The sequence below is a fragment of the Streptomyces sp. NPDC028635 genome (assembly GCF_040637635.1).
Lineage (GTDB): Bacteria > Actinomycetota > Actinomycetes > Streptomycetales > Streptomycetaceae > Streptomyces.
Genome location: NZ_JBEZWX010000015.1, coordinates 1 through 55643, shown reverse-complemented (window position 1 = coordinate 55643; position 55643 = coordinate 1). Strand labels below are relative to the sequence as shown.

Here is a 55643-nt window from a genome sequence, read left to right as displayed (position 1 = left end):
TGGTGAGCGTGGACAGCAGGGTCAGGTGGCGCGGCAGGAACGGGTACTCCACCCGCCAGCACACCACGAGTACCGCCAGCAGCACCGAATACACCGTCTTCACCAGGAACAGCGTCGCCACCCGGGTGATGTTGCCGATGACCCGCCGGCCCTCGGCGACCACCGAGGGCAGCGTGGCGAAGCTGTTGTCCAGCAGCACGATCTGCGCGACCGCGCGGGTGGCCTCGGAGCCGGAGCCCATGGAGACACCGATGTCGGCGTCCTTGAGCGCGAGGACGTCGTTGACGCCGTCGCCGGTCATCGCGACGGTGTGCCCGCGCGACTGCAGGGCCCCGACCATGTCCCGCTTCTGCTGCGGGGTGACCCGGCCGAACACCGTGCCCTCGTCCAGCTCCCGGGCCATCTCCTCCTGCTCCTCGGGCAGCCGCCGCGCGTCCACCGCCGTCCCCTTGAGCCCCAGCTTGGCGGCGACCGCGCCGACGGAGACCGCGTTGTCGCCGGAGATCACCTTGGCGCGCACGTTCTGCTCGGCGAAGTAGTGCAGGGTGTCGGCCGCGTCGGGCCGCAGCCGCTGCTCCAGGACGACCAGGGCGGCGGGGTGGGCGTCCTGCGCGGCGCGGGCGTCGTCCAGGTCGCGGGCGGCACGGGCGAGCAGCAGCACCCGCAGCCCGTCCTCGTTGAGCCGCCCGGTCTCGGCGAGCGCCGGGTCGTCGTCGGCGAGCAGCACGTCCGGCGCGCCCAGCAGCCAGGTGCTGGACTCGCCGCCGCCCTCGCTGAAGGTGGCGCCGCTGTACTTGCGGGCGGAGGAGAAGGGCAGCGACTCGGTGCAGCGCCACTGCCCGGTCTCCCGGTAGGCGTCGATGATCGCCTTGAGGCTGGCGTTGGGCCGTGGGTCGGACTCGCCGAGCGCGCCGAGCACCTGGCGGACGTACGCCTCGTCGTAGCCGTTGAGCAGGCGCAGCCCGGTGACGTCCATGCCGCCCTCGGTGAGGGTGCCGGTCTTGTCGAGGCAGACCGTGTCGACGCGGGCGAGGCCCTCGATCGCGGGCAGTTCCTGCACCAGGCACTGCTTGCGGCCCAGCCGGATCACCCCGATCGCGAAGGCGACGGAGGTCAGCAGCACCAGGCCCTCGGGGACCATGGGGATGATCCCGCCGACCGTGCGGGCGACGGAGTCCTTGACGCCGTGCTGCTTGACCACGAGCTGGCTGATCACCAGGCCGATCGCGGTGGGCACCATCATCCAGGTGACGTACTTGAGGATCGTGGAGATGCCGGTGCGCAGCTCGGAGTGGACGAGCGTGAACCGGGAGGCCTCGTCCGCGAGCTGCGCGGCGTACGCCTCGCGGCCGACGCGGGTGGCCTGGAAGGCGCCGCCGCCCGCGACGACGAAGCTGCCGGACATCACCGCGTCGCCGGGGTGTTTGACGACCGGGTCGGCCTCACCGGTGAGCAGGGACTCGTCGATCTCCAGCCCCTCGGCCTCCACGCACACCCCGTCGACCACGACCTTGTCGCCGGGGCCGACCTCCAGCACGTCGTCGAGCACGATGTCCGAGGTGCCGATCTCGACGGCCGTGCCGTCGCGGCGCACGGTGGGCCGCACCTCGCCGATCACGGCGAGCGAGTCGAGGGTCTTCTTCGCCCGCCACTCCTGGACGATGCCGATGCCCGTGTTGGCGAGGATGACGAAGCCGAACAGGCTGTCCTGGATGGGTGCGACGACCAGCATGATCAGCCACAGCACGCCGATGATCGCGTTGAACCGGGTGAAGACGTTCGCCCGGACGATCTCGGGGAGCGAGCGGCTGGAGCGCACCGGCACGTCGTTGACCTGACCGCGCGCCGTCCGCTCGGCGACCTGGGCGCCGGTCAGCCCGGTCGGCGGGACGGACGGCACCGGCACGGGGTGCGCAGGGTCGAGTCCGGCACCCGCGTCGATGTGCGTCATGCATTCGACGGTACGTGGGGACGCGGACGTTCACCCCTCGGGCACCGTCCCCAGCGGCAGCCCGCCGGGGCCCCGGGCGTCAGCCGTCCAGGGCGTTCTCCTGCCGGGCCGCCGCCCGCTTGAGCGCCGCGTCGCGCTTGCGGACGTACCAGATGCCGATCAGGCCGAGGCCGCCGCCGGCCAGGCAGGTCCACAGCCACCAGGTGTGCCCGTGGTCGTCGTACCAGCCGTAGAAGGGCAGCTGCGCCAGGAAGAGGACGAACCACAGGATCGTGCCGCCGGTGATGGTCGCTACGACCGGGCCCTCGAGGGGTTCCGGCGCCTCGTGCTGCGGGGTCCACTTCGCCATGACGCACAGCTTACGAGCCGTTCCGGTCTACGCGCGGAGATGGCAATCATGGAACTCATATGTTCATACTGAAACCGTTTGTCTGTGTCCCTTTCTAGTCGTAGGAACCCACAAATGTCCACCTCGGCACCTGCCAAGGTCCCCGCGCCCGAGCAGCCGGGCAAGGCGCCCGCCTTCGGCGCCCTCGACCGCTACTTCAAGATCTCGGAGCGTGGCAGCACCCTGGCGCGCGAGGTCCGGGGTGGTCTGGCCACCTTCTTCGCGATGGCCTACATCATCGTGCTCAACCCGATCATCCTGGGCAGCGCGAAGGACATGTACGGCCATCAGCTGGACAACGGCCAGCTGGTCACCGCGACCGCCCTCACCGCCGCCTTCACCACGCTGCTGATGGGCGTCATCGGCAACGTGCCGATCGCGCTCGCCGCCGGGCTCGGCGTGAACTCCGTCGTCGCCCTCCAGCTCGCCCCGCGCATGTCCTGGCCCGACGCGATGGGCATGGTCGTCCTCGCCGGCTTCGTGGTGATGCTGCTCGTCGCCACCGGTCTGCGCGAGCGCGTGATGACGGCCGTCCCGTACGGCCTGCGCAAGGCGATCTCGATCGGTATCGGCCTGTTCATCATGCTGATCGGCCTGGTCGACTCCGGTTTCGTCTCCCGCATCCCGGACGCCGCCCACACCACCGTCCCGCTCCAGCTGGGCGCCACCGGTCACCTCAACGGCTGGCCGGTCCTCGTCTTCGTCCTCGGCGTGCTGCTCACGCTCGCGCTGATCGTCCGCAAGACGCCCGGCGCCATCCTGGTCTCGATCGTCGTCATGACGATCGTCGCGATGGTCATCGAGGCCGTCGCCAAGGTGCCGAGCTGGGGCCTGACCACCCCGAAGTGGCCCGGCAACCCGGTCGCCACGCCCGACTTCGGGCTGGTCGGCAAGGTCAGCCTGTTCGGCGGCTTCGACAAGGTCGGCGTGCTGACCGGCGTCCTGTTCGTCTTCACGGTCCTGCTGTCGTGCTTCTTCGACGCCATGGGCACGATCATGGGTGTCTCCGACGAGGCCAAGCTGACCGACGCCAAGGGCCACATGCCCGGCATCAACAAGGTCCTCTTCGTCGACGGCATCGCCGTGGCCGCGGGTGGCGCCAGCTCGTCCTCGGCCACCACCTGCTTCGTGGAGTCCACGGCCGGTGTCGGCGAGGGCGCGCGCACGGGCCTCGCGAACGTGGTCACCGGCGGGCTGTTCGCCGTGGCGCTGTTCCTCACGCCGATCGCCACGATGGTGCCGTCCCAGGCGGCCACCCCGGCGCTGGTCGCCGTCGGCTTCCTGATCCTGGCCGGCTCGATCAAGGAGATCGACTGGGCCGACTACACGATCGCGATCCCGGCCTTCGTGACGATGCTGATGATGCCGTTCACGTACTCGATCACCAACGGCATCGGCATGGGCTTCATCACCTTCACCGCCCTGCGTCTGGCGGCCGGCCGGGCCAAGGAGGTCCCGGTGGCGATGTACATCGTCTCGGCGGTCTTCGCCTTCTACTACCTGATGCCGGCCCTGGGCCTGACCTGACCCGCACCGGCCGGGCGCACGTGATCCCCGGGATCTACGTCAGCCCGTAGAACTTCTCCGTCTCCTCGACGGCGGCCTGGAACCGCTCGTCGAAGTCATCGCGAATGAGCGTCCGGACGACATAGTCCTGGACGCTCATTCCTCTTTTTGCCGCGTGGTGCCGGAGCCTCTCGAGCAGCTCCCCGTCTATCCGCAGGCTGAGCACGCTGGTCCCCATGCACACGAGGGTCGCCTCAGCGTTCCGGCCAGTGCGTCTCGTTCCGCTCCCGGATCACCCATATGAGTGATCCGGCGCATCAGTGACCGGAGTCACGGGCATATCCGGGCGCGTCCGGCAGTTGTTAGCCAGAGTAATGAGTTACGCTAAGGACATGCCGGACCTCACCCATGGCGACGACGCTGCCGCCGTGAACTCCCTGCGCTCCGCCGTGATGCGGTTGTCCCGTCGGCTCAAGCACCAGCGGGTCGACGAGTCACTGAGCCCCACCGAGATGTCGGTGCTGGGCACCCTCTCGCTGTGCGGGAGCGCCACACCGGGCGAACTGGCCCGCAAGGAGCACGTCCAGCCGCCGTCGATGACCCGCATCGTCGCGCTGCTGGAGGCCAAGGGCCTGGTCCGGCTGGAGCCGCACCCCGAGGACCGGCGCCAGAAGGTCGTCACCAAGACCGAGCAGGCCGAGGTGATGCTCGCCGAGAGCCGCGCCAAGCGCAACGCCTTCCTGGCCGCCCTGGTGGAGAACCTCGACGAGGACGAGTGGGCCGCGCTGCGCGCAGCCGCCCCCGTGCTGGAGAAGCTCGCACATCTGTAAGCAGTACTACCAAGGAGGCGAACGCTTTTGAGTACGGGACCCGGAACACCTTCCGCCCCCGGACCAAAGACCACCCACTACCCCCGCCGCTCCTCCTCGATGTTCAGCTCGCTGAAGATCAGGAACTACCGCCTCTTCTTCCTGGGCCAGGTCGTCTCCAACACCGGCACCTGGATGCAGCGCATCGCGCAGGACTGGCTGGTGCTCAGCCTCACCGGCTCCGCGACCGCCGTCGGCGTCACCACCGCGCTGCAGTTCCTGCCGATGCTGCTCTTCGGCCTCTACGGCGGCGTCCTCGTCGACCGGCTGCCCAAGCGCCGCACGCTGCTGTTCACCCAGGCCGCGATGGGCGTCACCGGACTCGCGCTCGCCGCCCTCACCCTCACCGGGCACGTCCAGGTCTGGCACGTCTACGTCGCCGCGTTCCTGGTCGGTCTCGCCACGGTCGTCGACAACCCGGCCCGCCAGTCCTTCGTCTCCGAGATGGTCGGCCCCGCCCAGCTGCAGAACGCGGTCAGCCTGAACTCCGCGAACTTCCAGTCCGCCCGCCTGGTCGGCCCCGCCGTCGCCGGCCTGATGATCACCGGTGTCGGCACCGGCTACGCCTTCCTCTTCAACGGCCTGTCCTTCGCCTTCACCATCGGCTCCCTGCTGCTGATGCGCGCCCGTGAACTGCATGTCGTCGAGCGTGCGCCGCGTGGCAAGGGCCAGCTGCGCGAGGGTCTGCGCTATGTCGCCGGCCGGCCCGAGCTGATCTGGACGATCGCGCTGGTCGGGTTCATCGGCACCTTCGGCTTCAACTTCCCGGTGTACCTGTCGGCCTTCGCCGACGACGTCTTCCACGCCGGGGCCGGCTCCTACAGCCTCTTCAACACCGTCATGGCCGTCGGCTCGCTCGCCGGCGCCCTGCTCGCGGCCCGCCGCGGCACGTCCCGGCTGCGGGTGCTGATCGGGGCGGCGCTGATGTTCGGCGTCCTGGAGATGGTGGCCGCCGTGGCGCCGTCGCTGTGGCTGTTCGCGCTGCTGATGGCCCCCATCGGCATGTTCGGCATGACGGTCAACGTCACCGCCAACACCAGCGTCCAGATGACCACCGACCCGGCCATGCGCGGCCGTGTCATGGCGCTCTACATGATGGTGTTCATGGGCGGCACCCCCATCGGCGCGCCCATCGCGGGCTGGGTCACCGACACCTACGGCGTCCGGGCGGGCCTCGCGGCCGGCGGCGCGATCTCGGCCCTGGCGGCCACCGGCATCGCCCTGGCCCTCGCCCGGGCGGGCGGCCTGCGGCTGTCATTGGGCTGGAACGGTGGCCACCCGCGGGTCCGCTTCGTCCCACGCGAGCGCCGCGAGGAACTGGCCCGCGCGGCGTGATCCTGCGAGGGTCTGCGGGGCCTGGGCTCAGTCGCGGGGCATGAAGATGTGCCCCCCGACGATCTCGGCCTTGTAACCCTCGGGGACGGGCATCTTCTCCAGCCACTCGAACAGCATGTCGAGCGCAAGGTCGCCACTGACTTCGGCCATCGCGATCCTGTCCATGACGGTCATGTCGGCGCTTCTCCCCGGCTGTCCACGAACGTGGGCAGTCGCCGGTACAACATACGCATAGTGACGAGGACACGCCCGGGGCGTGTGCATGCCCGGAGGAACACTGGCCGCATGAGACTCTTCGCCGCCGTCCTGCCGCCCGACGACGTCACCCGGGAACTCGCCGCCGAAGTGGACGCGCTGAAGAAGCTCCCCGGCGCGGACCGGCTGCGCTGGACCGGCCGCCCCGGCTGGCACTTCACGCTCGCCTTCTACGGCGAGGTGGACGAGGAAGTGGTCCCCGCTCTGTCGGACCGGCTGGCCCGCGCCGCGCACCGCACCGCCCCCTTCGAGATCGCCCTGCGCGGCGGCGGCCAGTTCGGGCACGGCAAGGCGCTGTGGACCGGCGCGGACGGCGACACGGAGGCCCTGCGGCTGCTGGCGGACCGAGCCGAGGCGGCCGGCCGCAAGGCGGGCGTGGAGATGGGGGAGCACCGCCGGTACAAGGCCCACCTGACGGTGGCCAGAAGCCGGGGACCCGTGGACGTACGGCCGTACCTGGCGGCCCTCGACGGCTTCGCCTCCCCGCGCTGGACGGTCGGGGAGCTGGTCCTCGTGCGCAGCACCCTGCCGCGCTCGGGCGTCCCGGGCGAGCAGCCCCGCTATGAAGCGGTCGAACGCTGGTCACTCGGCGTGTCCGGCTAGGCTCGACGCCGTGGACCCGAAGACCCGTAACCGGATCATGGCCGCTGTGCTGGTGCTGATGTTCGTGGTGGTGATCGTGGCGGCGGCGGTCGGAAAGTAGCCGACCGCCGCCGCTCACGGCTGCCTGTACGGCGGCTGGGGCCTGCTACCAGGCGAACGCCTCCGGCGACGGGCCCGGGCCCGGGAAGATCTCGTCCAGCCCGGTCAGCAGCTCCTCGCTCAGTTCGAGCTCGGACGCCTTGATCGCCGACGCCAGCTGCTCGCCCGTACGCGGGCCGACGATCGGGCCGGTGACGCCGGGGCGGGTCAGCAGCCAGGCCAGCGCGACCTCGCCCGGCTCCAGGCCGTGCTTGTCGACCAGGTCCTCGTACGACTGGATCTGCGCGCGGGAGGCCGGGTCCTTGAGGGTGTCCGCCGCGCGTCCGGAGGCCCGGCGTCCGCCCTCGACCTCCTTCTTGATCACACCACCCAGCAGACCGCCGTGCAGCGGCGACCACGGGATGACGCCGAGGCCGTAGTCCTGCGCGGCCGGGATGACCTCCATCTCGGCGCGCCGCTCGGCCAGGTTGTACAGGCACTGCTCGCTGACCAGGCCGATCGTCCCGCCGCGCCGGGCGGCGATCTCATTGGCCTGCGCGATCTTGTAGCCGGGGAAGTTGGAGGAGCCGACGTAGAGGATCTTGCCCTGCTGGATCAGGACGTCGATGGCCTGCCAGATCTCCTCGAACGGGGTGTTCCGGTCGATGTGGTGGAACTGGTAGACGTCGATGTGGTCCGTCTGGAGCCGCTTCAGGCTCGCGTCCACGGCCCGCCGGATGTTCACGGCGGAGAGCTTGTCGCTGTTCGGCCAGGGTTCACCGCCGTCGGTGGCCATGTTGCCGTACACCTTGGTGGCGAGGACGACCTTGTCGCGCCGTCCCTCGCCCTTGGCGAACCAGTTGCCGATGATGCTTTCGGTACGGCCCTTGTTCTCGCCCCAGCCGTAGACATTGGCGGTGTCGAAGAAGTTGATGCCCGCGTCCAGCGCCGCGTCCATGATGGCGTGGCTGTCGGGTTCGTCGGTCTGGGGCCCGAAGTTCATCGTGCCGAGAACGAGTCGGCTGACCTTGAGTCCGGTGCGTCCGAGCTGCGTGTACTTCATGACTACCCAGCCAACGGCTTGAAGTGCGCTCGAAGCAAGGGGCTGCCGAGGAACGTGGTCCAGGCGGTGGGGGTGAGGGTGAGGTGGGGGGTGGGGGCCTTGGAGTCGCGGATGTGGATGATGGTGGGGGCGGTGGCGACCTCGAGGCATTCGCCCTGGTCGCCGCTGTAGCTGCTCTTGAACCAGTGCAGTTCCGCGCTCATAGTCCCTGTGCCACCTCATCGATCAGCTTCGCGGACTCATCGGGGTTGAGAGCCTGTGCTCGCAGAATGCCATACCGTGCGAACAGCTCTGCCAGGTCCGGCTGTTCGCTGACGAAGTAGCCGCCGCTCGGGCCTTCGACGTAGGCGAACTGGCGGTGTTCCGGGGTCTCCAGCAGGATCATGGGCCCGTTGAGGCCGGCGTGCGACTGCCGGTCGTGCGGCATGACCTGGATCTCGACGTGACGCAGCCGTCCGATGGTGAGGACGTGCTCCAACTGCTCCTTGAGCGTGTCCGGACCACCCAACGGCCTGGTGAGCGTGCTCTCTTCCAGTACGTACCCGACGAGCGGCCGGGGCTTGCGATCGAAGAGTTGCTGGCGTTCCAGCCGGGCGGCGACCCGCCTGTCGATCTCGTCGTCGTCCAGCGCCGGGACGTGGCAGTCGTAGACGGCCCGGGCGTATGCCTCGGTCTGGAGCGAACCCGGGATGACGTGGTTCTGGTACACGTGCAGGGCCGCCGCTTTGCGTTCCTCCGCGAGGTAGTCCTCGGTCCAGGGCGGCAGCCCACCCTTGAACTCCTTTTCGGCCACTACCAGCAGTGCACCCTGTGCACCCACCACCCCGTCGGCGATCTCGACGAAACTCCCCCTCGGGTAGCGCTCGCCCCGCTCCACCATGGCCACCTGGGACTTGGAATAGCCGACGTGCTTGCCCAGCCCCTCCTGCGTCAGCCCGGCCCGCTCTCGGTAGAACCGCAGCAACGCGCCGAAGGTAGCCGACCCCCGTTCACCGGAGTACACAACCGCCTCCCCAAGTGCACAGCCCCGCACGGACCTTGCGATCCTCTGGTCACAGTATGTGACGACCCGCAACCCTTTGCTGTATGAACGAGAGAATCGACGCCCCCTGGATCCCGGCCTGGGTCCCCGCCTCCGGTCACGCCCTGCGGCACGCGGGCGTGCACTTCGACGCCGTACGCATCCGAGGTGACCAGGGCGAGCGCGTCGCAACGGAGTTGATGGTGCGCGCGGACTTCGACGCGGGCCCGGTCGTCCGCGAGGTGTCCGGCGACCGGAACCTGTACTTCCTGTTGCCACCGCAAACCGCGTCGGAGTTCCGCTGGCCGCCTGGGGTACGGGCGCTGACCCGCCGTCACGGCACGCTGGCCTACGTGGGCGTGCCCGCGCTGACCGGCATGACATGGCCGCTGTCGTGGCGCTCGGAGCCGTCGGAGAAAGCACCGTTCGTGGCGGGGGAGCTGCTGCGGGAGGTGGTGGACGGTGTCGTCAGTCGTGCGGGAAGTCGGCGGTGGCAAGGGTGAGTCCGACGGGCGTGTCCGTCAGGTCGACATCGTCGCCGAAGTCGACCTTTGTCTCGGTGGCGTAGTCGTCGCCCTTGGGGTTGGTGTAGATGTGGCAGCGGCGCTGGTAGGGGTCGGCGATCAGATAGACGGGGACCTCGGCCTGTGCGTAGGCGGCCTTCTTGGGACCGTAGTCGTTGACCGCGGTCCCCTTGGAGATCACTTCGGCGATGAATTCGACGTCCTGATGACGCCACACACCCTTGGCGTTCTTCTCGGCGCCCTCACGCATCTTTGCCACGTCCGGGGCGTAGCCGTTGAGCAGGCCGGGAAAATCGATACGGACGTCCGACAGCACGTTCACATCCATCCCGAAGGTGTCCTCAAGAGCACGGACGATCCGGCGGATGATCTGCCAGTGCACGTCCCGCTGCGGCACCATGCAAATAGTCCCCTCGACGATTTCGACCTTGTATCCCTCGGGGACGGGCATGTTCTCGAGCCGGTCAAACAACTCGTCGAGCGTGAACGCGCTGCCGCTCTCGGCCATCTCGATCCTGTCTTCGACGACGGTCATCGTGGCGCTCCTCCCGGGCTGCCCCACGAACAGATGCAGCCGCCGCGCAGTACAACGATACGCACGGTGACCGTGTCACGGGCGGTACGGGCCGCCCACCCCCCACGCCTGCCACATGGCCTCCGCGAACGCCCCCGCGATCTTCCGCTCCCCGCTCGCGCTCGGGTGCGTTCCGTCGTAGGTGTCGGTGTGGAGGTCGTAGCCGGCCGGGGGTGAGGCGAGGAGGAGGGGCGAGCCCGGGGCGTCCAGGTCGGCGACGGCCTTGCCCAGCAGCTCGTTGAAGCGGGCGACCTCCGCCGCGAACGGTGCGTCCGCCGTGGCGCGCACGTTGGGGATCACCGGCAGGAGCACCATCCGTATTCGCCGGTTGGCGGCCCGGGCACCTTCCACGAAGGCGGCCACGTTCTCGGCGGTCTGCTCGGCGTTCGTATAGAAGCCGAGGTCGATCAGGCCCAGGGCGACGAGCAGCACGTCGGCCCGGTGCTCGCGCACCGCGCCCTCGATCAGCGGAGCCATGTGCAGCCAGCCCTCGCCCCAGCCGGCCAGATGGGCACGGGGGAACTCCGGGTCGGCGTACGCGTACGACACGGGCGCGCCGGCCTGCTGGTCGTACAGCGTCTCGCGCGGGCCGACGAGCTCGAAGGGGCCGCCGTGCGTCGCGCGCAGGTGCTGCCACATGCGGTAACGCCAGGTGTGTTCACCGGCGCTTCCGATCGTCTGGGAGTCACCGACGGGCATGAACCTGAGCATCCGCTCATCATGGACGATCGGCTCCGGACCCACCCCTGCCGCGCGATGTGAAACCGGCCACGGAGCGGCCCGGGACCGGCCACGGATCACGCTCCGCGGAGCGGGATGGCAGGCTGGAGGGCATGCGCCGACCGTTCGCCCTGCTCGCCGGGGCCCTGCTCGTGGCCGCTCTCGCCGCGCCCGCCTCCGCCTCCGACGGCGACCAGGGGTTCACCCTCCAGGACCCGCGCATCACGGAGTCCAGTGGCCTCGCCGCCTCCCGGCTGCACCCCGGGATCTACTGGACGCACAACGACAGCGACGACGGACCGTACCTGTACGCCGTGGACGGCTCCACGGGCCGTACCGTCGCCCGGGTCACCCTCAAGGGCATCGGCTCGCCCCGTGATGTCGAGGCCATCTCCATCGGGCCCGGCAACGAGATCTACGTCGGCGACATCGGCGACAACTTCGGCGGCAAGTGGCCGTACGTGTGGATCTACCGGCTGCCCGAGCCGCGGGAGTTGAAGGACCAGACGGTCAAGGCGACGCAGTACGTCGTGAAGTACGAGGGCGGTCCGCGCGACGCCGAGTCGCTGGTCGTCCACCCGAAGACCGGCCGTGTCTACATCATCGACAAGCACGAGGACGGCGGGCACCTCTTCGAGGGCCCGGCGAAACTGTCCGCGTCCGGGAGCAATCTCTTCCGCCCCCTCGCGCCCGTCGACCTGTGGGCGACCGACGCCGCGTTCTCCCCGGACGGCGAACACCTCGTCGTACGCGGCTACTTCGGCGGGATCGCCTACGACTGGAACGGGGGGAAGATCGAGAAGACCGGTCGGCTGGACGTTCCCCTGCAACGGCAGGGCGAGGGCGTCACCTACTCGGCCGACGGCAAGAAGCTGCTCTACAGCAGTGAGGGCGCCGGGAGCGAGGTCGTCGCCCAGGACGCCCCGGGCGGTTCCGCCGGCTCCGGTGCGGGACACGGCCCTTCGGCGGCGGCCAAGGGCGGCGGGAGCGGGCGGAGCGTCACTCTGACGACCGGTGCCCTGGCCGTGGGTGCCGTCTGCCTGGCCCTGTTCGGGCTGCGGCGGCTGTTCCGGCGTGGTTAGGAGGGTGGGACGCGCGAGGGGCGCCCGGTGTGACACCGGGCGCCCCTCGTCGTGACGGAGTGATCAGAGCTGCTCGATCACGTAGTCGATGCACTTGGTGAGCGCCTCGATGTCCGCCGGGTCGATCGCCGGGAACATCGCGACGCGCAGCTGGTTGCGGCCGAGCTTGCGGTAGGGCTCGGTGTCGACGATGCCGTTGGCGCGCAGCACCTTGGCGACGGCCGCCGCGTCGACCTCGTCGGTGAAGTCGATCGTGCCGATGACCTGCGAGCGCTTGGCCGGGTCGGTGACGAACGGCGTCGCGAACTTCACGTCCTCCGCCCAGCCGTACAGGGTGCGCGCGGAGGTGGCCGTGCGGCGCACCGCCCAGTCCAGGCCGCCCTGGCCGTTGAACCACTCCAGCTGCTGGTTCAGCAGGAAGAGCGTGGCGAGCGCCGGGGTGTTGTACGTCTGGTTCTTGCGGGAGTTGTCGATCGCCGTCGGCAGGGAGAAGAACTCCGGGACGTGCCGGCCGGAGGCGTGGACACGCTCGGCGCGCTCGATCGCGGCGGGGGAGAAGACGCCGATCCACAGGCCGCCGTCGGAGGCGAAGGACTTCTGCGGGGCGAAGTAGTAGACGTCGGTCTCGGCGATGTCGACGGGCAGGCCGCCCGCGCCGGAGGTGGCGTCGACCAGGACGAGGGAGCCCTCGTCGGCGCCGGCGACACGCTGGATCGGCATGGCGACACCGGTCGAGGTCTCGTTGTGGGTGAACGCGTACACGTCCACCCCGGCCTCGGCCTGCGCCTCGGGGTGGGTGCCCGGGTCGGCGGAGATGACGGTCGGCTCGTCCAGCCACGGGGCCAGCTTGGCGGCCTTGGCGAACTTCGAGCTGAACTCGCCGAAGCTGAGGTGCTGCGACTTGTTCTCGATCAGACCGTGGGTCGCGATGTCCCAGAACGCGGTGGAGCCGCCGTTGCCCAGGATGACCTCATAGCCGTCGGGCAGCTGGAACAGCTCGGAGATGCCCTCACGCACCTTGCCGACCAGGTTCTTCACGGGCGCCTGGCGGTGGGAGGTGCCGAGGAGGGAGGCACCGGTGGCGGCGAGGGCGTCCAGCGCCTCGGTCCGCACCTTGGAGGGACCCGCGCCGAAACGTCCGTCGGCGGGCTTGATGTCAGCGGGAATCTGGATGTCGGCCACGAGTCGGAGGGTATCGGCTGGGTGAAACCGGACGGAAACGTGTCCGTCCGATGAGACAAGATCGCCAAGCCATGGACTTGTGAGGTTGTACGACTGGACGGGTGCCGCTGTGGAAAAGTCTCGGTGACTGTCAGTGAGCGGATGCATCCTGGACGCATGACGGATCCGGCAGGGCTTCAGATGCTGCGGGCACAGCTGCGGGCGGCCGTCCGGGGCGAGGTCGGCTTCGACGCGACCGCCCGGGCGCTCGTGACCATGGACGCCTCCAACTACCGGCGCGTCCCGCTCGGCGTCGTCGCGCCCCGGGACGCCGACGACGTGGCCGCCGTGCTGGAGATTTGCCGAGGCCACGGTGTGCCGGTGGTCGCCAGAGGCGGGGGCACGTCGATCGCGGGGCAGGCGACGGGCACCGGCGTGGTCCTCGACTTCACCCGTCACATGAACCGGCTGCTGGAGCTGGACGCGGACACGGGGACGGCCATCGTGCAGCCGGGACTCGTGCTGGACCGGCTCCAGGAAGCCGCCGCGCCGCACGGGCTGCGCTTCGGCCCCGACCCGTCCACCCACAGCCGCTGCACGCTCGGCGGCATGATCGGCAACAACTCCTGCGGCTCCCACTCGGTCGCCTGGGGCACCACCGCGGACAGTGTGCGCGAGCTGGACGTGGTCACCGCGCGCGGGCGGCGGCTGCGGCTCGGGCAGGGCTGGGCGGGCGCCCCGGACGGTCTGCGGGAGCTGGTGGACGGCGAGCTGGCGCGGCTGCGGACCGGCTTCCCGCAGCTGCCCCGCCGCATCTCCGGGTACGCGCTGGACGCGCTGCTGCCGGAGAAGGGCGCGGACGTGGCCCGCGCCTTCTGCGGCAGCGAGGGCACCTGGGGGGTGCTCACCGAGGCGGTCGTACGGCTGGTCGAGGCACCGCGTGCCCGGGCACTGGCCGTGCTGGGATACGCGGACGAGAGCGCCGCCGCCGAGGCCGCCGCCGGGCTGCTCCCGCACGGGCCGCTGACCGTCGAGGGCATGGCCGCCGACCTGGTGCGCTCCCCGGCGGGGCTGCCGCGGGGCGGGGCGTGGCTGTTCGTGGAGACGGGCGGCGGGTCGCCTCAGGAGGCCCGGGCGCGGGCGGAGGCGATCGTGCGGGCGGCGGACGTGCTCGACGCGCTGATCGTGACCGATCCGGCCGGGCAGCGGGCGCTGTGGCGCGTCAGGGAGGACGCGAGCGGCACGGCGACGCGGATGCCGGACGGCTCGGAGGCGTGGCCGGGCTGGGAGGACTGCGCGGTCCCGCCGGCCCGGCTGGGCGCCTATCTGAGGGACTTCCGCGCGCTGCTGTCGGCCCACGACCTGCGCGGCACGCCCTACGGGCACTTCGGGGACGGCTGCATCCATGTCCGCATCGACTTCGACCTGCTCACCGAGGCGGGCATCGGCCGCTTCCGCCGCTTCTCCGAGGAACTGGCCCACCTGGTGGTCGCGCACGGCGGCTCGCTGTCCGGGGAGCACGGCGACGGACAGGCCCGCGCGGAGCTGCTGCCGGTGATGTACGGCGCGCAGATGGTGACGGTGTTCGAGCGGGCCAAGGCGCTGTGGGACCCCGACGACCTGCTCAACCCCGGCATGCTGGTCCGCCCGGCCCCGCTGGATTCCGGCCTGCGCTTCTCGGTGCTGCCCCGCGAGCCGGTGGACGTGGCCTTCGGCTACCCGGCCGACGGAGGCGACTTCTCCGCGGCGGTCCGCCGCTGCGTCGGCGTCGCCAAGTGCCGTACGACGACGGCGTCCGGGCCGGCCGTGATGTGCCCCTCGTTCCGGGTCACGGGCGAGGAGGAGCACTCCACGCGGGGGCGGGCCCGGCTGCTGCACGAGATGCTCGCCGGTGAGGTGGTCACCGACGGCTGGCGCTCCGAGGAGGTGCGCGAGGCGCTGGATCTGTGCCTGTCCTGCAAGGGCTGCCGCACCGACTGCCCGGTGGGCGTCGACATGGCCACCTACAAGGCGGAGTTCCTGCACCACCACTACGCCGGCCGGCGCCGCCCCGCGTCGCACTACGCGATGGGGCGGCTGCCGCAGTGGCTGAGCCGGGTCGCGTCACTGCGCGCGGCGGGTGTGGTGAACGCGCTGGCGTCGGTGCGGCCGCTGGCCGGGCTGGGCAAGCGACTGGGCGGCATCGCGGCCGAGCGGGAGATACCGCGGGTGGCCCGGCAGACGTTCAGCCGGTGGTGGCGGGGGCGGCCGCGGCGCACCGGGGACGGCGACCTGGTCGTGCTGTGGCCGGACACCTTCACCGAGCACCTCGCGCCCTCCGTCGGCCGGGCGGCGGTGCGGGTGCTGGAGGCGGCCGGACTGCGGGTGGTGCTGCCGCCGACCCTGCGGATGCGCGGGCGGCCCGTGGGGGACGGGCACACGCGCTCGGCGGCCGCGCTGCTCACGGCCCGCCGGGGCCGGGTGTGCTGCGGGCTGACCTATGTCTCCACCGGCCAGCTGGACCGGGCGCGCGCGGTGCTGCGGCGGACGCTGGAGCTGATGGCGCCGGTGCTGGAGACGGACGCGCCGGTCGTGGTGCTGGAGCCGAGCTGTGCCGCAGCGCTGCGCGGCGACCTGCCCGAGCTGTTGCACGACGATCCCCGGGCGGCCCGGCTGGCCGGGCGGGTGGTGACGTTCGCGGAGGCTCTGGAGAGATACGCCCCCGACTGGGCGCCGCCGGTCCTGGACCGTCCGGTGACCGGCCAGACCCACTGCCACCAGCACGCGGTGCTGGGCGACGCGGCCGATCGCCGGCTGCGCGCGGCGGCGGGGCTGACGGGGGAGCTGAGCGGTGGCTGCTGCGGGCTCGCGGGGAACTTCGGGTTCGAGCGCGGCCACTACGAGGTGTCGGCGGCATGCGCCGAGGAGCAGCTGCTGCCCTCGGTGCGGCGGGCGCCGCAGGGCGCGGTGGTCCTGGCGGACGGGTACTCCTGCCGGACGCAGCTGGAGCAGCTGGGCGGGGTGCGGGGCCGGCACCTGGCGGAGGTGCTGGCGGCGGCGCTGGACAGGAATCCGTCCCTCCGGGACAGTGGCAAGAGGGCTTCACGCCCCTGACGGAGTCTATTACGATGGACTTGTCAGTCCATCGCAGTGAACACTGATGGAGCCCTCCGCCGCACAAGCACCTGGACCGCCCGTGACCCGCCCCGACACCGCTCCTCCCGCCTCGGTGACGTCCGCCGCGACCGCGACGACCCCCGAGGCCGCCCCCGCCGCCGCGGCGGCCGCCGCGCAGCCCCGCCGTATCGACTCGCTCGGCCCCGTCGGCCTGGTGCTCGCCGGGGGCATCTCGGTGCAGTTCGGCGGCGCCCTCGCGGTGACGCTGATGCCGCGGGCCGGCGCCCTCGGTGTGGTGTCGCTGCGGTTGCTGGTGGCGGCCGTGGTGCTGCTGCTGGTCTGCCGGCCCCGGCTGCGTGGCCACTCCCGCGCCGACTGGGGCACCGTGGTGGCCTTCGGTATCGCGATGGCCGGTATGAACGGCCTGTTCTACGAGGCCGTCGCGCGCATTCCGCTGGGCCCCGCGGTCACCCTGGAGGTGCTCGGCCCGCTCGCCCTGTCGGTGCTGACCTCCCGGCGCGCGCTCAACCTCGTCTGGGCCGGGCTGGCGCTCGGCGGCGTCTTCCTGCTCAGCGGCGGCGGGTTCGGTGACCTCGACCCCGTGGGCGTCGCGTTCGCGCTCGGGGCGGGCGCGATGTGGGCGACGTACATCACCTTCAGCGCGCGCACCGGGCGCCGCTTCCCGCAGGCCGACGGGCTGGCGCTGGCCATGGCCGTCGGCGCGGTCCTCTTCCTGCCGCTCGGCATCGCCGAGGCGGGCACGCGACTGCTCGACCCGGTGACCTTCGGCCTCGGCGCGGCGGTCGCGCTGCTCTCCTCCGTGCTGCCCTACACCCTCGAGCTGCTCGCGCTGCGCCGTCTGCCCGCCCCCACCTTCGCCATCCTGATGAGCCTGGAGCCCGCCATCGCCGCGACGGCCGGCTTCCTGATCCTCGGCCAGGCCCTCTCCCCGATCGAGGCCGTCGCCATCGCGCTCGTCATCGCGGCGAGCATGGGCGCGGTGCGGACCCAGGTCGGCCGGAGGAAGACCGCCCGGAACGCCTAGGCCCTTGGCGGATGTGAGCCGGTCAGCCGGCCGGCTTCTCCCACACCGACACGTGCTGCCGGCTCTCGCTGGTGAACGGTGACCGGTCCCAGCCGTCCCAGCGGGCGCGCGGCCGCAGCCCCGCGAGCCGGGCCATCAGGTCCAGTTCCGCCGGCCACACGTACCGGAACGGCAGCGAGAAGTACGAGCTGGTGCCGTCCTCGCGCACCGTCACATGGTGCGAACTCAGCGACTGCGTCGCCACGTCGTACAGGTCGAAGCCCAGCCGCGAGCCGTCCACCCGGAACGGCACCGCGGTCTGCCCCGGCGGAAGCCGGCGCAGGTCGGGCACCACGACCTCCACGACGAAGCAGCCGCCCGGCTCCAGATGGGCGGCGGCGTTGAGGAAGCAGTCCACCTGGGCGTCCTGCGTGGTGAGGTTGTTGATCGTGTTGAAGACCAGGTAGGCGAGCGAGAAGGTGCCCTCCACCCGCGTGGTGGCGAAGTCCCCGATGGTCACGCCGATCGCGTCGCCGCCCGGCTTGGCCCGCAGCCGGTCCACCATCGCCCGGGACAGATCGATGCCGTGCACCTCGACCCCGCGGCGGGCCAGGGGCAGGGCGATCCGCCCGGTGCCGATGCCCAGCTCCAGTGCCCGGCCGCCGCCGGCCAGCTCCGCCAGCACCTCGACGGCGGGCTCCACCCGTGCCGGGTCGAACATCTCCGCGGACGACTCGTCGTAGGTGGCCGCGACGGATTCTCCGAAGTAACCGTCCGCGTCGATTCCGTGTTCGTCCTTGTTCTCGTCTGTGTCTCTGTCTCCGTCTGAGTGATTCATCGGGACCGACGGTAGGGGCCAGGGGCGGGTGAACGCGCGCGGATTTCCCCGGGGACGGCGACTTCCGGCCGCTGACCGATCGGTCGCAAAAAATCATGCAAGCGTGCTTGATTGTTTCCTGGGCCGCTGCCATGCTCGCCCCATGTCAGATCCGACGCCCGTGATCGACGACCTGCGGGACGAGAGCGACGAACTCGACGCCCTGGTGGCGCGGTTGAGCCCCGAGCAGTGGGCCCTGCCCACCCCGGCGCCCGGCTGGACCGTCGCCCACCAGATCGCCCACCTCGCCTGGACCGACCGCTCGGCCCTGCGCGCCGTCACGGACGAGGCCGGCTTCCGCGCCCTGGTGGAGCAGGCCCTGACCGCGCCGGACACCTTCGTCGACGCCGGTGCCGAAGAAGGCGCCGCCCTCCCGCCGGACGCGCTCCTCCAGCGCTGGCGCGAAGGCCGTACCGCGCTCGACAAGGCGTTGCGCGCCGCCCCGCCCGGAGCGCGGTTCCCCTGGTACGGCCCGCCCATGGCCGCCGCCTCCATGGCGTCCGCGCGTCTGATGGAGACCTGGGCGCACGGCCAGGACGTCGCCGACGCGCTCGGCGTGCGGCGCCGGCCCACCGACCGGCTCCGGCACGTGGCCCGGCTCGGCGTGCGCACCCGGGACTTCGCCTTCGGCGTCCGGGGGCTGCCCGCACCCGTCGGCGAGTTCCGCGTCGAACTGCGCGCCCCTTCCGGCGACCTGTGGACCTACGGCCCCGAGGACGCCCCGCAGCGCGTCACCGGCCCCGCCCTCGACTTCTGCCTGCTGGTCACCCAGCGGGCCCACCGCGCCGACCTCGCCCTGCGTGCCGAAGGACCCGACGCCGACGCCTGGCTCGACATCGCCCAGGCCTTCGCAGGACCGCCCGGCCCCGGCCGCCCGGCGACGGGGGAGGCGCGGTGAGCGGGGGGCGCGCCCCGTCAGAAGGGGTCGCGGCGATGAGCGGCGTGCTGCGCATCGGCAACGCCTCCGGCTTCTACGGCGACCGCTTCGACGCCATGCGCGAGATGCTGACCGGCGGCGACCTCGACGTCCTCACCGGCGACTACCTCGCCGAGCTGACCATGCTGATCCTCGGCCGCGACCGGCTGAAGGACCCCGCCGCCGGCTACGCCCGCACCTTCCTGCGCCAGCTGGAGGAGTGCCTGGGCCTCGCCCACGAGCGGGACGTGAAGATCGTCGCCAACGCGGGCGGCCTGAACCCGGCCGGGCTCGCCGACGCCGTCCGCGCGCTCGCCGGCCGGCTCGGGATCCCGGTGCGCGTGGCGCACGTCGAGGGCGACGACCGCACCGCGCACCACCCCGGCAGCCTCGCCGCGCACGCCTACCTCGGCGGCCACGGCATCACCGCCTGCCTGCGCGCGGGCGCCGACGTCGTGATCACCGGGCGGGTGACGGACGCGGCGCTCGTCACCGGTCCGGCGGCGGCCCGCTTCGGGTGGCAGCCGCACGAGTACGACCGGCTCGCGGGCGCGGTCGTCGCCGGCCACGTCCTGGAGTGCGGGGCGCAGGCCACCGGCGGCAACTACGCCTTCTTCCGCGACGGCGGCCGCGAGCTGCGCCGCCCCGGCTTCCCGCTCGCCGAGATCCACGCCGACGGCAGCAGCGTCATCACCAAGCACCCCGGCACCGGCGGCTTCGTCGACGTCGGCACGGTCACCGCGCAACTGCTGTACGAGACGGCGGGCGCCCGGTACGCCGGACCCGACGTCACGGCCCGGCTGGACACCGTACGACTGCACCAGGACGGGCCCGACCGGGTGCGGATCGAGGGGGTGCGCGGCGAGGCGCCGCCGCCCACGCTCAAGGTCGGCGTCAACCGGCTCGGCGGCTTCCGCAACGAGGTCGTCTTCGTGCTGACCGGCCTGGACATCGAGGCCAAGGCGGCCCTGGTGCGCGAACAGCTCTCCGAAGCGCTGGCCAAGGCACCGCCCGACGAGGTCCGCTGGGAACTCGTCCGCACCGACCGGACGGACGCGGACACCGAGGAGGGTGCGAGCGCCCTGCTGCGGCTCGTCGTCCGCGACACCGACCAGCGGGTCGTGGGGCGGGCGCTGAGCGGGGCGGCGGTGGAGCTGGCGCTGGCCTCCTACCCCGGCTTCCATGTGCTCGCGCCACCGGGAAAGGGCTCCCCGTACGGGGTCTTCGAGGCCGCGTACGTGCCGCAGGACGCCGTCGAGCACAGGGCGGTGCTGGACGACGGGCGGCGCGTGCCCGTGCCCGGGCCGGGGGAGACGGCGGCGTCGACGCCGGTCGCGGAACCGGACCTTCCCGACCCCTTGCCGGCGGGGCCTGTGCGGCGCGCGCCGCTGGGGCTCGTCGCCGGGGCGCGCAGCGGCGACAAGGGCGGGGACGCGAACGTCGGGGTGTGGGTGCGCTCGGAGGCGGCCTGGCGATGGCTGGCGCACGAACTGACCGCCGACCGGTTCCGGCAGCTGATCCCCGAGAGCGCTGACCTGCCCGTCACCCGGCACGTCCTGCCCCGTCTGCGCGCCCTGAACTTCGTCGTCGAGGGCCTGCTCGGCGCCGGTGTCGCCGCCCAGCACCGCTTCGACCCGCAGGCCAAGGCCCTCGGCGAATGGCTGCGCTCCCGCCACCTCGACATCCCGGAGGCCCTGCTGTGACCGTCCTGCCGTCCGCCCTGGATGTCCGGAGCCCCGACTACCGGGCCAACCGCGAGGCCCTGCTCGCCAAGCTCGCCGCACTGGACGCCGAGCACGCCAAGGCACTCGCGGGCGGCGGCGAGAAGTACGTCGCACGGCACCGCGGGCGCGGCAAACTGCTCGCCCGCGAGCGCATCGAGCTGCTGCTCGACGCGGACACGCCCTTCCTGGAGCTGTCCCCGCTGGCTGCCTGGGGCAGCGACTACACCGTCGGCGCGTCCCTGGTGACCGGGATCGGCGTGGTCGAGGGCGTGGAGTGCCTGATCACCGCCAACGACCCGACGGTGCGCGGCGGCGCCTCCAACCCCTGGTCGCTGAAGAAGGCCCTGCGCGCCAACGACATCGCCCTCGCCAACCGGCTGCCCTGCATCAGCCTGGTCGAGTCCGGCGGCGCCGACCTGCCCTCGCAGAAGGAGATCTTCATTCCGGGCGGCGCGATCTTCCGCGACCTCACCCGGCTGTCGGCGGCCGGCATCCCGACGATCGCCGTCGTCTTCGGCAACTCCACGGCCGGCGGCGCCTACATCCCCGGCATGTCCGACCACGTGATCATGGTCAAGGAGCGCGCGAAGGTGTTCCTCGGCGGGCCGCCGCTGGTGAAGATGGCGACCGGCGAGGAGAGCGACGACGAGTCGCTGGGCGGCGCGGAGATGCACGCGCGCGTGTCGGGCCTCGCCGACTACTTCGCCGTCGACGAACCCGACGCCCTGCGGCAGGCACGGCGCGTGGTGGCCCGCCTCAACCACCGCAAAGCACACCCGGACCCGGGACCGGCCGAGCCGCCGAAGTACGACACCGAGGAACTGCTGGGCATCGTCCCCGGCGACCTGAAGACCCCGTTCGACCCGCGCGAGGTCATCGCCCGGATCGTGGACGGCTCCGACTTCGACGAGTTCAAGCCGCTGTACGGGACCAGCCTGGTCACCGGCTGGGCGGCCCTGCACGGCTATCCCGTCGGCGTCCTGGCCAACGCCCAGGGCGTCCTGTTCAGCGCCGAGTCGCAGAAGGCCGCCCAGTTCATCCAGCTCGCCAACCAGCGCGACATCCCCCTGCTGTTCCTGCACAACACCACCGGCTACATGGTCGGCAAGGAGTACGAGCAGGGCGGCATCATCAAGCACGGCGCGATGATGATCAACGCGGTGTCCAACTCGAAGGTGCCGCACCTGTCGGTCCTGATGGGCGCCTCCTACGGCGCCGGGCACTACGGCATGTGCGGGCGCGCCTACGACCCCCGCTTCCTGTTCGCCTGGCCGAGCGCCAAGTCCGCCGTCATGGGACCCCAGCAGCTCGCGGGCGTCCTGTCGATCGTCGCCCGCCAGTCCGCCGCCGCCAAGGGACAGCCGTACGACGAGGAGGCGGACGCCGGACTGCGCGCCCTGGTGGAGCAGCAGATCGAGTCCGAGTCGCTGCCGATGTTCCTGTCCGGGCGGCTCTACGACGACGGCGTCATCGACCCGCGCGACACCCGCACCGTCCTCGGCCTGTGCCTGTCCGCCCTGCACACCGCGCCCTTCGAGGGCGCGCGCGGCGGCTTCGGCGTCTTCCGGATGTGAGGAACATGATCCAGACCCTGCTCGTCGCCAACCGGGGCGAGATCGCCTGCCGGATCTTCTCCACCTGCCGCCGGCTCGGCATCCGGACCGTCGCCGTCCATTCCGACGCCGACGAGAACGCCCTCCACGCGCGCGTGGCGGACACGGCGGTACGGCTGCCGGGCGCGGCGCCCGCCGAGACGTATCTGCGCGGCGACCTGATCGTGAAGGCCGCGCTCGCCGCCGGCGCGGACGCCGTGCACCCCGGCTACGGCTTCCTGTCGGAGAACGCCGACTTCGCCCGTGCCGTCCTCGACGCCGGCCTCACCTGGATCGGGCCCCCACCGGACGCCATCGAGGCGATGGCGTCCAAGACGCGCGCCAAGCGGCTCATGGGCATCGAGCCGCTCGGCGAGGTCACCGAGGCCGACCTGCCGGTGCTGGTGAAGGCCGCCGCGGGCGGCGGCGGACGCGGCATGCGGATCGTGCGCCGCCCGGAGGAGCTCGAGGGCGCGCTGGAGGGCGCGCGTGCCGAGGCGGCGAGCGCGTTCGGGGACGGCGAGGTCTTCGTCGAGCCCTACCTGGAGAACGGCCGCCACGTCGAGGTGCAGATCCTCGCCGACACCCACGGCACGGTGTGGCCGCTCGGCACCCGGGACTGCTCCCTCCAGCGCCGCCACCAGAAGGTGATCGAGGAAGCGCCCGCCCCGGGCCTCCCCCCGGCGCTCACCGAGGAGCTGTACACACTGGCCGTACGCGCCGCGCGCGCCGTCTCCTACACCGGCGCCGGCACCGTCGAGTTCCTCGTCGCCGACGGCCGCGCGCACTTCCTGGAGATGAACACCCGCCTCCAGGTCGAACACCCCGTCACCGAGGAGGTCTTCGGGCTCGACCTGGTCGCCGAGCAGCTCCGCGTGGCGGAGGGCCACGCCCTCGCCGGGGAGCCCCCACGCGCGCGTGGCCACGCGGTCGAGGCCCGCCTCTACGCCGAGGACCCCGCCCGCGACTGGGCCCCGCAGACCGGCACCCTGTACCGCCTCGCCGTCCCCGACGGCGTCCGGCTGGACACCGGCTTCACCGACGGCGACGAGATCGGCGTCCACTACGACCCGATGATCGCCAAGGTCGTCGCGCACGCCCCCACGCGCGCGGAGGCGGTCCGCGCCCTCGCCGGCGCGCTGGAACGCACCCTGGTGCACGGCCCGGCCACCAACCGCGACCTGCTCGTGCGCTCGCTGCGCCACGAGGAGTTCACGTCCGCCCGCATGGACACCGGCTTCTACGACCACCACCTCACCGAGCTGACCGCGCCGGCCCACGACCCGCTCGCCCCGCTGGCCGCCGCCCTCGCCGACGCCCACGGCCGTTCCCGCTTCGGCGGCTGGCGCAACCTGCCCTCCCAGCCCCAGGTCAAGCGGTACGCCCTCGCGGGTCAGGAGCACGAGGTCCGCTACCGGCACACCCGCGGCGGGCCGGCCGCCGAGGCGGACGGGGTGCGGGTGGTGCGCGTGGAACCCACCCGGGTCGTGCTGGAGGCGGACGGCGTTCGGCGCACCTTCGAGGTCGCCCGCCACGGCGACCAGGTCTGGGTCGACGGCACCGCCCTCACCGCCCTGCCCCGCTTCCCCGACCCGACCGCCCAGCACGCCCCCGGCTCCCTGCTCGCACCGATGCCGGGAACGGTCGTCAAGATCGCCGAGGGTCTCGTCACCGGATCGAGTGTCCAGGCGGGCGAACCGATCCTCTGGCTCGAAGCGATGAAGATGCAACACCGCATTTCCGCCCCGGCCACGGGCACCTTGACGGCCCTCCCCGTGACGGAAGGACAACAAGTGGAGGTGGGCACGCTCCTGGCCGTCGTCGAGGAAGGCGCCCCGTAAAGAGGCGCGGGGAACTGCGCGAGCAACCACACACCACCCGCACCCCGGAGGACAACAGTGACCACCCTCATCGAACCCGAAGAGCACAAGGCCCTCCGCGAGGCAGTCGCGGCCTTCGCCACAAGCCACAAAGACCCCGCCACGGTGTGGCAGGACGCCGCCGAGCTCGGCTACATCGGCGTCAACCTGCCCGAGGCCTACGGCGGAGGCGGCGGCGGCATCGCCGAACTCTCCCTCGTCCTCGAAGAACTCGGCGCCGCGGGAAACCCCCTGCTGATGATGATCGTCTCCCCGGCGATCTGCGGCACCGTCATCGCCCGCTTCGGCACCGACGCCCAGAAGCAGCAGTGGCTGCCCGCGCTGGCGGACGGCTCCCGCCTGATGGCCTTCGGCATCACCGAGCCCGACGCCGGCTCCAACAGCCACCGCATCACCACCACCGCCCGCCGCGACGGCGACAGCGGCGACTGGCTGCTGACCGGCCGCAAGGTGTTCGTCTCCGGCGTGGACATCGCCGACGCCACCCTCATCGTCGGCCGCACCGAGGACGCCCGCACGGGCCGCCTCAAGCCCTGCCTGTTCATCGTCCCGCGCGACGCCCCCGGCTTCTCCCGCCGCCGGATCGACATGGAACTGAACGCCGCGGAGAAGCAGTTCGAGCTGGTCCTGGACGAGGTGCGACTGCCCGCCGACGCCCTCGTCGGCGACGAGGACGCCGGACTGCTGCAGCTGTTCGCCGGACTGAACCCGGAGCGGATCATGACGGCCGCGTTCGCGATCGGCATGGGCCGCCACGCCCTCGCCAAGGCCGTCGAGTACGCCCGCGAACGCACCGTGTGGAACACCCCCATCGGCGCCCACCAGGCCATCGCCCACCCGCTCGCCCAGGCCCACATCGACCTCGAACTGGCCCGGCTGATGATGCAGAAGGCCGCCCGCCTCTACGACGCGGGGGACGACGTGGGGGCCGGCGAGGCCGCCAACATGGCGAAGTACGCGGCCGGGGAAGCCTGCGTGAAGGCCGTCGACCAGGCCGTGCACACCCTCGGCGGCAACGGCCTCACCCGTGAGTTCGGCCTCGCGAGGCTGATAACGGCGGCGCGTGTGGCTCGTATTGCCCCCGTGAGCCGGGAGATGATTCTGAACTACGTCTCCCACCAGACCCTGGGCCTGCCCAAGTCGTACTAGGCGACCGCACTGGAGGAACCGTGTTCCGCAGCGAGTACGCAGACGTCCAGCCCGTAGACCTTCCCATCCACGAGGCCGTGCTCGGCCGGGCCGCCGAGTTCGCGGACACCCCCGCACTCGTCGACGGCACCGACGGCACCACCCTCACCTACGAGCAGGTGGACCGCTTCCACCGCCGCATCGCCGCCGCGCTCGCCGAGGCCGGGGTGCGCAAGGGCGACGTCCTCGCCCTGCACAGCCCCAACACCGTGTTCTTCCCCATCGCCTTCTACGCCGCCACCCGCGCCGGCGCCTCCGTCACCACGGCACACCCGCTCTCCACCGCCGAGGAGTTCGCCAAACAGCTCGCCGACTGCGCCGCCCGCTGGATCATCACCGTCTCCCCCCTGCTCGGCATCGCCCAGCGCGCCGCCGAACTCGCCGGCGGGATCGCGGAGATCTTCCTGTGCGACCAGGTGTCCGGCCACCGCTCCCTCATCGACATGCTCGCCTCCGCCGCCCCCGAGCCGTCCGTCGCGATCGACCCGGCCGAGGACGTCGCCGCGCTGCCCTACTCCTCCGGCACCACCGGCGTCCCCAAGGGCGTGATGCTCACCCACCGGCAGATCGCCACCAACCTCGCCCAGCTGGAGCCCGCCATCACCACGGGCCCCGGCGAACGCATCCTCGCGGTCCTGCCGTTCTTCCACATCTACGGGCTCACCGCGCTGATGAACGCACCCCTGCGCAAAGGCGCCACCGTCGTCGTCCTGCCCCGCTTCGACCTGGAGACGTTCCTCGCCACCCTCCAGAACCACCGCATCACCGGCCTGTACGTGGCCCCGCCGATCGTGCTCGCCCTCGCCAAGCACCCGCTCGTCGCCCAGTACGACCTGTCGTCGCTGAAGTACCTCATCAGCGCCGCCGCCCCCCTCGACGCGGCCCTCGCCGCCGCCTGCTCCCAGCGCCTCGGACTGCCCCCCGTCGGCCAGGCCTACGGCATGACCGAACTGTCCCCCGGCACCCACGTCGTCCCCCTGGACGCCATGGAGGACGCCCCCGCCGGCACCGTCGGCAAACTCATCGCCGGCACCGAGATGCGCATCGTCTCCCTCGACGACCCCGGCAAGGACCTGACCACCGGCGAATCCGGCGAGATCCTCATCCGCGGCCCCCAGGTCATGAAGGGCTACCTCGGCCGCCCCGACGCCACCGCCGCCATGATCGACCCCGACGGCTGGCTGCACACCGGCGACGTCGGCCACGTCGACGAGGACGGCTGGCTGTTCGTCGTCGACCGGGTCAAGGAACTCATCAAGTACAAGGGCTTCCAGGTCGCCCCCGCCGAACTCGAAGCCCTGCTCCTCACCCACCCCGGCATCGCCGACGCCGCCGTCGTCGGCGACCACGACACCGACGGCAACGAGATCCCGCACGCGCACGTGGTCCGCCAGCCCACCGCCGCCGGCCTCACCGACGGCGAGGTCATGATGTACGTCGCCGAACGCGTCGCCCCCTACAAACGCATCCGCAAGGTCACCTTCATCGACACCGTGCCCCGCGCCGCCTCCGGCAAGATCCTGCGGCGCCGGCTCAGGGAGCGCCCATGACCGCCACCGTAGGCCGCACCCGCACCCGGGGCATCGAGACCCTCAGCCTCGACTCCCCGGACACCCGCAACGCCCTGTCCGCTGCCCTCGTCACCGCCCTCGCCGACGCCCTCACCGACTGCGCCGAGGACCCCGACGTCCGCGCCGTCGTCCTCACCCACACCGGGTCCACCTTCTGCGCCGGCGCCGACCTGCGCGACCCGCCCCACCCCGACGCCCTCGTCGGCCTGCTGCGCCAGATCCTCGACCTGCGCAAACCCGTCGTCGCCCGCGTCACGGGACACGTCCGCGCCGGCGGCCTCGGACTCCTCGCCGCCTGCGACCTCGCGGCCGCCACCACCACCTCCACCTTCGCCTTCACCGAGGTCCGCATCGGCGTGGCCCCCGCGGTGATCTCCCTCTCGGTGATCCCCCGCGCCGACCCCCGCGCCCTGGCCCGCTACTACCTCACCGGCGAACGCTTCGACGCCCCCGAAGCCGTACGCGTCGGCCTGCTCACCACCGCCGCCGACGACGTCGACGACGCCCTCGCCCCCATCCTCGACGGTCTGCGCCGCTCCTCACCCCAGGGCCTGGCCGAGACGAAACAGCTGCTCACCACTAGGGTGCTTCAGACATTCGACCGGGACGCGGCCGACCTGACCGCACTCTCGGCCCGGCTGTTCTCCTCCGCCCAGGCCCAGGAGGGGATGACGGCCTTCCTCCAGAGACGGGACGCAGCATGGGTGGTGTGACCACATGAGCACGACGGCGGACGACGACCGCCTGCCCAGGGAGCGCGACCGCGCGCCCAAACAGGACCGCAGCCGGGCCACCCGGCAGCGGCTCCTCGAAGCCGCCGTGGCCTGCCTCGCCGAACACGGCTGGGCGGGCTCCACGGTCTCCGTCGTCGCCGAACGCGCCGGCGTCTCCCGCGGCGCCGCCCAGCACCACTTCCCGACCCGCGAGGACCTGTTCACCGCGGCCGTCGAATACGTCGCCGAGGAACGCTCCCTCGCCCTGCGCGCCCTGTTCCCCCAAGGCGCCGCCGCGGACGACCGCCAGGCCGTCGTCCGCGCCCTCGTCGACCTCTACACCGGCCCCCTCTTCCGCGCCGCCCTCCAGCTGTGGGTCGCCGCGTCCAACGAGGACCAGCTGCGCGGACGCGTCACCGAACTCGAGGCCCGCGTCGGCCGCGAAACCCACCGCATAGCGGTCGACCTGCTCGGCGCCGACGAATCCCGCCCCGGCGTCCGCGAAACCGTCCAGGGCCTCCTCGACATGGCCCGCGGCCTCGGCCTCGCCAATCTCCTCACCGACGACACCCCCCGCCGCGACCGCGTCGTGACCCAGTGGGCCGCCCTGCTGGAGACGGCACTGCGCTGAGACGCGACCGGCACCGCCCCCTCCGGCTCACGGACTGAGCCGCTCCACCCGCCAGCTTCCGTCCGGCTCCGCGACGTAGCGCAGGCGGTCGTGCAACCGGTTCTCGCGGCCCTGCCAGAACTCCACCGTCTGCGGCGCCACCCGGAAACCGCCCCAGTGCGGCGGCACCGGCACCTGCTCACCCTCCGGATAGCGCGCCTGGAGCTGCGCGTACGACGCGTCCAGCTCCGCCCGCGAGACGATCACCGAGGACTGCGCGCTCGCCCACGCCCCGAGCTGCGAGCCGTGCGGCCGGGTACGGAAGTACGCCGCCGTCTCCTCCTTCCCGGTGCGCCGGGCGACGCCCTGCACGATCACCTGCCGGGCCATCGGATGCCACGGGAAGAGCAACGACACATACGGGTTCTCGGCCAGCTCACGTGCCTTGCGCGAGTCGTAGTTCGTGTAGAAGACGAAACCCTCCTCGTCGAACCCCTTCAGCAGCACCGTGCGGGAACTGGGCCGCCCCTCGGCGTCCGCCGTGGACACGACCATCGCGTTCGGCTCGAACAGATGCGCCCGCTCCGCGGCCTGCCGGAACCAGCGCGCGAACTGATCCACCGGCGTGGCGGCCAGGTCGCCCTCGGCCAGGCCCTCGGCGCGGTACTGCTTGCGCATGGCGGAGGGATCGGGGGAGGGACCGAGGAAGGCGGCGTCGTGGTCGTTCACGCGAGCATCTTGCCGTATCGACCGCCCGGCCGTACGGCGAAAAAAACCAGACCATGGCACTGAGTGCCGCGAGATCTCCCCAAAGGTGGCACTCGGGGATAGGCTGACCCGCAACCCGGTTGGGTGACCGTCGACCCCACGGGGCATCACCAGGGTGACCATCGACCACCACCACGAGGAGCCGCCTGATGTCCGACTTCGTACCCGGTCTCGAAGGAATCGTCGCATTCGAGACGGAGATCGCCGAACCGGACAAGGAAGGCGGCGCACTCCGCTACCGCGGCGTCGACATCGAGGAACTCGTCGGCCACGTCTCCTTCGGCAACGTCTGGGGACTCCTCGTCGACGGAGCCTTCAACCCCGGCCTGCCGCCCGCCGAGCCCTTCCCCATCCCCGTCCACTCCGGCGACATCCGCGTCGACGTCCAGTCCGCCCTCGCCATGCTCGCCCCCGTCTGGGGCCTCAAACCCCTCCTCGACATCGACGCCGACCAGGCCCGCGACGACCTCGCCCGCGCCGCCGTCATGGCCCTGTCCTACGTCGCCCAGTCCGCCCGCGGCCAGGGCCTGCCCATGGTCCCCCAGCGCGAGATCGACAAGGCACAGTCCGTCGTCGAACGCTTCATGATCCGCTGGCGCGGCGAGCCCGACCCCAAGCACGTCAAGGCCGTCGACGCCTACTGGACCTCCGCCGCCGAGCACGGCATGAACGCCTCCACGTTCACCGCCCGCGTCATCGCCTCCACCGGCGCCGACGTGGCCGCCGCCCTCTCCGGCGCCGTCGGCGCCATGTCCGGACCCCTCCACGGCGGCGCCCCCTCCCGCGTCCTCGGCATGATCGAAGAGATCGAACGCACCGGCGACGCCGTCGGCTACGTCAAGAAGGCCCTCGACCGCGGCGAACGCCTCATGGGCTTCGGCCACCGCGTCTACCGCGCCGAGGACCCCCGCGCCCGCGTCCTGCGCCGCACCGCCCGCGAACTGGGCGCGCCCCGCTTCGAGATCGCCGAAGCCCTGGAGAAGGCCGCCCTCGAAGAGCTCCACAACCGCCGCCCCGACCGCGTCCTCGCGACCAACGTCGAGTTCTGGGCCGCCATCATGCTGGACTTCGCCGAGGTCCCGGCGCACATGTTCACCTCCATGTTCACCTGCGCCCGCACCGCCGGCTGGTCCGCGCACATCCTCGAGCAGAAGCGCACCGGCCGCCTGGTACGCCCCTCCGCCCGCTACGTCGGCCCCGGCCCGCGCAGCCCCCAGCAGATCGAGGGCTACGAGGACATCAACAGCGTCCAGCGCTGACCCACAGCCGGCCACGCCGTCCCCGGTGCCCGGCGGGCCGGCATCACGCGGGGCTCAGCAGCCCCGCGTGATGCCGCTCGGCCACCAGCGGATGTGCCCGCAGCTTGCCCTTCAGCTCATTGAAGCCGTACTCCGCGAACAGCGGATTGTCCGGATCGACCGACACCCCCGGCGCCACAACCGCGTGCGGGAACGGCAACGGCTCCACCCGCGCGTCCAGCCGCGGGTTGTAGAAGAACGGCACCGAGAACCGCTCGGTCGCCCCGGGCGGCGACACCACCCGGTGGTTCGTCGCGAGCAGATACCCGTTCGTCGCCACCTCCAGCAGCTCACCCAGGTTCACCACGAACGCCCCCTCGATCGGCGGCACGTCACGGAAGACCCCGTCCTCCCGCTGCACCTGCAACCCGCCCACCTGGTCCTGCAGCAGCAACGTCAAAAAGCCGTAGTCCTTGTGCGCGCCCACTCCCTGACCCGCACCGTCCCCCGCACTGCCCGGATAGCGCACCAGCTTCAGATGCGGATGAGCGTGCTCCCCGAAGACCGGGTCGTAGAACCCGCCCGGAGCACCGATCGAGACGAGCAGCTCACGCAGCAACCGCTCCGCGACCCCACTGAGCCGATCGATCCACGCCAGCGCCGCCTCCCGCAGCTCCGGCAACCCCGCCGGCCACTGATTGGGCCCCTGCAGCCACCAGTACGGCGGCTCACCCGGCCCCGGCACCCGCGCCGGCCGCTCCGCCCCGATGTCCAGCTGATCCCGCCAGTCCTGCCGCCCACCGGTCAGCTCGTCCCCGGTCCGCGTGTAGCCGCGGAAGTGCGGCGAGTTCACGTTGTCGATGGCCAGCCGCTCGGCCTCCGGCAGCGCGAAGAACCGCCGCATGGCCCCCACCAGCCGATCCGTCTCGCCTTGCGTCACGCCATGCCCCACCAGCTGGAAGAACCCCACATCGTGGGCGGCACTGTGCAGCTGCGCGTGCAGCAGCGCCCGCGCCTGGGGCCCGCGGTCGGCGGCGGAGAGATCGATGATCGGCAGTTGCTGGTACGTCATGGGACACGTCCGTGGGTGTACGGAGCCCGCGCGAACCGCTGAGGGTGGGCGAAGACGCACGGGTGCCTGGGCGAAGCGAGGAAACGAGAAACGCGGGAAGCGTCGGAAAAGCGGCTGGACGACTCAGAGGGAGCGTCGACAGCCCATGCTCGTGACGCGGACGTAGTCCACGTGGCGGCGCCGAACGAGCGAAAGCATGCGCCCAGCGTACTGCGCTCCTCGACCCCCACGGCAAAGCCGCCGTAAAACGCAGACGACCCGCGAGTCTGGTTCCTCCAAGGAGGAGCCGGCCGGACGTACCGGCGACTCGCGGGTCGGGTGACTGCTCGGGATTGGGCCGGCTGCACGCGTCTGTCACGCACTGGCCAGGCACCGCACTGAATGTGGTGACGGGCCGCTAGCCCGCAGCCACCTCTTCCGTCCGGTATGTGTACATCTGCCGAACCACCTCCCTTCCGAAGTGATTGCAAGCCTAGGAACCGCATCCCCCGGGATCAACCGCTTTTTTTCACGTCTTCCTTCCGGCCCGTCCCGTCCCCGGCGTGCCGGCGCCGGCGGCCGGCGTGCCCGCCCGGTCGCCGTATTGACACCGCACTGGTCCAGACCGCACCGTGATCCGCGGTAGGGCCGTGGATGCGAAGGAGCCGCGCGGATGAGCGACAAACTGGCCGGGCAGTTCTTCGACGCCGCGATCGGGCTGTTGCAGCGTGTCCGGGACGAGGAGGCGGAGGGGATCCGGGCGGCCGGCGTGCTGCTGGCGGACACCGTGGCCGCCGGGGGGAACCTGTTCGCGTTCGGTGCGGGGCATTCCTCGCTGGCCGCGCAGGACGTCGTCTACCGGGCCGGTGGGCTGGCGCTGATGAATCTGCTGGCGGTGCCCGGTGTGGTCGGCGTCGACGTGATGCCGGCGACGCTCGGTTCGGCGCTGGAGCGGGTGGACGGTCTGGCGAGCGCGGTGCTGGACAGCTCACCGGTCCGGGCGGGCGACGCGCTGGTGATCATCTCGCTCTCCGGGCGCAACGCGCTGCCCGTGGAGATGGCGATGAACGCCCGCGCGCTCGGGGTGAAGGTCATCGGGGTGACGTCGGTGGCGTATGCGACGCAGACCAGGTCACGGCATGTGTCGGGGACGTATCTGAAGGACCACTGCGACATCGTGCTGGACTCGAAGATCGCGGTCGGGGACGCGGAGTTGTCCATGGAGACGATCCCGGCGCCGTTCGCCCCCGCCTCCACGGTCGTCACCAGTGCCCTGCTGCAGGCCGTGATGGCGACGGCGGCGGGTGCGCTCGCCGACCGCGGTGTCGAGCCGCCGCTGCTGCGCTCGGGCAACGTCGACGGCGGGCACGAGTGGAACGGGCGGATCTTCGAGGACTACCGGGACCGGATCTTCTACCGGCGCTGAGCGGCTCCGCCGTCCTTCGTTGCCTCCGCGAGGTCCAGGGCCATCGCGATGTGCGCGGCGACGTCCTCGGCGTAGGCGATGTCGAAGCGTTCGAAGGCGGTGCGGCCGCTGCCGCGCAGGAACGTCACCACGCCGAGCGTGCGGCCCCGGCTGCGCAGGACGGTGCACAGCGCGTGGACGGTGTCCGCCGGCCACTGCCGTTCCTGCGCCCACGCGGCCGCTCTGCCGGCTGCCACGGCGCCGGCGGCGGCCCGCACCGACCCGGCGCGTTCCACGCTCTGCAGCGCCGGGTGGCCTTCGCCGTAACGCACGGGCAGGCCGGCCGGTGTGTCGAGCCGGCTGGGGCCGGGCGCGCCGGAGGGCGTGGCGGCGACGCGGACGAGCCGGACGGGTGTTTCGGTCTCGGCGTCGGCGACGGGGCCGCCGGCGAGGCGGTCGATGAGGGCGTGGTCGGCGAAGCCGGCGAGGGCGAAGTCGAGGTGGACGGTGGCGGCCTCGGCGGGGTCCTCGCACTCGGCGGCGGCGCGGGCGGCGCGGTGCAGCTGGTTGGTGCGGAAGCGCAGCAGCGACGCTTCCTGTTCGGTCTGCTTGGCCTCGGTGACGTCCTGGAAGAGCCAGCCGACGCCGAGCGGCACGGGTTCTTCGGCGAGGGGGCTGGCGAGCCGGACGAAGCCGCTGCGCCAGCAGCGTCGCCGGTCGCCCTCGGGGGTGCGGACGGCGACCCAGATCTCGGCGGGGGCGGGCGGGGCGCCTTCGGCGAGGACGTGGGTGAGGGCGCTTTCGAGTTCTTCGACGCCTTGGGAGAGCAGGTCGCCGAGGGGCCGCCCGAGGGCGGAGGTGCGGCCGGTGCCGAGGGCGCGCGCGGCATGCGCGTTGACGACGGCGGGCCGCAGGTCGGCGTCGACGAGGACGACACCCCAGGAGGCGTCCTCGAACAGGGCCTCGCTGAGCGCGATGGAGCGCTCCAGGTCGATCTGGGTGTGCACCTCGCTGAAGGCGCAGTACACGCCGGCGGGTTTGCCGTCGGGGCCGCGCACGGCCGCGGACTGGGTGCGGACGAGGACGCGCCCGCCGTCCTTGGTCAGCAGCGCGAACTCGTGCACCTGCCGTCCGGGGGCGTTCATCGCCGACAGCAGGCGGGTCTCGACCTCTTCCGCGTCGGCGCTGCGCACCGCCCAGCCGGCGAAGCCCTGCCGGCCGACGGCTTCGGCGGCGCTCCAGCCGAGGATGCGTTCGGCCTCGCGGTTCCAGTGCGTGACGACGCCGTGCGCGTCGAAGGCGCACAGGGCGGCGTCCATGCCGTCGAGCAGCGCGGCGAGCAGATCCGCGCCGTCGCGCTCGGGCGGCTCGGGCTCGCCGGGGCCGAGTTCGTCGGTGGCCCCACTACGCCGGGAAGCACTCACCTGGACCCCCTGCTGCAGGCTGCGTCCGCACGTGCCGAGCGAAGGTTCGCTCAGTGCAATCATTCAACTTGAACGTGACGCAGCACACACCGGGTTCCCACAAGATTGAAGGAATCGTTGTACGCCGGAAAACCCGTGGCGAACGGCTGCCGAGCGCAGTCCGCGGCGGCCGACGGGCGGGGTCGGCGTACGCGTGGCGGCCGGCTGGGTGCGCGGGGCGGACCCCTACGCGCGCGTGGCGAGCGACTGCGCGTGTGGCGGGGCGAGCCGCAGGTCGATCCACTGGTCGCTCTCGCCGTCCAGGGTGTAGCGGTCGGTCTCGGTGAAGCCGCGGGCCAGGGCGAACCGCAGCCCGTCGGTGTTGGCGGCGAGCACGCACGTCTCGACGGTCCGGGCGCCCCGCACGCGCGCGTGCCGGAGTCCGTCCTCGTACAGCGCGGTGCCGATGCCCTGTCGGCGGTACGGGGGCAGCACGCGCGCGATGACGGTCGCCGCCCCGTCCCGCGGCGGCCGTACGGTCGAGCAGCCGACGAGGACGCCGTCGAGGTAGGCGTTGGCGAGCCGGTAGCGTTCCTGCCGGTCGCGGGCCTCGTCGGGGGTCATGGCGGCGGGCGGGACGATCACGTTGTGCACGTGGCGCCACTCCTCCAGCATGTCCTCACCGGTCACCGTCTCGATCCGCAGTCCTGTGCGCCCCGTGTCCCTGGTCATGGCGGCACACGCTAGGTGACGGGCATGGACACGTCCATCGGATACCGGGCATCGGGGGACGGGGCCCTCCTGGCGACGCGGCACGGTTGTCAGTGGGATCCGGCAGAATTGACACCAGGGCCAGCGCACGCGCCGAAAGTGCCGTCGAGCCTTCGGCAGATCTCATCGAGGGGCACGTATGTCCGGACTGATCGACACCACGGAGATGTATCTCCGCACCATCCTCGAGCTGGAGGAGGAAGGTGTGGTCCCCATGCGCGCCCGGATCGCCGAGCGGCTCGACCAGAGCGGGCCGACGGTCAGCCAGACGGTGGCCCGGATGGAGCGGGACGGCCTGGTGTCCGTCGCCAGCGACCGGCATCTGGAGCTCACCGACGAGGGCCGCCGGCTGGCCACGCGTGTGATGCGCAAGCACCGCCTGGCCGAGTGCCTGCTCGTCGACGTGATCGGCCTGGAGTGGGAGCAGGTCCACGCCGAGGCGTGCCGCTGGGAGCACGTGATGAGCGAGGCCGTCGAGCGCCGGGTGCTGGAGCTGCTGCGGCACCCGACCGAGTCGCCGTACGGCAACCCGATCCCGGGCCTGGAGGAGCTGGGCGAGAAGGACGGCGCCGACCCGTTCCTGGACGAGGGCATGGTGTCCCTGGCCGACCTGGACCCGGGGACGGAGGGCAAGACGGTCGTGGTGCGCCGTATCGGTGAGCCGATCCAGACGGACGCGCAGCTGATGTACACGCTGCGCCGGGCGGGCGTGCAGCCCGGTTCGGTCGTGAGCGTGACGGAGTCGGCGGGCGGGGTGCTGGTGGGCAGCGGCGGTGAGGCGGCCGAGCTGGCGGCCGACGTGGCCTCGCACGTCTTCGTCGCCAAGCGCTGACCCGAGCCGCTGAGCCAGGCCGCCGAGCCGAGCGCCGACCCAAGCGCTGACCCCCCGGGGCGCCCGGCGACGGCCGACGGCACCGGGCGCCGAAGCTTCACGGGCAGCGACGGGGCGCCGAGCGCCGGCGGCCGGGCTGAGATTCGTCAATCGCAGCGCGGCCCCGCCCTCGCGTGCGAGGCTGTCGCGGGGAGGTCCGCAGCCGAGGGGGCGGGAAGATGCGCCGTATTCATGGGGAGGGCCCCGGCGCCCATGGGCGCCGGGGCCTGTCCTCCCCTGTTCTGACCCGGAGCCCCGAGCTCTCAGGGTCATTCCCCTCGGACCGGTTTCCCCGAGCGGTCCGCCTCCTGTTGAAGATCTCCCCTCGGCGGCGCCGATCATTCCTTGAGCGAGGTCACTCGAAGGAGGGGTGTTGCCCGCGCAGAAGCCTATTTTCGAATACCCATTCGATAGTCTGCGAGGAACGGATGACGGAGGCCGCCCGGGGCTGACGGGGCAGCGACACGGTGCGGTGGCAGCGACAGCGCGGAGCGTGGGGGGTGCCAGATCCAATGGTGCGGCGTATCGACGTGACCGGCGCGGGCGGCGTACGCCTCGCGGCCTGGGAGTTCGGCGACCCGCCCAAGGGAGATCCCCCCAGGAGTGATCCCCCTAAGGGCGAGGCGCTCGCAGGTGACGCTCCCGAGGGCGCCCCGACCCGGCAGGAGCCGAGCGGGCCGGCCACCACGCCCGGCGTGCTGTTACTGCACGGCCTGATGGGCCGCGCCGCGCACTGGGCGTCCACCGCCCGCTGGCTCTCCGAGCGGCACCGCGCCGTCGCCCTCGACCAGCGCGGGCACGGCCGGAGCGAGAAGCCCCCGCGGGCCGCCTTCACCCGCGAGGCCTACGTCGAGGACGCCGAGGCGGCACTCGAGCAGCTGGGCCTCGGACCCGCCGTCGTCGTCGGCCACGCCATGGGCGCGCTGACCGGCTGGCAGCTCGCCGCCAAGCGCCCCGACCTGGTGAGCGGCCTCGTCATCTGCGACATGCGGGCCTCCGCGCTGGGCGCGGCCTCGCAGCGCGAGTGGGGCGACTGGTTCCGCTCCTGGCCCCTGCCCTTCGCCACGCTGGCCGACGTCCGCAAGTGGTTCGGCGAGGACGACCCGTGGGTGGAGCGCCCCAACCCCGCGCGCGGCGCCTTCTACGCGGAGGTCATGCAGGAGACCCCGGACGGCTGGCGCCCCGTCTTCGACCCGGAGCAGATGCTCAAGTCCCGCGAGACCTGGGTGTACGACGCGCATTGGGAGGAGCTCACGCAGGTCCGGTGCCCCACACTCGTCGTGCGCGGGCTGGACGGCGAGCTGGGGCGGGCCGAGGCGCAGGAGATGGTGCGGGTCCTGCCGCGCGGCGAGTACGCGGAGGTGGCCGACGCCGGCCACCTCGTCCACTACGACCAGCCGGAGGCCTGGCGCTCGGCGATCGAGCCGTTCCTCGAATCGGTGCTCGGCGCGTAGGACCGCGGGCAGAGAAGCCGCTACGGCCCCGCGCGCCCGGCGCTCTGGCGCCCCGCGCCCCCGACGCCCCGACGCTTCGGCGGCCGGGCCCCCGCGCCCCGCGCTGCGGCCCGCCGGCGCCCCGTCCCCGTCCCACCGGCGCCCCGGTCCCCGGCGCTGTGGCCAGCCGGCGCTTCGGCGGCCAGCCCCGCGCCCCCGCCCCTCGACCCCCGGCCCACCGGCCCGCGGCGCCCCAGCACACCGGCGCTGCGGCCCCCCAGCACTTCGGCGGCCCGGCCCCCGGACCCTCGGACCCCCGGGCCCCCGGCTAGTTGGCGCTTCGGCTCGTCGGCGCTGTGGCCAGCCGGCCCCCGGCGCCCCGGCGCTGCGGCCCCCCAGCACTTCGGCGGCCCGGCCCCCGCACCCCCGGCTCGCTGGCGCTTCGGCTCCTCGGCGCTGTGGCCAGCCGCCCGCCGGCGCCCTGGCCCCCGGCGCTGCGGCCCGCTGGCGCTTCGGCGGCCCGGGGCCCGGCGCCCGGCTCGTCGGCGCTCCGGCACACCGGCGCTGCGGCCCGCTGGTGCTTCGGCACCCCGGCCCCCGCCCCGCCGGCGCCCCGGCCCATGGCCCCCGGCCCCCTGAACCCCCGGCGCCCCGCCCCCTACCCCTTGCTCACCGCCGTCAAGATCTCCGGCAGCCGTGCCGCCGTGCGCGGTGCTGCCAGGTGCAGGCCGAGCCAGGTGATCAGTGCGCCGTACACCGTGCCCACCGGCAGCAGCAGCCAGCCGACGTCGCCCGCCTCACCGGTGACGTTCAGCCAGACCGTCACCGCGATGACGGGCGCGCACAGCAGCGCCGCCGCGACCATGCCGCCGAAGATCGCGATCCAGGCCAGGCCCGTCTGCCCCGGGACCACGTTCTTGTGGCCCTCCTGCGGAATGGAGTAGGGGAAGCGGGCCGACGTCCACGCGCCCGTGGCCAGCATCGCGCCGAGGAGGGCCAGCGACAGCCCCAGCGCCTCGGGCAGCCGGCCCCAGTCGCCGAGCAGCGCCGTCGTCACCACGGTCACCAGCGTCGCGTACGGCAGCGTCACCACCAGCAGCGCCAGCGCCCGCCCGCGCAGCTCGACGTAGGCGTCGCGCGGGGAGGAGATGGTCAGGGCGACCATCCAGAAGGCGGAGGTGTCCTGCCCGAACTGGTTGTACATCTGGATGCCGAGCATGCCCGCCGCGAAGCACGCGAAGTAGATCGAGCCGGTGCCCTGCACCGCGTTGAACACCGGCACGATCAGCCCGATCGCCAGCGAGGTCACCCAGGCCGCCTTGGTCTTCGGATCGCGCCAGATGTAGCGCAGGCTGCGTCCCATGACCGTCCCGGTGCGCCCGGCGGGCAGCAGCCGGGCGAGCCCCTGCGAGGAGTCCCGCTCCCGCCCGGCGGGCTCGCCGGCCGGCAGGGTGGACGCGTCGGGCGCGGTCATCAGCCTGGTCAGGGTGCGTGCCCACACCGCGACCAGCGCCGCCAGCCCGCCCGCGCTGACCAGCAGCTGGCCGGCCGCGACGCCGTACGCGCCGGAGCCGGCGGAGTGCACCGCGCCGAGCGCCGACGCCCCGGGCAGCCAGCGCACCACGGCCGCCGCCGGGTCCAGTTCCCCCAGCCCGGCCCTGCCCAGCCGCTGCGCGCCGAAGTTGACCGCCTGCGCCCCGAGGGCGATCACCAGGCCGCTCAACACCGCGAGATCGCGGCCCTTGCGGCTGGTCAGCAGCCGGACGTTGGCGGCGGCGACCGCCCGCGCCAGCGCCACGCACACCAGCAGCGCGAGCGGTACGGCGACGACGGCGACGGCGTACGCGGCCGCCCCGTGCGCCACCGCGATCGCCGACCCGACGAGCAGCAGCAGCGTGAACAGCGGCCCGATGCCGACCAGCGAAGCCGCGAGCAGCGCCCGCACCAGCGGCCGAGGGCGCAGCGGCAGCATCACCAGCCGGGTCGGGTCCAGCGTCTCGTCCCCGCCGGGGAAGAACAGCGGCATCACCGCCCAGCCCAGGCTCAGCACCGCGACCAGCAGCACCACCAAGGAGACGGCGTGGGCGTGGCCGCGCAGCATGATCAGGCCGAGCAGTTGCAGCGTGGCGAACAGCAGGGCGACGACGGCGGAGGCGATGTACGCGGCCCGCCGCCCCCCGGACTGCCGCAGCCCGTTGCGCAGCAGCGACAGCTTCAGCCGTACGACGGTGGCGGTCACGTTCGTCATCGTCCGCCGCCGCCCAGCCAGTCGAGGTCGCTCCCGGCGTCGCGGCCGCTCGCGCCGACCAGTTCCAGGAACGCCTTCTGCAGGGTGGGTGCCGCGCCGCGCACCTCGGCGAGCGGGCCCTGCGCCCGGATCCGGCCGGCGGCCATCACGGCCACCCAGTCGCACAGCGACTCCACCAGTTCCATGACGTGGGAGGAGAAGACGACGGTCGCGCCGGAGGCGGTGTAGCGCTCCAGGACGCCCCGGATGGTCTGCGCGGACACCGGGTCGACGCCCTCGAACGGCTCGTCCAGGAAGAGGACTTCGGGGTTGTGCAGCAGAGCCGCCGCGAGGCCGATCTTCTTGCGCATACCGGTGGAGTAGTCGACGACCAGCTTGTGCCGGCTGCCCGCCAGATCGAGTACGTCGAGCAGCTGACCGGCCCGCTTGTCGACCTCGGCGCCGGGCAGTCCGCGCAGCCTGCCCGTGTACGCCAGCAGCTCCTGCCCCGACAGCCGCTCGAAGAGCCTGAGCCCCTCCGGCAGCACCCCGATCCGTGCCTTCACCTGTACGGGGTCGCGCCACACGTCGTGCCCGACGACCTCGACGGTGCCCTGATCCGGCCGCAGCAGCCCGGTGACCATGGACAGCGTGGTGGTCTTCCCCGCCCCGTTCGGCCCGACGAGCCCGATGAACCGCCCCGCGGGCAGCTCCAGATCGATCCCCCCGACGGCGATCTGCTGCCCGAACCGCTTCCAGAGCCCCCGCACACGAACAGCGGCCGGCCGGTCCCCTTCTGTTCCCTCCGTCATGAGAGAACCGTAAGGGGAGAGGTGGGATCAGCGGTCCCGCCCGCACGCATACGCCAGCGGTGACACCAGTTCCTCCACATCCGGCAGCCACCGGTTCGCGGGAGTGGGCCGCCGGGCCCACTGAACGGCGCCTCGCGTGCCGTAGCGCGTGGGCGGCGCGGCGACCCAGGAGCCCTCGCCCAGCGCCACCAGGTCCAGCGAGGACACCGACCAGCCCAGCTTCCGTACCAGCTCCGGAAGCTTCGCCACCGCGCCCGGCAGCACGAAGAAGTGCATCCGCCGGTCCGGCGTCAGCGTCACCGGGCCGAGCGTCAGCTCCATGCGCTCCATCCGCGCCAGCGCGAGGAACCCGGCCGTCTCCGGGACGGAGAGCGCGTCGAACGTGCGTCCCGTCGGCAGCAGGATGGACGCGGCCGGCTGCTTCTGCCACATCCGGCGCGCGACCGTCGCGCTGCCCGTCGCCTGTGTCGCCCAGTCCTCGCGCGCCGGGTGTGCGCCGGGGGCGGCGCACGCCGGGTCGCCGCAGCAGCAGACCGGCACCCCGTCGGCGGCCTCCAGCCAGACGCCGGGAAACACGTCCCAGTGGCGCTCCTCGACGTAGCGAACTGCGGCTTCCAGCAGGGATTCCCCGCGCTGCTCGGGGATCTGCGCGGTTTCGGTGCCCGGGATCGTCTCTTCCACGTGGAACACAACTCCCGCACCCATCTCCGGTTACGGGGTGTATCGCGCGCGGGGGAGGAGCATCGATTCGGCGTCCGGGGCGCATGGGTGCACAGGCGGGGGCGCGCGGAAGGTTCGGAGTGGTGAGCGGGTAACCACGTGGGGGCGGCATCCGCCGTTACCCCGGCAATCCGCCCATGCCTCGCATTTTCGGTATGTCCGCTGGGCATCGATCTTCACGGCCGGATCTTCACGCCGCCCGGCGACTCGCTCGACGAGTGGAGAAGGCCATGGAAGACACGTCAACTCGGTGCACGGGCAGGCACCGCAGCCACAGGGGGTAGTGCCAATGGCCGCAAGGCCTCTCGTCGCGCGGCAGCCGAACGAACGGCTGCAGGCGCTCATCCAGGAAGCGGGTTGCTCGAACGCCGGGCTCGCCCGCCGGGTCAACATGTGCGGCGCCGAGCACGGTCTCGATCTGCGGTACGACAAGACGTCGGTGGCGCGCTGGCTGCGCGGACAGCAGCCCCGGGGAAGGGCGCCGGCGATCATCGCGGAGGCGCTGGGGCGCAAACTCGGCCGTACGGTCACGATCGACGAGATCGGCATGGCCAACGGCAAGAACCTCGCCTCGGGCGTCGGCCTCCAGTTCTCGCCGACGGTACTGGGAGCCATCGAGCAGGTCTGCGAGCTGTGGCGCAGCGACGTGGGGCGGCGCGACTTCCTGTCGGGTTCGTCCGTCGCCGCCTCGGCGCTGGTCGAGCCGAGCCGCGACTGGCTGATCTCGGCGCCCGACGCGCAGGTGGCACGGCAGGCCGGCCCGCGGGTGGGCCTGTCCGACGTGGACGCGGTGCGCGCGATGACGCAGGCGCTGGTGGAGCTGGATCACCAGTACGGCAGCGGGCATGTGCGGCCGGTCGTCGTGCACTACCTCAACAGTGTCGTCTCCGGGCTGCTGGCGGGGTCGTACCGGGAGGCGGTCGGCCGTGAACTCTTCGCCTCCGTCGCCCGCTTGACGGAACTCGCCGGGTACATGGCCGTCGACACCGGTCAACCCGGGCTCGCCCAGCGGTACTACATCCAGGCGCTGCGCCTCGCACAGGCGGCGGGCGATCGCGGTTACGGCGGATACGTGCTGGCCGCCTCCATGAGCCACCTGGCGGCGCAGCTCGGAAACCCGCGGGAGATCGCGCAGTTGGCGCGGGCGGCGCAGGAAGGGGCGCGTGGCCGTGTCACCCCGCGCGCGGAGGCGATGTTCTTCGCGGCGGAGGCGCGCGGGCACGCCCTGCTGGGCGATGTGCGTGCCGCGCACGCGGCGAGCGGCCGCGCGGTGAGCGCCATGGAGGCGGCCGACCCCGCCTCGGGTGACGATCCGGCGTGGATCGCGCACTTCGACGAGGCGTATCTCGCCGACGAGTTGGCGCACTGCCACCGCGATCTGGGCCAGCCGGAGGCGGCCGCGCGGTACGCGGAGCAGTCGCTGGCCGGGCATCCCGTGAGCAGGGCGCGGCGCCGGGCCATCGGGTACGTCCTGCTGGCCACGGCACAGGTGCAGCAGCGGGAGATCGAACAGGCCTGCGCGACGGGGCTGAAGGCCGTCGAGCTGCTGGAGTCGCTGAGGTCCAACCGGGGTGCGGAGTACCTGGAGGACTTCTCGCAACGCCTGGAACCGTTCCGGGAGGAGTCGGTGGTAAGGGAGTTCGGCGCCCGGCTGGACCTGCAGACGGCGGCGTGAACGGGCCGCGCACGCGCGTGGGGACCGTGTACAGCGTGCGGGAGCGCCGGTTTGTTACGGGAATCACAGGGAAGGAGGTGCCTCCCTCAGCTGCGTGGCATGGGCATCCGGGGACCCGGTAGCGTGAGCCGACGATTGACCAAGGTCCCCCATTCGTAGGAGTCCCGGTGACGCAGAGTGGACAGGGCGAGGAGCCCTCGGCGCAGCCCGCGCGCGAAGGCATCGTGCTGCCCTCCGACGGCGGCGAGCCCGTGCTGCCGGGCATGAGCGGCCCCGCACAGGGCCCTTACGCCGGGAATCCCACCGGGGGACCGTACGCGGGAGGCCCCTACGGCGGCCCGTACGCCGGCGGGCCGCAGGGCGCGGGGCCGCAGCCGGGATCACAGCCGGGGCCGTATCAGGGTGCCCCGCAGCACGGCGCCGCGCCCGGTGCGCAGTACGGCGGCCAGGGCGCGGCGGCTCCTGCGGGCGGGCAGGCCTGGGGCGGCCCGTGGGGCCCCGAGCAGCAGCCGGGCCAGGCCCCGCAGCAGCCCGGCCCCGCCGCACAGCACTCCGGCCCCGCCCCGGCGCCGGACCAGGGATGGTCCGGCGCTCAGTCCGGCGCTCAGCAGTGGCCCCCGGCCGGTCGGAGCGGCGCGGGCCCGCTGCCCGCCGAGGGCACCCCGCCGCCGTACACCCCGGCGCCCGCCCCGCACGACGCCTACGGCGCCCCGCAGACGCACTCCGGCGGCTACGGCCCCGGGGCGCCCGCAGGGCCGCAGGCCGGCCCGGGCATGGCCGGCGGCCATCAGTCCGGCCCCGGGACGACCGGACAGCAGCCGAACCCCGGGCAGCAGTCCGGCCCCGGACCGCTCCCGTCGGGCGCGGCGGCGGTCTCCGCACCCGGTCAGGGCGCGCCGCTGCCTCCCGCCGGGGCCCCCGCCGCGGGGTACGGCGGCACCCTCCCGCCCGCGCACGGCGCCCCCCTGCCTCCCGCCGCGGGCCCGCTCCCGCCCGCCGACGACGGCGCGACCCAGTACCTGCCGCCGGTGGCCGCGGGTGGCGGCGAAGCGGCGACGCAGTACATCCCGCCCGTCGCCGCCGGGTCCGGGGACGACGCGGCGACCCGCTACATCCCGCCCGTGGGCCCCGGCGCGCTGCCGCCCGAGACGTCGGCGGAGGCGACCCGGTTCCTCGGCCGCGCCCCGCAGCACGCGGGTCCGCAGCCCGGCTCGGGCCCGCTGCCGCCCGCCGCCGACCCCGACGCGCAGGCCACCCAGTACATCCCGCCGGTCCCGGCACAGCCCGGCGCCCAGCCGGGATACGGCGACCGGCAGCCGCCGGCCGAGTTCGCGGGGCTGTTCCGCGACGAGCCGGCCGTCGCCCCCGCGGCGGCCACCCAGCAGCTGCCCCAGGTCGGCAACCGGCCCGGCGCGCCCCAGCCCGGGTACGTCCCGCCGGCCGGCGGCCGGCGCGGTGCGCGGGACGACGACGGCGGCGCGGGCCGCGGCGGCGGGCGCGGTGCCGGTTCGCGGGTCCCGCTGTTCGCCGCGATCGGCGTCGGCATAGCCGTCGTCGGCATCGGCGCGGGCGCGCTGCTCGGCGCGGGCGGCGGCTCCGACGACGCCAAGGACGACGCCCCGGCGAACGTCTCCGCGACGGCCCCCCCGACCGCATCCTCCTCCTCCGCCCCGCCGGCCGCCGACCCGGCGAAGGAGCAGGCGGTGGCGCTGGACAAGCTGCTCGCCGACAGCGGCAGCAGCCGTGCCGCGGTGATCGCGGCGGTCGCCGACGTCAAGAGCTGCCGCAACCTGGGCCCGGCGGCGAAGAACCTGCGGGACGCCGCCCAGCAGCGCACCGGCCTGGTGACCCGGCTGGCGACGGTGCCGGTGGACAAGCTGCCGAACAACGCCGCCCTGACCGGCGCCCTGAAGAGCGCCTGGCAGGCGTCGGCGTCGGCGGACAGCCACTACGCGGCGTGGGCCGACCAGGTCGCCGGCAACAAGAAGCTGTGCCACAAGGGCAAGGCCGCCGGCACGCCCCAGGCACAGGCCGGCAACCGGGCCAGCGGCACCGCCAGCGCGCAGAAGCAGAAGGCCGCCCCGCTGTGGAACGCGATCGCGCAGCAGTACGGGCTGACCCAGCGGCAGGCCGGCCAGCTGTGAGCCGCCGGCGCTGAGCCGCCGGCGGTGAGCGGGCGGCCGTGAACCGGTCCCGGGGCCGTGGCCGCCGCGGGACGGTTCAGTTCAGGTGGGCGTTCTTCAGGGTGTCCGTCACGTCGACGAAGCCCTGGCGGGCCGCGACCAGCCGGCCGTCCCGGGCGACCTGCAGGGTGACGTCGGTGTTGACCAGGCGCGGGAAGCCGACGGGGGCGAGCTTGCCCGCGAAGGGCCAGGTCAGGGTCGGCGTCAGCCCGCCCGTCGGGACCGACACACCGTCGTCCAGGGCGTGCCGGACGGTGTCGGCGGTCACCTCGCCGCCGCCCAGCGACTCCACGACCTTGCGGAAGGCCGTGTAGGCGATGTACGTCGTCTGCACGCCGGCGTCGGCCGGATCGATGCGGTTGTCGGTGAACGCCTGCTCGCTGATCACCTGCTTCATCCCGTCCCAGCGCGGATCGGTGGACACCGGGTACCAGCCGGTGATGTACGACCCCTCGTACGGCCCCGACTTCCCGCCGGAGGCGTCGACGGCGGTCTGGTCGACGCTGCCCATCACCGTGGCCGCGCCCACCCCGGGATACTGCGCCCGCCTGCGGCGGAAGGAGTCCATGAAGGTGCCCGTGCGGTCACCGAGCGCGGGCACCACGCACCCCTTCTTCCCGGAGCCCCGGGCGGCGTGTTCCAGCGCCTGCTCGGACTGCGCCTCGTACTCGGTGGCGTCCTCGTCGGCCACCAGGTCCCCGGCGTCCGGGTGGCCGCCCGCCTTCAGCCCGGCGTCGAGCAGCGAGGGCAGCTCGTCGCCCGCGATGGTGTCGGGGCGCACCAGTGCCACACGGCCGCAGCGGGCGGCGAGTTCCCGGCCGAGGCCGGCGAGCAGCACGGGCTGGCCCCCGTTGACGGGGTACGACAGGGGGCTGGTGAACTCGGCGGTGGTGACGCCGTACCCGCCGATGTAGGGGATGCCGGCGCTCTCCAGCGGCGGGAAGTAGGAGTCGGAGTACTGGCTGTACGATCCGACGACCGCGACGGCGTGTTCGTTGACCGCGCGCCGGGCGCACTTGGCGGCGGCCACGGTGTCGTTGTGCTCGTTGCAGGTCAGCACCTTCAGCTTGCGGCCGTTGATGCCGCCGTGGGCGTTGACCCAGCGCGCGTAGGCCTCGGCGAAGGCGGGCATACCGGGCTTGTTGGTCGCGGTGGTCTCCATCGGCGCCCAGGTCATGACGGTGACGGGATCGCCCCCGGAGCCCCCCGTGGCACCGGGGATGATCCCGCAACCGACGGTCAGCGACGCGCACGCCACCGTGGCCGCCGCCGCTGTGGCGGCTCTGGTCAGAGGCCGGGTGGTGAAGGGGAGGACGGTGCTTCGCGTGCGTCGCCTGCCGGTCATGCACACGCACGATTCCCCCACATCACCAACCGGGGAGTGACCCGGGGGCAACGGAGGGTGACGGGAAGGTGAATTGCAGGGGGCCGGACGGGCCACCCGGGAAGGGAACGTACGATCGATGACCGTGCAAGGTTCGGAGAAGTCTTCCCGTCGCGGCCGTCGCTCCAGCACCATGGGCGGCATGCCACACAACGACATGCCGTGGTGGCGCTGGCGCAGCAATGTGCGCTCCGCGCTGCACATGCTCTCCGACCCCGGCTTCCAGCGCGACGTCTGGCTGGCCGGCGCGGACGGCTACGGCGACGTCACGGACGCCGTGTACCGCCTGGTCGAGGACACCTGGCTGGACCACTGGTCCGCCGAGAAGTACGTCGGGACGATCTTCCGTGACTCGCAGGAGGCGGCGCTCGTCGACACCGCGGTGCTGCGCGTGCTGCGGATCATGCACCAGGTCGGCCCGGACGCCCCGGTCGCGACCTACATGCAGCACCCGGAGTGGCCCGAGGCGGTGCAGGCGGCACGGGACGCGCACGTGCGGATGGCGGCGAGCGACGGCGAGGACCCCGACGCCCCGCCGCGCACCCTGGAGGTGCTGCACCTGCTGACGCGGTCCGCGTAACGGACAGCCCCGCCGCCCGCCGGGCCGGGCATGAGATCCTGTGGTGCATGACCGATCAGTCCGTGCCCGCCGCCGCCCAGGCCGACCAGTACGTCCTCACTCTCTCCTGCCCGGACAAGCAGGGCATCGTGCACGCGGTGTCCAGCTATCTGTTCATGACCGGGTGCAACATCGAGGACAGCCAGCAGTTCGGCGACCACGACACGGGTCTGTTCTTCATGCGCGTCCACTTCTCGGCGGAGGCGCCGGTGACGGTGGACAAGCTGCGCGCCAGCTTCGCGGCGATCGGTGACTCCTTCCACATGGACTGGCAGATCAACCGGGCCGACGAGCGGATGCGCATCGTCCTCATGGTCAGCAAGTTCGGCCACTGCCTGAACGACCTGCTCTTCCGCGCCCGGATCGGTGCGCTGCCGGTGGACATCGCGGCGGTGGTCTCCAACCACACCGACTTCGCCGAGCTGGTGGGCTCCTACAACATCCCCTTCCACCACATCCCGGTGACGAAGGACACCAAGGCGGAGGCCGAGGCCAGGCTGCTGGAGATCGTCCGCGAGGAGAAGGTGGAGCTGGTCGTCCTCGCCCGCTACATGCAGGTGCTCTCCGACGACCTGTGCAAGCAGCTCTCCGGGCGGATCATCAACATCCATCACTCCTTCCTGCCGAGCTTCAAGGGCGCCAAGCCGTACCACCAGGCGCACGCCCGCGGCGTGAAGCTCATCGGCGCGACCGCGCACTACGTCACGGCCGACCTCGACGAGGGCCCGATCATCGAGCAGGAAGTCGAGCGCGTCGGCCACGACGTCACGCCGGACCAACTGGTGGCGATCGGCCGGGACGTGGAATGCCAGGCGCTGGCGCGGGCCGTGAAGTGGCATGCGGAACGCCGGATCCTGCTGAACGGACGCCGGACGGTGGTCTTCGCCTGAGGAGGCGGAGGTTTCCGCGATCGGGCGGCTGAGGGTGGGTGGTGGTCGACCGCGCGGTTCCCCGCGCCCCCGGGCGGCCCGCAACTCAGCCGACCAAGGGGCGCGGGGCTGCGTCGGCTGTGCGGCTCCGCCGCGTGGGCACGACCTGCCATCCATCACCCGCAGCCGCCGACGAAACTCGCGCCCACCCCTACATCCGGCTCAGCCCCGCCACAGCGAACAGCACATCCCTGATCGCCTCCCGGTCGCCGACCTGCCCCGCCGCGGCCTCCGCAGGAGACACGTGGCCCGCCGCCAGCTGGCAGAACTCCACGTCGTCCAGGGCGACATGCGCCACCTCGTGGTCCGCGGAGGCGACCGCCGCCGGTGAGTCCAGCGGGATCAGCCACTCGCCGCCGCCCGAGCCCTCGATCTCCAGCCGCAGGCTCCGCCCCGGCCGTCCCGCGGACACCAGGTGGCGGGTCGCGCCGGGCGCGGTCAGCCCCGCCTGCCGTCGCGCCGCCAGCGCCTGCGGCAGCATCCGCGCCGCCAGGTCGATCATGCCGTTCAAGTGCCGCGGCGCGGGCGGGTCGTAGGGGTAGTCCACCGCGTCGGCGATGTCACCGGCGTGCACCCAGCACTCGAAGGCGCGGTCCAGCATCGCGTCCCGCAGCGGCAGTTCGCCCGCCCCGTACGGCACCTGGAGCAGGCCCGCGGTGCTGCCGGTGAACGACACCGTGCGCACCAGCTCATGGCTCTGCTCCCGCCAGGGTCCGCGGACCGTCCGGGTGGGCGGGAAGCGCGAGGCGCGCCAGTACGCCTCGGTCCGCCCCGCGGGCGTCGGGGCCTGCGGGGACACGTCCGCCAGCGGATCGTCGAGGCCGAGCGCCACCGCGACCAGTCCGTCGACGGCCAGCAGATGCGCGATCACCCCGGCGACGGTGGTGCGGCGGGTGGTGGTCGCGTCGGACTCGAACCAGCGCAGCCGCACGGGCGCGTGCCACTCGGCGTCCCCGAAGTCCTGCAGCAGCGCGTCCAGCCGCGCCGTCTCGGCGTCGTACGCCCTCGCCCACTCCGGTACCGGGATGCGCGGCGGGCGCCGGTCGAGGCAGCCCTGGAGCACCCGGGTGCGCAGGCCCGGGTCGAGGTCGAGGCTCTCGGGGCGCTGGAGCAGGCCGACGGCCTCGCGCAGCCGGCGCGCCTCGACGGCGCAGGTGCCGCAGTCGCCCAGGTGGTCCTCGACGGCCGCGGTCTCCTCCGGGGAGCAGGCCGCCAGCGCCCACGCCCCGAGCAGCGACTTCAGCACCGGGTGCGGCAGGGCGGGCGGCTGGGCCGCCGGCGGCGGGTCGGGCAGCGGCTGCCCGCTGTCCTCGACGGCCGGCCGGGGCAGGGGTATCCGCGGCGGCCGCGCGGGATCGGGCACCCCGAAGCCGCCGTCCCCGTCCCCCGGCCGACCGGGGCCGCCGTCCCCGGCGGATCCCCCGGCGTCGCCCTCGCCGCCGTCACCGGACCCGTACGCCTCCCCGGAAGCCCCCTGCCGGGGCTCCCCGGAACCCGTCGGTTCCCAGGGCTGCCCGGCCTCCCCGGCCTCCCCGTCCTCCATGGACCCCCCTGTCCCCATGGATTCCCCGGATCCCATGGACCGCATGGACCGCATGGATCCCATGGACCCCCCACCGTTTCCGCCTTGCACCGGAATGTCCCCCCAGGCGTCCGTGCCACGCAGCTGCGGTCCGACCCGGGCGCCGGTCGACGCGCCCGTGCCGTGTGCCGTGACCCGGCCCTCCTCGTCGTCGGCGGTGCCGGGCCGGTCCCGGGCGTCGTCGCGGGACGCGAAGCCCTCCGCGTCGTTCACGCGGCACCCCCGTACTCCGGTGGTGCGCCGGGCGTGCCGGCGTCGTGGGCCGTGGACAGCAGTTGCAGGCCGAGGCGGAGCCGGCGGCGGGCCTCGTCCTCGGTGACGCCGAGGTCGGCCGCGGTCTGGCGGTAGTCGCGGCGCTGGAAGTAGGCCAGTTCCAGGGCGGCGCGCAGCGGGGCCGGCATGGCCTGCACGATGTAGTCGGCGCGGGCGGCCACCGCGGCGTGCCGCACCTTGCGCTCCAGTTCGTCGGGGGATCCGGGCGCCCCTTGGGCGAGCGCCGCGGTCTCGGTGGCCCGCAGCCGCTGCACGGCCATCCGGCGGGTGAGGTCGGCCACCCAGGTGCGCAGCGGGCCGCGCTTCGGGTCGTAGCTGTCCGGGTGTTCCCAGACGTGCGCGAAGACCTCGCGGGTGACGCCGTCGGCGGCCCGCTCGTCGCCCAGTACGCGGTGCGCGAGCCCGTGCACGAGAGAGGCGAAGCGGTCGTAGAGCTCGCCCAGGGCTGCCGCCTCGCCGCGTGCCAGCCGCTGCTGCATCTTGCGGTCCCAGCGGGGCGGTGCGTCCTTTTTCGCCATACGGCCCCCTCAGCCTGCCCGTGCCCGTCTTCAGCGTGCGCCCGCCGACCTCACGAATGTAGTCGGCACGTCGGACAACGCACGCCCCTTTGTGCCAATGTGCGCCCCCCTCGGCGTCGTGCGTGCTAGGGGCGCTTACCCGGGGGAGTTGCCCGCGGAACACCGGCGGGCGCGATCGAACAGTATCGAAATGAGATTGAATCCGACTGAAACAAGACGATTTTGATCGGGGCCCGTTTTTCATGGGGAGTTTCAGGGAAACGCCCGCTGGGCAGCCGCGCTGCGAGGAAGCGTAAGAACTCCTTCCGTTTGGCGAGCGAGGGGCGTGGTGGTGACGTTCAAAGTGACCGACTCGGAGCAAGGGGCGTGGGCCGTGCTCCAGGTGTCGGGCGAACTGGACCTGATGACGTCGCCGGTGCTGCGGCAGCGGGTGCACGACGTGGTGGCCGAGGGCCGGCACAGCCTCGTCCTCGACCTGTCCCAGGTGCACTTCTGCGACTCCAGCGGCGTGGGTGTCCTCATCGCCGCCCGCCGCCTCCTGCGCTCGTGCCAGGGCCGGCTGCGGCTGGTGCTGCCCGCGCAGGGTGCCGTGGACGGCTCCCATGTCAACCGGGTCCTCGGGGCGCTCGGCGTGCGGCGCCTGTTCGACGTGCACGCCGACCTCGAGGGTGCCGTCGGCGAGGAGCCGCTGTCGGCCTGAGATGTGAGTCGTTTCACGCCGATTGCCACAGTGTTGTCCCGGTTTTCCGCCGGTCTCGGCACAACCGCCGCCGCCTCCCCGCCGCGCTCGTTCGTGCGTCGTACGCTCGCATGCCGGATGCACCACCCACTCCGACGTAAGGCGGCCGAAGAAGAGATGGTCAGCAGCGAGTGCGAGCGTGAGATCGCCGCCCGGTTCGCCACCTTCGACCAGGACGGCAACGGCTGGATCGACCGCGAGGACTTCAGCGTCGCCGCGAAGGCGCTGCTCGCGGAGTTCGGCGTCGCGGCCCGCTCCGACCGGGGGCAGACGCTGTACGCCGGCGCCGAGGCGTTCTGGCAGGGCATGGCCGGGATGGCGGACCGGGACGGCGACCAGCGCATCACCCGCGAGGAGTTCGTCACCTGCGCGGTCAAGCGGCTGCGCGACAACCCGGAGCGGTTCGCCGAGATCGCCCGCCCCTTCCTGCACGCGGCCCTCGCCGTGGCCGACACCGACGGCGACGGCTTCGCCACCGCCTCCGACACCGCGCGCGTGCTGCGCGCCCTGGGTGTCGCGCCGGAGCGGGCCGAGGCCGCGGCCGCCGCGCTGGACGCGGACGGCGACGGCAAGGTCGGCGAGGCGGAGAGCGTGCCCGCGTTCGCCCGCTGGTTCACGGTGCCGGAATAGCACCGGCGGTCCGGCGCACGGGAGTTGTGCGGTCAGGAAGGCGCCGAGCCGTGGCCAAAGATGTCGCGGATCGTGGCAATCCGGTGTCACTGAGCGTCGATACCGGGTTGTGTCCTCGGAGGGGGTCGTCACGGCCCGGAGTCGGCGGGTTGCTCCGGTACCTTGTGTGAGATGCGAGTGGTTCCCGGTACGAGCCATGCCGGTGGTGCCTGTTCGACTCCCCCTGGCGAGCGTCGCACAGTATGCCGCACGGGTACTCCTTCGCGCTGGAATATGCCCGAAGCGCTTGTTGGGGTGACGGTACGTCAACCAAGCTGGGGCATAAGGGTTTCACGTTCCGTGATCCAGGCTCCGGCCATTGTCCTGGCCATGCAGAAAATGGCTACGATCGTGGCTCTCGTCGTCGTGGTGCTCATGTGGCGCGCGGCCATGTGTCCGCCGGTTCGGATGGTGTGAGCGGTGCAGGTGCTTCAAGTGCAGCTGGAGATCCGGCCCGACCCCGCGGAGGTCGGGCGGGCCAGGCGGTGGGCCCGCTCCCGGCTTGCCGGTTCGGGGATAGCGGCCGACGAACCCCTCGCCGAGACGCTGATCCTGCTCGTGTCGGAACTCGTCACCAACGCCGTGGTGCACACCGGCCATCCGGCCGTGCTGCGACTGTCCCTGCCGGGCGTCGCCGCCGAGTCGGCCACGGTACGTCTCGAGGTGGCCGACTCCAGTGAGCGCGCCCCCCTGCCGCGCTGCGTGGACGGCGACGCCACCGGCGGCCGGGGCCTCGCCCTCGTCGACGGACTGGCCGACCGGTGGGGCTGGAGCCGCGAGGGCGCGGGCAAGCGCATCTGGTGCGAACTGGACCGGTGCAGCGCGACCCGGGCTTCCGGCAGCGTCTGCGGGGGACTCGCCGCGCCGTACGAGGGGCTGGCGTTCGAGGCGGTGTGACCGGTGGGCCCCCGCATCGTGAGCCGCGCGCCGCGATGCCGCCCGGCCCTGCCGTGTGATCTCCGGGAGTTGCCGTGCGCCCGGGATGTGCTTCCGTGCGCGCCCGTGACAAAAAGGGCGTAAGTAATATTTCTCCCTCATGGTGTTGACGCCCGGTGTCCGTTTGATCACGCTTGTGGGCAGCGATCCGCCGCGAGGGGACGGCGAGGGCGCCGGTGACGGGCGTCCTCGGCGAGTGCGGGTCGCCCGGTTCGGCGGCGGTTCCCCCGAAGGGGGCTCGGGGCGAGGGGGCCGGGGCGGGTACGCCGGAGCCGGCCGGCGGTGCGCGGTGCCGTGCTCGGGGCGGGCAGCCGCGCGCCGTCGGCCGTACGAAGGCGCGATCTCGCCGGAAGGCGCGCGCATCTCGCGAAGGAGCGCATCCCGTCGTCCACAGGCTGTGGACAACTTTCTCCTCAGGGCAGGGCGCCGACCCCGCCCCCGTCGACGCGGGCGCCCGCGGTGCGGAAGGTGCGGCGATAGGCGGTGGGGGTGACGCCGACCGCCGCCTGCAGGTGCTGGCGCATCGACTGGGCCGTGCCGAAGCCGGCGTCCCGGGCGACCTGGTCGACGGACAGATCGGTGGACTCCAGCAGCTGCCGGGCCCGCTCCACACGCTGCTGCGTGAGCCACTGGCCGGGGCTGACACCGGTCTCCTCACGGAAGCGGCGGGTGAAGGTGCGTACCGACATCGCCTGCTGCGCGGCCATGTCCCGCAGCTGGATCGGCTCGTGCAGCCGCCCCAGCGCCCAGGCCCGCGCCGCGGTCGTGGTCGCCTGCTGGGGATCGGGCACCGGCCGGTCGATGTACTGCGCCTGCCCGCCGTCGCGGTGCGGCGGTACGACCGTGCGGCGGGCCACCTCGTTCGCGACGGCCGTGCCGTGGTCGCGGCGCACCATGTGCAGGCACAGGTCGATCCCGGCGGCCACCCCGGCCGAGGTCAGCACGTCGCCGTCGTCGATGAACAGCACGTCCGCGTCCACCTCGATCTGCGGGAACAGCCGCTGGAAGCGCTCGGCGTCGGCCCAGTGCGTGGTCGCCGGGCGGCCGTCCAGGTAACCGGCCGCGGCGAGGACGTACGCACCGGTGCAGATGGAGGCGAGCCGGGTGCCGGGGCGGATCAGCGCGAGCGCGGCGGCCAGTTCGTCGGTGAGCACGCCCTCCTCGTACAGCGGGCCCAGTTCGTACGACGCCGGGACGATCACCGTGTCGGCCCGCGCCAGCGCCTGCGGGCCGTGGGGGACGTGCACGCTGAAGTCGGCGTCCGTCTGCACCGGGCCCGGCGGGCGCACCGAGCACGTCACCACCTCGTACAGCGGCCGGCCCAGGGCGTCCTTGGGGCGGCCGAAGATGCGGTGCGGGATGCCCAGTTCGAAGGGGAGCAGGCCGTCCAGGGCGAGGACGACGACCCGGTGCGGCCGGAACCCGTCGGCGGAGTCGGCTGAATCCATGGCCCGATCCTAACGAACGCTGTCCTTCGGGCCACTCGTCCGGCGGTCGCGCACCCGGGAAGCTCAGCACGTGACGCAGACGACCGAAGCACCCACCGCCCAGCAGGAGCCCGTCCGGCGGCCACGCATCCACCGCGCGTGGTTCGTCGCCGCGGTCACCTTCGTGACGATCGTCGGAGCGGCCGCGTTCCGCTCCCTGCCCGGACTGCTGATCGACCCGCTGCACGCCGAGTTCGGCTGGTCGCGCGGCACGATCGGCGCCGCCGTCTCCCTCAACCTCGCCCTGTACGGCCTCACCGCGCCCTTCGCCGCCGCGCTGATGGACCGCTTCGGCATCCGCCGTGTGGTCGCCGCCGCGCTGACCGTCATCGCGATCGGCTCGGGGCTGACCGTGTGGATGACGGCGGCCTGGCAGCTGTGGCTGTGCTGGGGCCTGCTGGTCGGCCTCGGCTCCGGCTCGATGGCGCTGGCGTTCGCCGCGACCGTCACCAACCGCTGGTTCACCGAGCGGCGCGGCCTGGTCAGCGGCATCCTCACGGCCGGGTCCGCCTCCGGGCAGCTGATCTTCCTGCCGCTGCTGTCCTGGATGCTGGAGCACGACCACGACTGGCGGCCGGCCGCCGTCACGGTCTCCCTCGCCGCGCTCGCCGTCGTCCCGTTCGTCTGGCTGCTGCTGCGCGACCACCCGGCCGACGTCGGCGCGAAGCCGTACGGCGCCCCCGCGTTCGTGCCCAAACCCGCACCCGTGACGGGGGCGGCGCGGCGGGCGCTGACCGTGCTGTTCTCGGCGGTGCGCACCGGACCGTTCTGGCTGCTGGCGGGGACGTTCGCGATCTGCGGCGCGTCCACGAACGGGCTCATCCAGACCCACTTCGTGCCCGCGGCGCACGACCACGGCATGCCGGTGACGGCTGCGGCGTCGTTGCTGGCGGTGATCGGGGTGTTCGACGTCGTCGGCACGATCGCCTCCGGCTGGTTCACGGATCGCTTCTCGCCGCGGAGGCTGCTGGCCGTCTACTACGCGCTGCGGGGGGTTTCGCTGCTGTTCCTGCCGATGCTGCTGGCGCCGAGCGTGCACCCGCCGATGATCTTCTTCATCGTCTTCTACGGCCTGGACTGGGTGGCGACAGTGCCGCCGACTCTGGCGCTGTGCCGGGAGCAGTACGGCGAGGACAGCGCGATCGTCTTCGGGTGGGTGCTCGCGTCCCACCAAGTCGGGGCCGCGGTGGTCGCCGGGCTGGGGGGAGTGGCGCGGGACGTCTTCGGCAGTTACGACATGGTCTGGTACGCGTCGGGGGCGTTGTGCGCGGTGGCTGCGTTGATGGCGTTGGTGATTCGGCGGGGTGGGGTGGGGCGGGTTGCGGTGTGACGGTTGCCTGCGGCGGCTGGTTGTGTTTTGTCTGCGGGTTCGTTGTGGCTGGTCGCCTTTGCCTGCGGCGCCTGGTTGCGTTTTGTCTGCGGGTTTCGTTGTGGCTGGTCGCGCCGTTCCCCGCGCCCCTTTGGTGCCTGCGGCGGCCCGTTGCTGTCTGGTGGGTGGTTGCGGTCTCGCCTGCGGTGGTCTGTGAGTCGGGGCCGGGGTGGGGGGTGTCCGTCCTCGGTCCGGCCGGCCGTCTCCGACGAGGGCACCCTCCGCCGGTGCCGGCCGCTGCGGGCGGACACCCCCCACCC

49 protein-coding genes and 1 pseudogene (1 of these 50 running past the window's edge) are annotated in these 55643 nt (G+C 72.6%); 28 read left to right on the top strand and 22 right to left on the bottom strand.

What is annotated here, in order from left to right; translation table 11 throughout:
* Together AB0E88_RS18395 and AB0E88_RS18390 are read right to left on the bottom strand one after the other, a co-directional pair.
* Positions 1 to 1951, bottom strand: the 5' portion of a protein-coding gene (locus AB0E88_RS18395; protein ID WP_361631462.1) for a cation-translocating P-type ATPase. 446 nt of this gene lie to the left of the window's left edge; 1951 of the gene's 2397 nt are visible here — the first part of the coding sequence; it begins with the start codon at positions 1949 to 1951; the stop codon falls past the left edge of the window.
* Between the two features lie 79 nt (positions 1952 to 2030).
* Positions 2031 to 2300 (bottom strand): DUF2530 domain-containing protein, encoded by a 270-nt coding sequence (locus tag AB0E88_RS18390; RefSeq protein ID WP_361631460.1) that lies wholly within the window; start codon positions 2298 to 2300, stop codon positions 2031 to 2033.
* Positions 2301 to 2414: 114 nt separating this feature from the next.
* On the opposite strand from AB0E88_RS18390, the gene AB0E88_RS18385 reads away from it, so the two are divergent.
* Positions 2415 to 3866 (top strand): NCS2 family permease, encoded by a 1452-nt coding sequence (locus AB0E88_RS18385; RefSeq protein ID WP_361631458.1) that lies wholly within the window; start codon positions 2415 to 2417, stop codon positions 3864 to 3866.
* Between the two features lie 34 nt (positions 3867 to 3900).
* Here the strand turns inward: AB0E88_RS18385 and AB0E88_RS18380 are convergent, their stop codons facing one another.
* Positions 3901 to 4083 (bottom strand): ribbon-helix-helix protein, CopG family, encoded by a 183-nt coding sequence (locus AB0E88_RS18380; protein WP_110636649.1) that lies wholly within the window; start codon positions 4081 to 4083, stop codon positions 3901 to 3903.
* A 154-nt stretch (positions 4084 to 4237) separates the two neighbouring features.
* Between AB0E88_RS18380 and AB0E88_RS18375 the strand changes: the two genes are divergently transcribed.
* The gene (locus AB0E88_RS18375) at positions 4238 to 4675 is read left to right on the top strand and encodes a MarR family transcriptional regulator (protein WP_361631456.1); all 438 of its coding nucleotides are present in this window, start codon (positions 4238 to 4240) and stop codon (positions 4673 to 4675) included.
* Between the two features lie 99 nt (positions 4676 to 4774).
* Positions 4775 to 6049 (top strand): MFS transporter, encoded by a 1275-nt coding sequence (locus AB0E88_RS18370; RefSeq protein ID WP_361631454.1) that lies wholly within the window; start codon positions 4775 to 4777, stop codon positions 6047 to 6049.
* Positions 6050 to 6088: 39 nt separating this feature from the next.
* Here the strand turns inward: AB0E88_RS18370 and AB0E88_RS18365 are convergent.
* Positions 6089 to 6223 (bottom strand): annotated as a pseudogene (locus AB0E88_RS18365) (Uma2 family endonuclease); the annotation flags it as partial.
* A gap of 111 nt (positions 6224 to 6334) precedes the next feature.
* Here AB0E88_RS18365 and thpR point away from each other — a divergent pair.
* Positions 6335 to 6907: an RNA 2',3'-cyclic phosphodiesterase gene (gene thpR, locus AB0E88_RS18360; protein ID WP_361631452.1), complete on the top strand. Its 573-nt coding sequence runs from the start codon at positions 6335 to 6337 to the stop codon at positions 6905 to 6907.
* A 145-nt stretch (positions 6908 to 7052) separates the two neighbouring features.
* On the opposite strand, the gene AB0E88_RS18355 is transcribed toward thpR, so the two are convergent.
* From AB0E88_RS18355 to AB0E88_RS18345, 3 genes are read right to left on the bottom strand one after another with little or no spacing between them, the layout of a single operon-like run.
* Complete coding sequence (locus tag AB0E88_RS18355; protein ID WP_361631450.1) at positions 7053 to 8048, bottom strand: aldo/keto reductase; 996 nt, start codon at positions 8046 to 8048, stop codon at positions 7053 to 7055.
* Positions 8049 to 8050: 2 nt separating this feature from the next.
* Positions 8051 to 8251: a DUF397 domain-containing protein gene (locus AB0E88_RS18350; RefSeq protein ID WP_361631448.1), complete on the bottom strand. Its 201-nt coding sequence runs from the start codon at positions 8249 to 8251 to the stop codon at positions 8051 to 8053.
* Positions 8248 to 9051 (bottom strand): helix-turn-helix transcriptional regulator, encoded by an 804-nt coding sequence (locus AB0E88_RS18345; RefSeq protein ID WP_361631446.1) that lies wholly within the window; start codon positions 9049 to 9051, stop codon positions 8248 to 8250. The genes AB0E88_RS18350 and AB0E88_RS18345 overlap by 4 nt, the downstream gene beginning before the upstream one ends.
* Before the next feature lie 83 nt (positions 9052 to 9134).
* Between AB0E88_RS18345 and AB0E88_RS18340 the strand changes: the two genes are divergently transcribed.
* Positions 9135 to 9572 carry a hypothetical protein gene (locus tag AB0E88_RS18340; protein WP_361631444.1) on the top strand — a complete coding sequence of 146 codons (438 nt, stop codon included), beginning with the start codon at positions 9135 to 9137 and terminating at the stop codon, positions 9570 to 9572.
* Here AB0E88_RS18340 and AB0E88_RS18335 read toward each other — a convergent pair.
* Together AB0E88_RS18335 and AB0E88_RS18330 are read right to left on the bottom strand one after the other, a co-directional pair.
* Entirely contained in the window at positions 9538 to 10128 is a 591-nt protein-coding gene (locus AB0E88_RS18335) for a Uma2 family endonuclease (RefSeq protein WP_361631442.1), read from the bottom strand. The two genes, AB0E88_RS18340 and AB0E88_RS18335, sit on opposite strands and share 35 nt — an antisense overlap.
* A gap of 75 nt (positions 10129 to 10203) precedes the next feature.
* Positions 10204 to 10878: an SGNH/GDSL hydrolase family protein gene (locus tag AB0E88_RS18330; protein ID WP_361631440.1), complete on the bottom strand. Its 675-nt coding sequence runs from the start codon at positions 10876 to 10878 to the stop codon at positions 10204 to 10206.
* Positions 10879 to 11000: 122 nt separating this feature from the next.
* Here AB0E88_RS18330 and AB0E88_RS18325 point away from each other — a divergent pair, with 122 nt between their 5' ends.
* Positions 11001 to 11969, top strand: a complete 969-nt coding sequence (locus AB0E88_RS18325) for a WD40 repeat domain-containing protein (protein ID WP_361631438.1) — start codon at positions 11001 to 11003, stop codon at positions 11967 to 11969.
* 63 nt (positions 11970 to 12032) lie between these two features.
* Here AB0E88_RS18325 and serC read toward each other — a convergent pair whose 3' ends face one another.
* Positions 12033 to 13151 carry a phosphoserine transaminase gene (gene serC, locus AB0E88_RS18320; RefSeq protein ID WP_361631436.1) on the bottom strand — a complete coding sequence of 373 codons (1119 nt, stop codon included), beginning with the start codon at positions 13149 to 13151 and terminating at the stop codon, positions 12033 to 12035.
* A 156-nt stretch (positions 13152 to 13307) separates the two neighbouring features.
* On the opposite strand from serC, the gene AB0E88_RS18315 reads away from it, so the two are divergent.
* Both AB0E88_RS18315 and AB0E88_RS18310 read left to right on the top strand, forming a co-directional pair.
* A complete protein-coding gene (locus tag AB0E88_RS18315; RefSeq protein ID WP_361631434.1) occupies positions 13308 to 16223 on the top strand; it encodes an FAD-binding and (Fe-S)-binding domain-containing protein in 2916 nt (971 codons plus the stop codon).
* An 82-nt stretch (positions 16224 to 16305) separates the two neighbouring features.
* Entirely contained in the window at positions 16306 to 17271 is a 966-nt protein-coding gene (locus AB0E88_RS18310) for an EamA family transporter (protein WP_361631432.1), read from the top strand.
* Positions 17272 to 17293: 22 nt separating this feature from the next.
* Here the strand turns inward: AB0E88_RS18310 and AB0E88_RS18305 are convergent, their stop codons facing one another.
* Positions 17294 to 18088, bottom strand: coding sequence for a class I SAM-dependent methyltransferase (locus tag AB0E88_RS18305; RefSeq protein WP_361631430.1), 795 nt, complete (start codon positions 18086 to 18088; stop codon positions 17294 to 17296).
* 142 nt (positions 18089 to 18230) lie between these two features.
* Here AB0E88_RS18305 and AB0E88_RS18300 point away from each other — a divergent pair, with 142 nt between their 5' ends.
* From AB0E88_RS18300 to AB0E88_RS18265, 8 genes are read left to right on the top strand one after another with little or no spacing between them, the layout of a single operon-like run.
* Positions 18231 to 19025 carry a TIGR03084 family metal-binding protein gene (locus tag AB0E88_RS18300; RefSeq protein ID WP_361631428.1) on the top strand — a complete coding sequence of 265 codons (795 nt, stop codon included), beginning with the start codon at positions 18231 to 18233 and terminating at the stop codon, positions 19023 to 19025.
* Positions 19026 to 19060: 35 nt separating this feature from the next.
* Positions 19061 to 20746 carry an acyclic terpene utilization AtuA family protein gene (locus AB0E88_RS18295; RefSeq protein WP_361631426.1) on the top strand — a complete coding sequence of 562 codons (1686 nt, stop codon included), beginning with the start codon at positions 19061 to 19063 and terminating at the stop codon, positions 20744 to 20746.
* Complete coding sequence (locus AB0E88_RS18290; RefSeq protein ID WP_361631424.1) at positions 20743 to 22341, top strand: carboxyl transferase domain-containing protein; 1599 nt, start codon at positions 20743 to 20745, stop codon at positions 22339 to 22341. The genes AB0E88_RS18295 and AB0E88_RS18290 overlap by 4 nt, the downstream gene beginning before the upstream one ends.
* Positions 22342 to 22346: 5 nt before the next feature.
* On the top strand, positions 22347 to 24200 hold the full coding sequence (locus AB0E88_RS18285) for a biotin carboxylase N-terminal domain-containing protein (protein ID WP_361631422.1): 1854 nt from the start codon (positions 22347 to 22349) through the stop codon (positions 24198 to 24200).
* A 57-nt stretch (positions 24201 to 24257) separates the two neighbouring features.
* Positions 24258 to 25388: an acyl-CoA dehydrogenase gene (locus AB0E88_RS18280; RefSeq protein ID WP_361631420.1), complete on the top strand. Its 1131-nt coding sequence runs from the start codon at positions 24258 to 24260 to the stop codon at positions 25386 to 25388.
* Positions 25389 to 25408: 20 nt separating this feature from the next.
* Complete coding sequence (locus AB0E88_RS18275; protein WP_361631418.1) at positions 25409 to 26977, top strand: 4-coumarate--CoA ligase family protein; 1569 nt, start codon at positions 25409 to 25411, stop codon at positions 26975 to 26977.
* Positions 26974 to 27711, top strand: a complete 738-nt coding sequence (locus AB0E88_RS18270; RefSeq protein WP_361631416.1) for an enoyl-CoA hydratase family protein — start codon at positions 26974 to 26976, stop codon at positions 27709 to 27711. The genes AB0E88_RS18275 and AB0E88_RS18270 overlap by 4 nt, the downstream gene beginning before the upstream one ends.
* A gap of 4 nt (positions 27712 to 27715) precedes the next feature.
* Positions 27716 to 28342: a TetR/AcrR family transcriptional regulator gene (locus AB0E88_RS18265; protein WP_361631414.1), complete on the top strand. Its 627-nt coding sequence runs from the start codon at positions 27716 to 27718 to the stop codon at positions 28340 to 28342.
* A gap of 27 nt (positions 28343 to 28369) precedes the next feature.
* Here AB0E88_RS18265 and pdxH read toward each other — a convergent pair whose 3' ends face one another.
* Entirely contained in the window at positions 28370 to 28999 is a 630-nt protein-coding gene (gene pdxH, locus AB0E88_RS18260; protein ID WP_361631646.1) for a pyridoxamine 5'-phosphate oxidase, read from the bottom strand.
* Positions 29000 to 29238: 239 nt separating this feature from the next.
* Between pdxH and AB0E88_RS18255 the strand changes: the two genes are divergently transcribed.
* A complete protein-coding gene (locus AB0E88_RS18255; protein ID WP_361631412.1) occupies positions 29239 to 30348 on the top strand; it encodes a citrate synthase 2 in 1110 nt (369 codons plus the stop codon).
* Positions 30349 to 30391: 43 nt separating this feature from the next.
* Here AB0E88_RS18255 and AB0E88_RS18250 read toward each other — a convergent pair whose 3' ends face one another.
* The gene (locus AB0E88_RS18250; protein WP_361631410.1) at positions 30392 to 31399 is read right to left on the bottom strand and encodes a 2-oxoglutarate and iron-dependent oxygenase domain-containing protein; all 1008 of its coding nucleotides are present in this window, start codon (positions 31397 to 31399) and stop codon (positions 30392 to 30394) included.
* A gap of 652 nt (positions 31400 to 32051) precedes the next feature.
* On the opposite strand from AB0E88_RS18250, the gene AB0E88_RS18245 reads away from it, so the two are divergent.
* Positions 32052 to 32804 (top strand): SIS domain-containing protein, encoded by a 753-nt coding sequence (locus AB0E88_RS18245; RefSeq protein WP_361631408.1) that lies wholly within the window; start codon positions 32052 to 32054, stop codon positions 32802 to 32804.
* Here AB0E88_RS18245 and AB0E88_RS18240 read toward each other — a convergent pair.
* Together AB0E88_RS18240 and AB0E88_RS18235 are read right to left on the bottom strand one after the other, a co-directional pair.
* Positions 32792 to 34207 (bottom strand): PAS domain-containing protein, encoded by a 1416-nt coding sequence (locus AB0E88_RS18240; RefSeq protein ID WP_361631406.1) that lies wholly within the window; start codon positions 34205 to 34207, stop codon positions 32792 to 32794. The two genes, AB0E88_RS18245 and AB0E88_RS18240, sit on opposite strands and share 13 nt — an antisense overlap.
* A gap of 225 nt (positions 34208 to 34432) precedes the next feature.
* Positions 34433 to 34918 (bottom strand): GNAT family N-acetyltransferase, encoded by a 486-nt coding sequence (locus AB0E88_RS18235; protein ID WP_361631404.1) that lies wholly within the window; start codon positions 34916 to 34918, stop codon positions 34433 to 34435.
* Between the two features lie 178 nt (positions 34919 to 35096).
* Between AB0E88_RS18235 and AB0E88_RS18230 the strand changes: the two genes are divergently transcribed.
* Together AB0E88_RS18230 and AB0E88_RS18225 are read left to right on the top strand one after the other, a co-directional pair.
* The gene (locus AB0E88_RS18230; RefSeq protein WP_103786168.1) at positions 35097 to 35789 is read left to right on the top strand and encodes a metal-dependent transcriptional regulator; all 693 of its coding nucleotides are present in this window, start codon (positions 35097 to 35099) and stop codon (positions 35787 to 35789) included.
* A gap of 551 nt (positions 35790 to 36340) precedes the next feature.
* On the top strand, positions 36341 to 37282 hold the full coding sequence (locus AB0E88_RS18225) for an alpha/beta hydrolase (RefSeq protein ID WP_361631402.1): 942 nt from the start codon (positions 36341 to 36343) through the stop codon (positions 37280 to 37282).
* Positions 37283 to 37919: 637 nt separating this feature from the next.
* Here the strand turns inward: AB0E88_RS18225 and AB0E88_RS18220 are convergent.
* Genes AB0E88_RS18220 through AB0E88_RS18210 form a run of 3 tightly spaced genes read right to left on the bottom strand, consistent with a single transcriptional unit; the run spans position 37920 to position 40981 of the window.
* Complete coding sequence (locus tag AB0E88_RS18220) at positions 37920 to 39509, bottom strand: transporter (RefSeq protein ID WP_361631400.1); 1590 nt, start codon at positions 39507 to 39509, stop codon at positions 37920 to 37922.
* On the bottom strand, positions 39506 to 40300 hold the full coding sequence (locus tag AB0E88_RS18215; RefSeq protein WP_361631398.1) for an ABC transporter ATP-binding protein: 795 nt from the start codon (positions 40298 to 40300) through the stop codon (positions 39506 to 39508). The genes AB0E88_RS18220 and AB0E88_RS18215 overlap by 4 nt, the downstream gene beginning before the upstream one ends.
* Before the next feature lie 27 nt (positions 40301 to 40327).
* Positions 40328 to 40981 (bottom strand): bifunctional DNA primase/polymerase, encoded by a 654-nt coding sequence (locus tag AB0E88_RS18210; RefSeq protein WP_361631396.1) that lies wholly within the window; start codon positions 40979 to 40981, stop codon positions 40328 to 40330.
* A gap of 328 nt (positions 40982 to 41309) precedes the next feature.
* Between AB0E88_RS18210 and AB0E88_RS18205 the strand changes: the two genes are divergently transcribed.
* Together AB0E88_RS18205 and AB0E88_RS18200 are read left to right on the top strand one after the other, a co-directional pair.
* Entirely contained in the window at positions 41310 to 42695 is a 1386-nt protein-coding gene (locus tag AB0E88_RS18205; protein WP_361631394.1) for a transcriptional regulator, read from the top strand.
* 167 nt (positions 42696 to 42862) lie between these two features.
* Positions 42863 to 44839: a hypothetical protein gene (locus AB0E88_RS18200; RefSeq protein ID WP_361631392.1), complete on the top strand. Its 1977-nt coding sequence runs from the start codon at positions 42863 to 42865 to the stop codon at positions 44837 to 44839.
* Between the two features lie 76 nt (positions 44840 to 44915).
* Here AB0E88_RS18200 and AB0E88_RS18195 read toward each other — a convergent pair whose 3' ends face one another.
* On the bottom strand, positions 44916 to 46223 hold the full coding sequence (locus AB0E88_RS18195; protein ID WP_361631390.1) for an ABC transporter substrate-binding protein: 1308 nt from the start codon (positions 46221 to 46223) through the stop codon (positions 44916 to 44918).
* A 118-nt stretch (positions 46224 to 46341) separates the two neighbouring features.
* Between AB0E88_RS18195 and AB0E88_RS18190 the strand changes: the two genes are divergently transcribed.
* Both AB0E88_RS18190 and purU read left to right on the top strand, forming a co-directional pair.
* A complete protein-coding gene (locus AB0E88_RS18190; RefSeq protein ID WP_361631388.1) occupies positions 46342 to 46842 on the top strand; it encodes a hypothetical protein in 501 nt (166 codons plus the stop codon).
* Positions 46843 to 46889: 47 nt separating this feature from the next.
* Positions 46890 to 47771, top strand: coding sequence for a formyltetrahydrofolate deformylase (gene purU / locus AB0E88_RS18185; protein ID WP_361631386.1), 882 nt, complete (start codon positions 46890 to 46892; stop codon positions 47769 to 47771).
* 190 nt (positions 47772 to 47961) lie between these two features.
* Here purU and AB0E88_RS18180 read toward each other — a convergent pair whose 3' ends face one another.
* On the bottom strand, positions 47962 to 49353 hold the full coding sequence (locus AB0E88_RS18180; protein ID WP_361631384.1) for a maleylpyruvate isomerase N-terminal domain-containing protein: 1392 nt from the start codon (positions 49351 to 49353) through the stop codon (positions 47962 to 47964).
* A gap of 248 nt (positions 49354 to 49601) precedes the next feature.
* On the bottom strand, positions 49602 to 50183 hold the full coding sequence (locus tag AB0E88_RS18175) for a sigma-70 family RNA polymerase sigma factor (protein WP_361631382.1): 582 nt from the start codon (positions 50181 to 50183) through the stop codon (positions 49602 to 49604).
* A 325-nt stretch (positions 50184 to 50508) separates the two neighbouring features.
* On the opposite strand from AB0E88_RS18175, the gene AB0E88_RS18170 reads away from it, so the two are divergent.
* The 3 genes from AB0E88_RS18170 to AB0E88_RS18160 all read left to right on the top strand — a co-directional run bounded on the left by AB0E88_RS18170 (position 50509) and on the right by AB0E88_RS18160 (position 52488).
* Positions 50509 to 50883, top strand: a complete 375-nt coding sequence (locus AB0E88_RS18170; protein ID WP_361631380.1) for an STAS domain-containing protein — start codon at positions 50509 to 50511, stop codon at positions 50881 to 50883.
* A 156-nt stretch (positions 50884 to 51039) separates the two neighbouring features.
* Positions 51040 to 51552, top strand: a complete 513-nt coding sequence (locus AB0E88_RS18165; protein WP_361631644.1) for an EF-hand domain-containing protein — start codon at positions 51040 to 51042, stop codon at positions 51550 to 51552.
* A 474-nt stretch (positions 51553 to 52026) separates the two neighbouring features.
* On the top strand, positions 52027 to 52488 hold the full coding sequence (locus AB0E88_RS18160; protein WP_361631642.1) for an ATP-binding protein: 462 nt from the start codon (positions 52027 to 52029) through the stop codon (positions 52486 to 52488).
* Between the two features lie 452 nt (positions 52489 to 52940).
* Here AB0E88_RS18160 and AB0E88_RS18155 read toward each other — a convergent pair whose 3' ends face one another.
* Positions 52941 to 53975 (bottom strand): helix-turn-helix domain-containing protein, encoded by a 1035-nt coding sequence (locus AB0E88_RS18155; protein ID WP_361631378.1) that lies wholly within the window; start codon positions 53973 to 53975, stop codon positions 52941 to 52943.
* Positions 53976 to 54045: 70 nt separating this feature from the next.
* Between AB0E88_RS18155 and AB0E88_RS18150 the strand changes: the two genes are divergently transcribed.
* On the top strand, positions 54046 to 55344 hold the full coding sequence (locus tag AB0E88_RS18150) for an MFS transporter (RefSeq protein WP_361631376.1): 1299 nt from the start codon (positions 54046 to 54048) through the stop codon (positions 55342 to 55344).
* Positions 55345 to 55643: the final 299 nt, after the last annotated feature.

What these genes read in the sequence shown, in the direction of transcription:
- AB0E88_RS18250 (WP_361631410.1), bottom strand. Translation starts at nt 31,399, where the DNA reads ATGACGTACCAGCAACTGCCGATCATCGATCTCTCCGCCGCCGACCGC.
- AB0E88_RS18230 (WP_103786168.1), top strand. Translation starts at nt 35,097, where the DNA reads ATGTCCGGACTGATCGACACCACGGAGATGTATCTCCGCACCATCCTC.
- pdxH (WP_361631646.1), bottom strand. Translation starts at nt 28,999, where the DNA reads ATGCGCAAGCAGTACCGCGCCGAGGGCCTGGCCGAGGGCGACCTGGCC.
- AB0E88_RS18235 (WP_361631404.1), bottom strand. Translation starts at nt 34,918, where the DNA reads ATGACCAGGGACACGGGGCGCACAGGACTGCGGATCGAGACGGTGACC.
- AB0E88_RS18165 (WP_361631644.1), top strand. Translation starts at nt 51,040, where the DNA reads ATGGTCAGCAGCGAGTGCGAGCGTGAGATCGCCGCCCGGTTCGCCACC.
- AB0E88_RS18195 (WP_361631390.1), bottom strand. Translation starts at nt 46,223, where the DNA reads ATGACCGGCAGGCGACGCACGCGAAGCACCGTCCTCCCCTTCACCACC.
- AB0E88_RS18175 (WP_361631382.1), bottom strand. Translation starts at nt 50,183, where the DNA reads ATGGCGAAAAAGGACGCACCGCCCCGCTGGGACCGCAAGATGCAGCAG.
- AB0E88_RS18385 (WP_361631458.1), top strand. Translation starts at nt 2,415, where the DNA reads ATGTCCACCTCGGCACCTGCCAAGGTCCCCGCGCCCGAGCAGCCGGGC.
- AB0E88_RS18265 (WP_361631414.1), top strand. Translation starts at nt 27,716, where the DNA reads ATGAGCACGACGGCGGACGACGACCGCCTGCCCAGGGAGCGCGACCGC.
- AB0E88_RS18245 (WP_361631408.1), top strand. Translation starts at nt 32,052, where the DNA reads ATGAGCGACAAACTGGCCGGGCAGTTCTTCGACGCCGCGATCGGGCTG.
- AB0E88_RS18155 (WP_361631378.1), bottom strand. Translation starts at nt 53,975, where the DNA reads ATGGATTCAGCCGACTCCGCCGACGGGTTCCGGCCGCACCGGGTCGTC.
- AB0E88_RS18295 (WP_361631426.1), top strand. Translation starts at nt 19,061, where the DNA reads ATGAGCGGCGTGCTGCGCATCGGCAACGCCTCCGGCTTCTACGGCGAC.
- AB0E88_RS18350 (WP_361631448.1), bottom strand. Translation starts at nt 8,251, where the DNA reads ATGAGCGCGGAACTGCACTGGTTCAAGAGCAGCTACAGCGGCGACCAG.
- AB0E88_RS18180 (WP_361631384.1), bottom strand. Translation starts at nt 49,353, where the DNA reads ATGGAGGACGGGGAGGCCGGGGAGGCCGGGCAGCCCTGGGAACCGACG.
- AB0E88_RS18270 (WP_361631416.1), top strand. Translation starts at nt 26,974, where the DNA reads ATGACCGCCACCGTAGGCCGCACCCGCACCCGGGGCATCGAGACCCTC.
- AB0E88_RS18225 (WP_361631402.1), top strand. Translation starts at nt 36,341, where the DNA reads ATGGTGCGGCGTATCGACGTGACCGGCGCGGGCGGCGTACGCCTCGCG.
- AB0E88_RS18335 (WP_361631442.1), bottom strand. Translation starts at nt 10,128, where the DNA reads ATGACCGTCGTCGAAGACAGGATCGAGATGGCCGAGAGCGGCAGCGCG.
- AB0E88_RS18325 (WP_361631438.1), top strand. Translation starts at nt 11,001, where the DNA reads ATGCGCCGACCGTTCGCCCTGCTCGCCGGGGCCCTGCTCGTGGCCGCT.
- AB0E88_RS18355 (WP_361631450.1), bottom strand. Translation starts at nt 8,048, where the DNA reads ATGAAGTACACGCAGCTCGGACGCACCGGACTCAAGGTCAGCCGACTC.
- purU (WP_361631386.1), top strand. Translation starts at nt 46,890, where the DNA reads ATGACCGATCAGTCCGTGCCCGCCGCCGCCCAGGCCGACCAGTACGTC.
- AB0E88_RS18315 (WP_361631434.1), top strand. Translation starts at nt 13,308, where the DNA reads ATGACGGATCCGGCAGGGCTTCAGATGCTGCGGGCACAGCTGCGGGCG.
- thpR (WP_361631452.1), top strand. Translation starts at nt 6,335, where the DNA reads ATGAGACTCTTCGCCGCCGTCCTGCCGCCCGACGACGTCACCCGGGAA.
- AB0E88_RS18190 (WP_361631388.1), top strand. Translation starts at nt 46,342, where the DNA reads ATGACCGTGCAAGGTTCGGAGAAGTCTTCCCGTCGCGGCCGTCGCTCC.
- AB0E88_RS18340 (WP_361631444.1), top strand. Translation starts at nt 9,135, where the DNA reads ATGAACGAGAGAATCGACGCCCCCTGGATCCCGGCCTGGGTCCCCGCC.
- AB0E88_RS18380 (WP_110636649.1), bottom strand. Translation starts at nt 4,083, where the DNA reads ATGGGGACCAGCGTGCTCAGCCTGCGGATAGACGGGGAGCTGCTCGAG.
- AB0E88_RS18370 (WP_361631454.1), top strand. Translation starts at nt 4,775, where the DNA reads ATGTTCAGCTCGCTGAAGATCAGGAACTACCGCCTCTTCTTCCTGGGC.
- AB0E88_RS18375 (WP_361631456.1), top strand. Translation starts at nt 4,238, where the DNA reads ATGCCGGACCTCACCCATGGCGACGACGCTGCCGCCGTGAACTCCCTG.
- AB0E88_RS18285 (WP_361631422.1), top strand. Translation starts at nt 22,347, where the DNA reads ATGATCCAGACCCTGCTCGTCGCCAACCGGGGCGAGATCGCCTGCCGG.
- AB0E88_RS18220 (WP_361631400.1), bottom strand. Translation starts at nt 39,509, where the DNA reads ATGACGAACGTGACCGCCACCGTCGTACGGCTGAAGCTGTCGCTGCTG.
- AB0E88_RS18255 (WP_361631412.1), top strand. Translation starts at nt 29,239, where the DNA reads ATGTCCGACTTCGTACCCGGTCTCGAAGGAATCGTCGCATTCGAGACG.
- AB0E88_RS18390 (WP_361631460.1), bottom strand. Translation starts at nt 2,300, where the DNA reads ATGGCGAAGTGGACCCCGCAGCACGAGGCGCCGGAACCCCTCGAGGGC.
- AB0E88_RS18300 (WP_361631428.1), top strand. Translation starts at nt 18,231, where the DNA reads ATGTCAGATCCGACGCCCGTGATCGACGACCTGCGGGACGAGAGCGAC.
- AB0E88_RS18330 (WP_361631440.1), bottom strand. Translation starts at nt 10,878, where the DNA reads ATGCTCAGGTTCATGCCCGTCGGTGACTCCCAGACGATCGGAAGCGCC.
- AB0E88_RS18305 (WP_361631430.1), bottom strand. Translation starts at nt 18,088, where the DNA reads ATGAATCACTCAGACGGAGACAGAGACACAGACGAGAACAAGGACGAA.
- AB0E88_RS18205 (WP_361631394.1), top strand. Translation starts at nt 41,310, where the DNA reads ATGGCCGCAAGGCCTCTCGTCGCGCGGCAGCCGAACGAACGGCTGCAG.
- AB0E88_RS18215 (WP_361631398.1), bottom strand. Translation starts at nt 40,300, where the DNA reads ATGACGGAGGGAACAGAAGGGGACCGGCCGGCCGCTGTTCGTGTGCGG.